This window comes from Janthinobacterium sp. PSPC1-1 (assembly GCF_049897625.1).
Lineage (GTDB): Bacteria > Pseudomonadota > Gammaproteobacteria > Burkholderiales > Burkholderiaceae_D > Janthinobacterium > Janthinobacterium tructae.
In genome coordinates this window covers 114,223-170,371 of sequence record NZ_JAFCWP010000010.1, presented here as the reverse complement: position 1 = coordinate 170,371, position 56,149 = coordinate 114,223, and the positions used below count along the sequence as shown (strand labels likewise).

The window sequence follows — 56,149 nt, the reverse complement described above, 5'->3', positions numbered from 1 at the left end:
TTGCGGCAGTGTCTCCTGCGCATACGTCTTGAAGACGGCCATGCCCTGCACCAGTTCCACCATCGCCGCCGCCAGTTCGCCGCCAGTGCGCTGCAACTGCGCCTGTCCCTCGCGGAAGGCTGCTGCGTCCATGCCCCGATAGCGCCACCAGGCCAGGGCTGGCGCGACCAGGGTGATAGCCGTCATGCGCCAGTCCGTCTGCAGCAGCCAGGCCAGGCATGCCACGGGCGCGACGACCACGGCAGCCAGGTCGGACGGCGCATGCGCCACCAGGCGGTGCAGCGCAGCCACATCACGCTGCACGATTTCGTTGACCTTGGCCGCATTGCTGCCCGCGTACCAGCCCAGCGGCACTCTGGACAACTGGCGCGCCAGCCGCAGGCGCAACTGGCACTGCAAGTCTGCATCGGCCAGGTGCGTCAGGTGCAGGCCCAGCGCCGTCGTCAGTTGACGCAGGCACAGCGCCGCCAGTGCCAGCCACAGCACATTCCAGGCACGGCCAGCATCGACCTCCGATGCCAATAGCAAGGCGCCCAATTGCGCCATGGCGATGTACGGCAGTACGCCGCACAGCGCGGCCAGCGCCTGCAGCGCGCCAGCGCCCAGCAAACGGCCACGCAGGGGGGCCAGCAAGGCCGATAAATCGCGCCAGTCGCTCACAATGTCCCCTCCACGCAGACGACGGCAGCCGTATCGAGCTGGCGTACCTTGGCGCGTACCCGGTAGACGCGCGCGATCAGGGCGGCGTCAATCACGGCATGCGGCGCGCCCGACGCCGCCAGCACGCCATCATGCAGCACCATCACCTGGTCGGCGCAGCCCAGCGCCAGGTTGATGTCGTGCAGGACGATGACGGTAATCAAAGCATGTTCGCGCGTGGCGCGCCGTATCGCCTCGATCACCTGGAACTGGTGATACAGGTCCAGCGCGCTGGTGGGCTCGTCCAGCAGCAGCACCCTGGGCTGGCGCACCAGCGCCTGGGCCAGGCCCACCAGTTGGCGCTGGCCGCCCGACAGCGCCTCGACCTGGCGACTGGCCAGGGGCAGCAAGTCGAGGCGCGCCAGCACGGCCTCCACCCTGGCCACGGCGGCCGCATCGACCCTGGCGCCCAGCCAGCCTTCGCTGCGCCCCGCCATCGCGGCGCTGAGCACAGCCTCGAACACGCCCAGCCGCGTGCGCGAGGGCAAGCTTTGCGGCAGGTACACCATGCTCTGCGCGCGCCGGGCTTGCGGCCCGCAGGCCAGGTCCACGCCATCGAGCAGCACGGCGCCCTGCATCGATTGCAAGCCGGCGATGCCACGCAACAGGGTCGACTTGCCGGCCCCGTTCGGGCCGATCAGGGCAGTCACGCTGCCCGGCAACAAGGGCGGCAGGCTGACGCCGCGCAGCACCTCGCGCCGTCCATACGCCACGCAGGCATTGCGCACCAGCAGGCCGCTCATGCCGCACCTCCCCGCTGGCGCATGACGATGAGCATGAAAAACGGGATGCCGACCAGCGCCGTGACGATGCCGACGGGGATCAGCACGCCGTCGATCAGCGTCTTGCTGCAAATCGAGGCCAGCGACAGGATCAGCGCACCGGCCAGCGCGGACGCGGGCAACAGCAGGCGGTGGTCCTCGCCCACCAGCAGGCGCGCGATATGCGGCGCCACCAGGCCGATGAAACCGATGGTGCCGACAAAGGACACGGCCAGAGCCGACAGCAGGCTGATACGCAGCAGAGACAGCATGCGCAAGCGGCGCACATCGACGCCGAAGCTGCGCGCGCGGTCCTCGCCCATGGTCAACGCCGTCATGGCCCAGCTGTCGCGCACGGCCCATGGCGCAATCACGGCCAGCGTCGCGGCCAGGATGGCGATCTTGTCCCAGGAAGAGCGCGACAGGCTGCCCATGGTCCAGAACACCAGTTGCTGCAAGCTGTCCTGGCTGGCGACAAACTGCAGCAGCGCCACCAGCGCATTAAAGGCAAACACCAGCGCAATACCGAACAGCACCAGGCTTTCCACGCCGAAGCCGCGCCAGCGCGTCAGCAGGTGCAGCAGGCCGACGGACGCAAACGCGAACAGGAAGGCATTCGCCGACACCACGTACTGGGGCGGCACCCCGGGCAAGCTCCAGTTCAGGACGATGGCCAGCGCAGCGCCGAACGAGGCGGCGGCCGACACGCCGAGGGTGAACGGGCTGGCCAGCGGATTAACGAGGATGGTCTGCATCTCGGCACCCGCCAGCGCCAGCGCGGCGCCCACCAGCACGGCCATCAGCGCATATGGCAGGCGCACATCCCACACGATGACCTGCTCCATGCGCGGCACGCCATCGGGCTGCAACAGCACCTGGAACAAACGGGACATGCCCATGCCGGACGGTCCCGTGGCGATATCGGCCGCCAGCGAGACGGCCAGCGCGCACAGCAGCGCGCCCACCAGCATGACGCGGCGCACATGGCGCTGGCGGTACGCCCTGCCCGCCGCCATGGCAGGCAGCGCTTGTGTCAGCGCGGCGCTCAAGGCTGCAGGTCCACGAACAGCACGCCCATGGCGGGAATCGGCATGAAACGGCGATACATTTCAAGGCGCGTGCGGGCCGGGTCCAGGTCCGCAAACAGCGCCGGATGCAGCCACTTGGCCAGCGCCTGCACGGCCACCAGATGTTCGGGCGAGTCGTAGAACACATGCCACAGACCGTGCGCTCGCCTGCCATTTTTTTCGCGCACGGCGCTCAATTGGGCCGTTTCCGTGCGCGAGGCCACGGCGCGCAGGCTGCTGCGCGCCTGCGCCAGGGTGGCCTGGTAACCGAGGGTCACGCCCCCCTGTCCGCTGGCGAACACGCCCGTCGCCACATACACGTCGGGATCGCGCGACAGGATGTATTCCGGGTTCAGGGTGCCGATGGGGCCGGGGATCTTGCCGGCGCCGATATTCTCGCCACCGGCCAGGGCAATCATCTCGCCGAAATTGCCCGTGCCGGGAGAACCGCAACAGCCTTGCAAGCCCGCCAGCATGTCGACAAAGATGCTGGGGCGGCGAAAGCCGGGCCGGGCCTGCGCCGCTTGCACGGCGCGCGCAACTTTACCCACCTGCTCTTCGTAAAAGGCGATGAAGGCGGCGGCCTGCGCCTGGCGGTCCAGCGCCTTGCCCATCAGGCGCATGCTGGGCACGGTATTTGCCAGCGGATGGTTGCTGAAGTCGACAAAGATCACGGGCACGCCGGCCGCTTCCAGCTGGCGCACGGCGTCACTGCCCGGCGCGGGGCCGTGGCCGCCCGACAGGGCCAGGATGGCCAGGTCGGGCCGCAAGGACAGGGCTTTTTCCACGCTGAAACTGTCGGCCGAGGTGGCGCCCACCAGGGGCACCTGCTCCGCTTGCGGAAAGACCTTGCGGTAGGCCGCGTAGCCCTGCACATCCAGGTGGCGGAAATCACCCTGCCAGCCCGCCAGGCGGGCAAAGGGATTTTTTCCTTCCAACATGGACAAGGTGTAGATCAGGCGGCCTTCACCCAGCACGATGCGCTGCACCTGGTCGGGTACGTTCACCGTGCGTCCCGCCAGGTCGGTGACGGTGACGGCCTCAACTGACAAACTGATGCAGGACAGCAGCGCGGCGGCCAGCATGGACAAGATTTTTCTCATGGCATCACCACGCATGCTTGACGGTCAGCAGCAAGCGGCGCGCATCGCCCGTGCTGCAATTGCTCGATGAACAACTGTCGTAGTAATGCTTGTTGCTCAGATTCGTCACGTTCAGCGCCAGCTGCGTACCCCGCAGGGACGACGACAGCCGCAGCAGATCGATGTCCAGCGCCAGGTCCGTCAGCAGGTAGGACGGCACGTCGATACGGTTGGCGGAGTCGGCCTTGGTGGCGCCCGTGTAGCGCAAGCCCAGGCCGATGCCTAGTCCCGCCAGCGGGCCTTGCACCAGTTTGTACTTGCCCCATACGCTGGCCATGGTCTCCGGCATGCCGACGGGACGCTTGCCCACTTCATTGACGTTATTGCTTTTACTCACTTCCAGGCGGTTCCACGTGACGTTGGCCGCCACGTTGAAATTGCGCGTGAGATTGGCCAGCGCATCGAGTTCCACGCCATGCGATTTGATTTCGCCCGTCTGCAAACGGTTCAGCGAATTGTTCGGATCCAGGGTCTGCACGTTTTCCTGGCGCAGGTCAAACACGGAGGCCGTGAAAAATCCGTCGAAACCGGGCGGCTGGTATTTCACGCCCACTTCCGCCTGCTTGCCCTTGGTGGGGTCGTAGGATTTGCCGTAGAAATCGTTGCCCAGCACGGGGTTGAACGAAGTCATCAGGCTGACGTAAGGTGCCAGGCCATTCTCGGCCAGATAGACGGCGCCCGCCTTCCACGTCAACGCATCATCCTTTTGCGACGGCGGCGTGACGCCGTCCAGGCGGTCGCGCGTGGACGTGTCCGACCAATCCTTGCGCACGCCCGCGCTGAGCACCCATTGCCGCGCCAGCTTGATCTGTTGCTGCGCGTACAGGCCGTACTGGTCCGAGCTTTGCACGGTGCTGGCATAGCGCTCCGGCGTGGGCAGCATATGGCCCAGGTAGACGGGCTGGTACATATCAATCTCGGCGCCGGCCGGACCGCCATTGAGCACATAATCTTCTTTCGTGTGACGGTAATCGAGGCCCACCAGGGTCTCGAATTCGGCGCCGCCGCTGCGCCAACTGGCCTTGGCATTGTTATCCAGCGACCAGCTCTCGCCATCGATATCGAAGAAATAGGGCGTGCGGCGCAAGGTGCGCTGGTCGGCCAGCAGGCGGCCCTGGATGGTTTCCGTGATCAGGTTGACCCGCCCGTAGCGGGCCTTGGAATGGATGCTCCACACGTCATCGATGCGATGCTCCAGCAGATAGGCGAGCGAATATTGCACGCGGTGATTGTCCAGGCCCTTTTCGTTGAGCATCTGGTTGTAGGGAAGACGGCCATGGCGGTTCGGCAACAGGGTGCCCTGGATGGGCGCCACCACGGCGGGCGGACCGAACTTGTCGCGCGTGTAGTCGGCCAGCAAGGTCAGGCTGGTGGCCGCGCTGGGGCGCCAGCTAAGGGCGGGCGCGATATACACCTTGTCGTCCGGCACGCCGGTGAATTGGGAATCGCTATCGCGCAGCAAGCCCGTCATGCGGTAAGCCCAGTCGCTGCCCTCGCCCATGGGGCCACTCACATCGCCCTGCACCTGCTTGCGGTGGAAGTTGCCCGTCTGCAGTTGCAGTTCGCGGTAGGGCTGGAACAGCGGCTGTTTGCTGATCTGGTTGACGATGCCGCCCGGCGAATTCTGGCCATACAGCACGGAACTGGGTCCCCGCAACACTTCCACCGCTTCCAGGCCATACGGCTCGACCCTGGGCCAGGCTTGCACCGTGGTGCCGCGCAAGCCGTCGCGCAGCATGCCGTTGCTGCCCACGTCGAAGCCGCGGATCTTGACGTTATCGAAACGATCATAGCGCTGCGAAGCGGCCATCGACGGACTGGCCAGCACGCCGGCCGAATACCGCAGCGCCTCGCCGACGGACTGGATGCCCTGCGCATCCATCTGGTCGCGCGTGATGACGGAAACGGAAGCGGGCGTTTCGATCAGCGCCGTATTGGTCTTGCTCGATGTCGTGCTTTGCGTGGCGATTTTCAGGCGCTGCGCTTCGATCGTCACGCCTTGCATGGCTTGCGGCGCATCAGGCGCTTCGGCGGCATAGGCGGCGCGGCAAGCCAGGACCAGCACAAGGGGAAGGGGAACGGCGCGCACAAGGCGCGGCAAACGGTGGGGCTGCGAGCGTGACATACGGTAAATCCTTCCAGGCTTTAAATGAGAATGAATATCATTCATCATAGAATCTGGAAGCGCCGGCTGCTTTCGTTATCGGGCCTTCGCCTTACGAAAGACGGAAAAGATGCAGCCGGCTAAGTAATCCTCGGGAAATTAGTGTGAATTTATGACGAACAGAACCGGATGCTATGCAAGGCGCTCGCTGCGACGCAGTGCGGGCACTGCTAGCAGTGAGCAACGCCGCAGAGCGCCGGTTATGGCAGTCAGAAATCACAATAATTTATTGGGGGTTACTTAGGCGCGTGCCAGCTGGCTGGGCGGCATGCCAAAACGCTGGCGAAACAGGGTGGAGAAATGCGGAATGGCATAGCCGACAAAGCACGCCACCTGCGTCACCGTATAGCCGCCCGCGCTAAGCATGCGATAGGCTTCCTGCAGACGATAATCCTGCACATACTCGAACACGCTGACGCCAAACAGCTGGCGAAAGCCGGCCGTCAGCTTCTTCACGTTCAAGCCGCTTAATCTGGCTATTTCAGGCAAACCCAGCGGTTGCTGGAAATGCTGCTCGGCCAGCTCGCGCGCCTGCTGCAGGCGCTCGATTTCGAAGGCGCTCAAGTCCGCGCCGCTGGCGCCGCCGCGCGACCGTCCCAGTACCCGGTCGCTGGCCACGGCCGCCATCTCCAGCGCCTTGCCCGCCATGTACATGTCGCGCACGGCGCCGTCGAAGGGACACATCAGGATCTGCGTGGCGATGGCCCGCAGGGCCGGCGTGATCGCTTGGCGCATCACCAGCACGCCATCACGGTGCAGCTGCTGGCCGCCCGTGACGGCCAGGCGCTCCAGGTCGAAGCCGCTGCGCTGCGCATGGCCCGCGTCGAGTCCCACTTTCACGTAGCGCTGCAAGGTATTCGCTGCAAAGCGGTCGCAGCCTTCGTGGCGACCCCGCGCCAGCACCAGGTAGACGCCTGCATCGGTGATGGCAAACGGCGCGCGGCCATCCACGCTGCCGCTCAGCTTGCCATTCAGCGAAACGATGACTTGCAAGCCCTCGAACACGGGCGTATTGATGGTGATGGGAGTGGGCGACAGCACGCAACCGGCCGACAAGGTCAGTTCGGAAGACAGTTGCCGCGTCCAGGCAGTCGATACCACGCCATGCTCCATATGAGAATAATTCTCATTTATATTATCATAATGCAGCCTGGATGGCGTGCTGGCCGTGAAAAACCTGCGCCAGAAAGTCCACAAACACTTGCACCTTGGCCGCGCGCAAGTGGCGCGGGTGGAACAGCGCCCACAGGTCCGGTCCCCGCGTGCGGAACGGCTGCAACACTGGCACGAGGCTGCCCTCGCGCAATGGCTGCAACACGGAAACGGACAGCGCCTGCACGATGCCGCAGCCGGCCTGGGCAGCGGCGATCATCGATTCGATATGGTCGAAGGACAAGGCGGCGGCCGGCGTATGCGCATACGGTTCACCCGTGCCCCCGTCCTGGAACAGCCAGGGCCGCACCTGCCGCGCTTTCGGGTACAGGAAATGCAGGCAGGCAAATTGATCCAGTTCCTGCGGCGACTGCGGCATGCCATGCCGGGCAATGAAGTCGGGCGCGGCGCAGCACAGGTAATCCATCTTCAGCAGGCTGCGCGCCACCAGCGCGGAGTCTTGCGGCTCGCCGATGCGCAGCATCACGTCGATACCCTCTTCCACCATGTCGACCAGGCGGTCGCTGACCGTCAGGCGCAGGGAAATGTCGGGATAGGCGGCGATGAAGCGTGGCAAGGCGGGCGCCACCAGGTTGCGGCTGATGCTGCTGGGCATATCCACGCGCAGACTGCCCGAGGGTTTCCCGGCCGCCTGCAACAGACTCGTTTCCAGCGCCGCCATGTCGGCCAGCACCTGACGCGCCTGCGCATGGCACTGCTGGCCTTCGGCCGTGAGCGACATGCTGCGCGTGGTGCGCTGCAAGAGCCGCACGCCGAAGTGCTTTTCCAGCGCCGCTACCTGGTTCGTCACGGAAGACGTGGAAATGCCCAGGCGCTGCGCCGCCTTGCTGAAACCGCCCGCCTCGACCACCGCGCAAAACACGTGCATTGCTTCCAGCCTGTCCATGTATTTCCCTCCTGTTTGACTATGATTATCCACGATACTGAAATAGTGCATCGCGCCGCGCCCCGTTTTTCTTTGTGCCGTCGCCGCCTAGACTGGGCCATCAACCCAATGGAGAACACCATGCAAGCCCTCGTCCTGACTACCTTTGCCGCCCCCATGACCATCGAACACCTGCCCGTGCCGCAGCCCGGCCCCGGGCAAATCCTCGTGCGCATCGCCGCCAGCGGCGTCAATCCACTCGACACGAAAATCGCCGCCGGCGCCGCGCCGCACGCCCGGCCCCGCCTGCCCGCCATCCTCGGCATCGACGTGGCCGGCACGGTGGCGGCCGTGGGCGATGGCGTGACGACTTTTCACATTGGCGCAACAGTGTATGGCATGGCGGGCGGCATAGCCGGCCTCCAGGGTTCGCTGGCCGAGTACGGCGTCTTCGACGCTGCGCTGCTGGCGCCCGTGCCGCCAGGACTGAGCCTGCGCGAGGCAGCCGCCCTGCCCCTCGTCTTCATCACGGCCTGGGAAGGGCTGGTCGACCGCGCCCACGTGCAGGCGGGCGATACCGTGCTGGTGCATGGCGGCGCGGGCGGCGTGGGGCACATGGCCGTGCAGCTCGCCGTCGCCCTTGGCGCCAGGGTGTATGCCACGGGCAGCGCCGCCAGCCGCACTGTCATCGAGGCGCTGGGCGCACGCTTCATCGATTACCGCACCAGCACGGTGGATGATTACGTGAGCGAACATACGGGCGGCGTCGGCTTCGACATCGTCTACGATACGGTGGGCGGCGCCACTTTGGACGCCAGTTTCCAGGCAGCAAAAATCTATGGCGGCCACGTCGTCAGTTGCCTGGGCTGGGGCACGTTCGCCCTGAGCCCGCTGACGGCGCGCGCGGCCAGCTACTCGGGCGTGTTCACCTTATTGCCCCTGTTGAGCGGCGAGGGCCATGCGCGCCATGGCGCGATTCTGCGCGAAGCCAACAAGTTAATAGACGCGGGCAAGCTGCACGTGCGGCTCGACCCACGCCGTTTTACCTTGCACACGGCGCACGATGCGCATATGGCACAGATGGACGGCAGCGCGCGCGGCAAGCTGGTGGTGGAGGTGGCTGATTGAATGCCTGCTTGTTACTTGCAGGCGGAAGCGTTATTATGCAAGAATATACTTGTATAATAGAATGAGGTCGGGCATGCGTGAAAAACTGGAAAAACTGCTGGCGCAGGGACGCGACAGCGCCCTGCTGCGCTTTGGCCTGGGAGATGCCTGCCTGAAAGACCATGACGCTGAGCAAGCCGCCCTGCACCTGGCGCAAGCCACCGTGCAGCAACCCGGCTACTCGGCCGCCTGGAAACTGCTGGGCAAGGCCTTGCACCAATTGACCCGGCTGGATGAAGCGCAGGCCGCCTGGACGACGGGCGTCACAGTAGCCCAGCAGCAAGGCGACCTGCAAGCCGTCAAGGAAATGACGGTGTTCCTGAAACGCCTGCAAAAACAGCAGCAGGCGGCAGAGTAAAACAGTTTAGTGCGCGTGCGCGGCGCCTTTGGCTTCGGCTGGTAACGCAACGCCCCGCTCTTTCGCCAGGCGCTTGGCCAGCAAGCCACCCGCTTCGGCCGCATAGGCGCGGCAGGCGTTGGCGTCGATCAGGGGATTGTCCGTGCCGCTACGCTTAGCGGCCTTGCCCAGCACGTCCGTCGTGCCCGGATGCACGGGGATGATGATGTCGCATGGCAAGGCAGCCACCTTGGCGATGCTCGCTTCGAACGAGGCCGAAACGTCAGGTGAGCCACCCTTGCCCGCGCCTTTGCCCGTATAGCGGAAATCACCACTGGCATACGGGTTCAGGCTGTCCGCATACACGACGTTCAGGCAGCGCGCGCCTTCGCACGAGGTCCAGGTCCACGTCGTGCCGCCGGGCGTGTGGCCCGGTGTCATGTGGGCGGTCAATACCAATGGGCCCACCTTGACGGTATCGCCCTCGCCCACCACCTTGACCTTGGCGACTTTCGCGACATGCACGACAGGATCGGCCTGGTACTGCGGATCATCCTTGCCATTCGTGCCACTTTGCAGCCCCAGGGCGCCCGAGGCGCTGGCCACCACTGTGGCGCCACTGGCCCGTTGCAGCGCGGCAATGCCGCCCGCATGGTCCCAATGGGCGTGCGAATTGAGAATATATTTCACATCCTCGATGCGAAAGCCCAGCGCCTTGATGCTGGCGATGATCAACGGCGCCGATTGCGGCAGCGCACCGTCGAGCAGGATATGGCCCTGCGGGCTCGTCACCAGCACGGCGGACAGGCCGACCGTGCCCACATACCAGCTATTGCCATGGATATTGAATGGCTTGACGGGCGCATTCCATTCCTTGCAACTGTCGCAATCAACAGGATTATTTTGCAGCGGTGCCGGCGTTTTTGCCTGCACTGTACCTGCCGCCATGGTCGCAACCGTAGCCAGCATCAACTTCGCCAATAGTGTCATCTTCATCTCCAGAGTGTAAAAAAGAAGGGCGCCCGCACTGGCGCGCCCTGGGGGGGTATCAATGCATGCGGCCAGTCCTGTCGGCCAGGGTGTCGCGGATGTGGCCGGCGTCGAGCGAGCGCCGCTGCGCGCCGTCGGCGTCCAGCAGCACCACGGTGACGTGCTTGCCGCCGCTGCGCATGCGCATGGTCAGGCAACTGCCCGCTTCGTGGCTGCTGCCCGTCTTGGACAGCAAAATGTCCCAGCCCTTGCCACCCACCAGCGGGTTGGTGTTGTGCAGGGTGCGCGTCTTGCCATTCACAGCCACGCTGGCCTGCGCGTGGCTGGTGATGCGGGCAATGTCCGGATAGCGCACGGCGGCGGCGACGATCTTCGCCACCTCGCTGGCCGTGGACGTATTCGCCGGTGAACTGCCGACCGGCTCCGTCAGGGTGGTGCGGCTCAAGCCCAGGTGGCGGATCTTCGCTTGCAGCGCTTGCGCAAAGGCTGCGTTGCCGCCAGGATAGGTGCGCGCCAGCGCGGCGGCGGCGCGGTTTTCGGACGGCAGCAGCGCCAGTTGCAACAGTGCGCCGCGCGACACGGCCACGCCATCGGCCAGCAGGCTGTGGCGCTGCAGCGAAGCATCCCCATCGGCGCGCACGATGCGCAGCTGTTCATCGGGATCGAGTCCCGCGTCCAGCACCACCATGGCCGTCATCAGCTTGGTAATCGACGCAATCGGCACGACGGCGTCAGCATCCTTCGCCATCAGCACCTGGCCCGTGCTGTCGTCAAAGACCAGCATGTGTTTCGCGCTGACGGGCAAGTCCAGCATCGCGGCGGCGGCCTCGGCCAGGGTCGCCCCGCTGACGGCGGGCTTGCCCTGCACCTGCAACAGCAAGGTGGCGCAGGCCAGCAGCAAAGCGGGCACGGCCAGTTTCCAGCCGGCCGTGTCGGGGCCGGGTGCCATCAGGCGCTCGATGCGCGTCAGCAGCGCCCCGCCCCGTGCCGACATCAGCAAACCGGAATGCTGCGGCACAGCCGTGTGCAGGGACAAGGCATGCAGCGCCGTGGCCAGCTGCTGCGGATCCTGCAGCGCTTGCGCAGCCAGGGCGTCGGCCACCTGTTCGCGTTCGGCCCGCATGCGCGCCGACAGCCACCAGACGACAGGATGAAAAAACAGCAGCGCTTCGGCCACGCTTTGCAACAGGTTGACCAGGTAATCCCAGCGCCGCACGTGCGCCAGTTCATGCGCCAGCAGCGCTTCCAGCAAGGCAACGGGCATGCCGCTCAGCAAGGCGGCCGGCAGCAGGATGACGGGACGCCAGAAGCCCACGGTGACGGGGCTGGTCAATCCCCCGTGCAGCTTCAGCGGCGGCCGCCGGTGCAAGCCCATGCGCAGCGCCAGCGCATCGAGGCGCGCCTGCCAGATGGCCGGGGCGGCCACTGCCTGGCGCCGCAGCCGGCCGACCCAGGCCAGGCCCAGGCACAGGCGCAAGCTCATCAGGCCAACGCCGGCACTCCAGGCCAGCACCAGGGCCGGCATCCACGCTTGCAGCGCGGCGCGCCAGGCGGGCGGCGCGTCCATCGGCAGCTGGGCCAGTGAAGTGCCGGACAGCAGAGACAGCAGGTGGACGGTGGGAATGCATAGGCACAGCAGCAGTGCCAGCGCGCAGACGGCATAGCGCCAGCGCGCGCTGGCATGGCGCAGCAGCCAGAGCAGTACAGCGGAGACGGCGCCGACGATCACGCCCTGCCAGACAAAATACAGCAAGACCCAGCCCAGCGCCGGGACAAAGTTGCCCAAGCTCATATCCAGGTTCATGGCGCGTTGCCATCCTTGCTACGCAGGATTTTTTCAATTTCCAGGCGCTCCGCGTCGCTCACGTGCTCGCGCAGCGCCGTCAACACCAGCGCCTTGCCGGAGCCGGAAAACACCTTGCCGATCAAGTCCTTGAGCAAGCTGGTCTGCAACTTTTCCTGCGCGTCGACGGCCGCATACAGCTGCGGCCGCTGGCTTTCATCGCGGCTCAAGAGTCCCTTGCCATGCATCAGCTGCAACTGGCGCAGCACGGTGGCATAGCTGGCGTCGGCACGCTCTTCAGCCAGGGCGTCATACACGGCGCGCGCGTCGGACGGACCGCGCCGCCACAGGATGCGCAGCAAGTCCAGTTCGGCGGCCGTGGGATGGGGAGTGGAGGTATTTTTTAACATGCCGCCAGAATACCTTCCCTAGAACTTCATGTCTAGAACTTTTTTTCTAGAGCGCTGACGATGGCCCTAGAACTCGCGCAAGCGGTCGAACAGTGCCAGCAAGGCCGCCTCGTCGACCAGCGCCGGCCCCAGTTGCTGCGCCAGTTGGGCCAGCAACTCGGCCAGCACCGTGTAGATTTCCTCGCGCTCGACCGTCTCGATGATGCTTGTCCGCCGCTCGATCTTGTTGAATGCCTCGACATAGGCGGTGACCATCGCCTCCAGCGCGGCGGCCACCGCCGTCGCGTCCATGGCGGCATCGATGCCGCGCGTTACGGCCAGCATGTTCTTGTAGGCCAGCGCCGCCTTTTTCGCATACGCGGGGGAAATATGCTCGCGACCGTCCCAGTCGCGGAACGGGTTGAGCAGATTTTCCGCCAGCCATTCCGGCTTGCGCGCCTTGGTCACCGATAAGTCCAGTCCCAGCGCCGCCGCTTTCTTGTAGCCGGCCTTGATGGCCTTGGCAGCGTCTAGCGGCAAGCTGGTCATCCACAGGGCCGACAGCATCGGCAATTGCGCGGCCGGTGGAAACTCCTCCGCCGTGTAAGCAAACAGATCACAGGCGGTGAACATCCGCAGCTGGGCCAATTGCGCAAGGCTGGCCATCTGCGACGCCAGTCCCGGCTTGCCCCAGATGCGCAAGGCCGTCAGATGGGGAAAGCGCTGCGCCACTTGCGCCAGATCAACGTCTTTCATGCTGACCAGCGACAGGCCGCCCAGCTGGTCGAGACCGTGGAATGACGGCAGCGTCTGCTTGCACTGCAGTGTCAGATGGCGGCCATCGGCGCCATCCTTGATGCGCAGCGCCGGCGATGGCGCGCTGCGCAGCGAGAGAAGACCCAAGCCTTTGTTCAAGACCAGGCTGCTGACGCCATCGGGCTGCAGGATCAGGCGTTCCAGGCCGCTGCCGCTGAAATCGAGCGCAGGCACCGTCGATGACTGCCAGTCCAGCTCATTGATGAAGGGATTGCCCTGGATAAACTCCATCAAGGCTGGCGTGCCGTGGCTGGTCTCGATGGACATCAGGCAAGGCAGCTGCTCCAGTTCGGACAGGTCGCCCAGCGCCTGCAAGACGCTGTCATTGATTTTCGTCGCGTCCTGGCGGAAGACGTGGCCGCCGAGCGTCACTTCACGCTCGCGCGACGCGGCCTTGAACTGCTGGCGCCGCAGCGGATCGATGCGCTCCCAGTTACGCTGGCGCAGCACGCTGTCACCCACGTTCCAGCCACTGCGGTAGCTGTTGACTTCCACATCCACCAGCGGCGCGATATTGCCAACCAGGGTATGACCAGGCGGCACGTTCGCCGTGGCATAGCAGTGATCGTGGCGCTTGTTCCAGAAGAAATAGTCGCACAGCAGCGGCCGCATGGCTTGCACGGCCGCCGCATCGGGCAAGGCGTCACCGGTCCAGTCCAGCTCCAGCACGGCAGCGACCGGCCTGGACGATGAAGCATCCTTGATGCGGGTCACCTGGCAAGCCACGTACTGCTGCAGCTCGGACGAAAATACACTGTAAACATCGCCAACATTCGGTAGCACGCAACTTCCTCTCAAAACACCTGACGGTCGAATGTTGAAACATAGCAAATTTTCAGCGCCCCTGCCGTCCCGCTCAGTCCGTGTGCAGCTTGTGATGCATGCGGCGCAGCCCCAGCCACACGCCGGCCGCCACGAACGGCACCAGGGCGCCGACGAGGATTTCCGGGTTCACGGGCAGGCCCAGCACCTTGGCCGCCTTGCCCGTGTAGCTGAACAGGCCGATCACGTAGTAGGAAATGGCGGCCACGGACAAGCCTTCCACCGCTTGCTGCAAGCGCAGCTGCTGCGCCGCGCGCGCGTTCATCGATTGCAGGATTTGCCGGTTTTGCAATTCCTGCACGATGCCCACGCGCGTGCGCAGCAAGTCATTCGTGTTGGCGATGCGCTGCGCCATCGCTTCCTGGCGGCTGGCCATCGCTTCGCACGTGTTCATGGCGGGCGTCAGTCGGCGGTCCATGAATTCCTCGACCGTGGGAATGCCCTCGATGCGCTCTTCGCGCAACTCCTCGATGCGCGCCTTGACCAGGCCCATGTAGGCTTTCGAGGCGGAAAAACGGTAGCTATTGTCGAGCGACAGCTTTTCAATGCGGGCCGCAAGGCGCGTGATGCGGTCAAGCAAGGCTTGCTCGGCAACGCCCTCGTCGGCCTTGGCCAGGCCGGGCGCGTCGTCCGTATCGACCATGGCGGCGGCCAGGGTCGCCAGTTCGTTTTCGATGGCGTTCAAGGATGGCGCCGCCTGCATGGCGTAAGGCAAACCCAGCAAGGCCATCATGCGGTAGGTTTCGATTTCCAGCACGCGCTGCACCAGGCGGCCCGACTGCTGCGAGTGCATGCCCGCATCGCGGATGACGAAACGGCTGAAGCCGTCGGACTGGATCGTAAAATCTGTCCACAATTCGCCGCCCTGCAACACCTTGCTGCCAGCCAGGGTATTACCCTCGAACACACGCGACAAGCCCTGCATGAAGATCTCGGCCGGTTCGGTCGCCTGCTGCAGCACCACGTGGGCAGCCACCATCAGCTTGCCCTTCAAACCCGCCAGCCACTGCTGCGGCAACTGTTCCAGGGGCATGCGCTCGAACGCCTGTTCCAGGGGCAAGGCGGCGCCCGGATGTTCGGCAAAGGTAAACGTGGCAAATTCCGTGTGGCATTCCCATTTCAGGCGGAAGCGGCCAAAGTCGTAATAAAAATACTTGGCTTCGGCGGCGGGCGGCGTGACGCCGAAATGCGTGCACAGGGCCGCCAGAGTGGCATGCTGGGCCGCCATATTCGACGCACCGGGCGCCGCGCTGTCATCCTTGTACACGGCCAGATGGGTGATCAGCTCGGGGGCATCGAGCTGCAAAAACGGCCGCGAGTGGATTTCCGCAGCCAGCGGCACGCGCAAGGCGTGGTTCAAACTGGAGTTAATCAAGTGCATGATAGCCAAAGGTAAAGTTGCAAAACTGCTTAGACCCGCGCGCGTGCTGTGGCGCCCGCAGCACGGGTCTGATTGTCACAGTGTAACAAAGCAGGAAGCATGCCACTCTTTTCCAAGGCCCGTCATGTTGTTTTGATAATTGCAGATGCGCCCTGCCCCGCCGCTTGGCGGCTGCCCAGCCACCAGAACACGGCAGCCAGCACCACGGCCGACGCCTGTCCCAGCGCCAATTTGAAAGCGCTGTCGAACAGCAACGGTGCGACAAAACCGGACACCAGCGCAAACACCAGCATTTGCACGAAGTTTTGCAAGGAAGCGGCCAAGCCCCGCATCTGCGGGAAAATGTCGAGCGTGGACATGGTCATGCCCGGCAAGGCCAGCGACATGCCGAACGCGTACAGCATCACAGGCACGACGGCGAACGGGATGCTGGCGGCGAACCAGTGGTTGTAAGCGATGTTGAGCGCGCCCGTGGCCGCCATGGCCAGCAAGCCCCAGCGCACCAGCACGGTGCTTTTCACCGCATGGGCCAGCTTGCCCGACAGCGCCGAGCCCAGCACCAAACCCGCCACCATGGGGATGAACATCCAGCCAAACGCCGTTTCCGGCAGGCGCAGCAATTCCAGAATGAAGTGCGGGGCCGACGCGATGTACAGGGCGAAACCGCCAAAGGCGAAGGCCACGGCCAGCGAACGCAGCAGGAACGCCCGGTGGCGCAAGGCCAGCCAGTAATTGCGCGCGATGTTGCCTGGGTGGAAAGGCTGGCGCTGCTCGGCAGATAAACTTTCCGGCAAGCCTTTCAGGCAGGCGAGCGCCAGCAACACGGTGACGGCAAAGGTGAAGACGAACGTCGATTGCCAGCCGTAGGCCACGTGCAGCCAGCCGCCGATGATGGGCGCGATGGCGGGCGCGATGCCGAACACCATCATGATATTGGCCAGCATCTTTTGCGCGGCCGCGCCCGACAGGGTGTCGCGCACGATGGCTTGCCCGATGACCCTGCCCGCTCCCGCCGAGGCGCCCTGCATGCCGCGGAAGAACAGCAGCCAGCCAAAGCTGGGCGCGAACGCGGCGCCAATGGAGCCGACGGCAAAGATCAGCAGGGATGCCAGGATCACGGGACGGCGGCCGAACGAGTCGGACAAGGTACCGTAGAACAAGGTCATGAAGGCGTAGGCGGCCAGGTAGACGCTCAGGGTCTGCTGCACCAGCACGCTGCTGACGTCGAAATGCGTGCCGATCGCGGGAAATGATGGCAAGAAGGTATCGGTGGCGAACGGGCCCAGCATGGCCAGGCCGGCCAGCACCAGGGTCAGGTTGCGCGCCTTCATGCGCCCACCTGCTCGGCATACTGGCGGCGCAAGCCATCGAGGGCCGCCAGCGAGAATTGCGACACATGACGCGCAATGCTGGCGATGCCCGCCTCGTCATACGTGAGTTCCGGCGCCACCAGTTCATGCACGATGCGCGAACGGGCATAGAACACGGCCTGGCCGATCACGCTGAACACGCATTTCTGCACCACGTCGTCCGGCATGGCCGGCCCCACCACGCCACGGATCAAGCCCGTGAACAAGGCGTGCTGCGGACGCACATTGCGCTCGGCCAGCTTGTGGATGGCGGCCGTCGGCTCGATCAGTTCGCGCGCCACCAGGCGGCTGAACAGCGATGCGTGCCCCGAGCGCAGCATATCGGACACGAGCGCCTCGATGGCCAGGCGCAACTGTTCCACGGGCGGCAGCTGCGCCCGCGCACTGGCGGCGGCCACGTCGGCGGCAGAGGCCCGCGCCAATTCGCGCGCATGGTCGAAGGCGGCCAGATGCAGCTCTTCCTTGCTATGAAAATAGTAATTGACCATCGCCACGTTGACGTGGGCCGCCTCGCATATGCGGCGCACGGAGGCGGCCTTGTAGCCCTCGTCGGCAAACAGGTCCGCCGCCGCCTGCAGGATGCGCGCGCGCGCCGGTTCGCTTTCCTTCTCGTTTTCCTTGTCTTCCGTCATGCCAATCCCATCATTTAAACGACCGTTTAATATTGCCCGACATTGTATCAAACAGCTGTTTAATTTTCAAATGAGCGCAAAAAAGCCCGGCGAGCCGGGCTTTGCAAGAACGTAGCGGGAAACTTAGTGCTTCATCGCCGGCATCGGCGCCGAGGAGGCGCCCAGCGGACGGGCCACGGCGGTCACTTCGATGGTTTCGCGGCGCTTGTCTTCGCCCTCGACGACCAGGGTCAGCGGGATCTTGTCACCCGCCTTCACCTGCCCTTTCAGGTCCAGCAGCATGACGTGGTAGCCGCCCGGCTTCAGTTCCACGGCCTTGCCTGCCGGCAAGGCGATTTCCTTGATCTGGCGCATGCGCATCATGTTGTCCGTCATGCTCATTTCATGGATTTCCGCCACGCCCGCCACGGACGAGCGCACTTCCAGCAGGCGCATGGCTTTCGGCGCCGTGATCTGCATGAAGGCGCCCGTGGCTTTTTGCTGCGGCACGGTGGCGCGTACCCACGGGTCGGTAATCTGCACGGAAGTCTGTGCAACGGCGGAGAAGGACAGTACGGTCAGGGCCGTGGCCAGCAGGGTTTTCAGATGGGTCATGATCATTTCCTCGGTATGGTTATAAGGTGTATTTCGATTTCATCAGGGTCTTGATATCTTGCACGCACTCGTCGGCCGTCAACTGGTGCTTCAAGCCCAGGCGCATGCGTCCCTCGGTATCGAGCACATAGCTGATGGCCGTGTGGTCCATCGTGTACGAGCTGCCGCTGGGCACGCGGCGGTAGAAGACCTTGTAATTGAAGGCCGTCTGCGCCGTCGCCTGCGGGTCCGTGCGCAAGCCCAGGAAACTGGGGTCGAAGGCGCGCATGTACTCGCCCAGCAACGCGGGCGTGTCGCGTTCGGGGTCGATACTGATGAAGATCACTTGCAGTTTATCCCCATCGGCGCCCAGTTTCTGGCGGATTTCCAGCGCGCGCGACAGGGCCGTCGGACACACGTCCGGGCATTGCGTAAAGCCAAAGAAGACCATCACATACTTGCCCTTGAAATCGGCCAGGGTGTAGACCTTGCCGTCGGGGCCGCTCAATTTGAAGTCGGGCTTGTAATCGCCTCCCGTCAAATCGAGGCTGTTGTAATGGGGTTTCGGTGCTTGTTCGCAAGCGGCAAGCGTAAGCAATCCCGCCGTGCCGGCGAGAAGGAAAAGACGACGTTTCATGGTAATTCCAGCCCGATGGGCATAGTTGAGACAAGTTAGGACGTAGAAGGCGTGACTGCTGCGTTCAGGCCGCCAAAGGCGGGCCGCGCGGGCTGGCGCCCAGCCACGCAAACTGGGGCTGCGGAGCCTGGTAAAACAATGGCGGATAGTGGTCGTGGCCCGTGATGACGGCCAGCGGCGAGGATGAGGATGGTGGCAAGGCCACGCTGCCCGCGTGATTCATGCAGAACGGGCAATGCTCAATGTGGTGCAGGACGGAATCGGTGGTGGATCTGGCGGCCGGCGCCAGGTCCGCTTGCGTATAGACGGCTCCGCTGGCCGAGCAGATCTCGACGGCAGCGCTGTTCGCGTTCGCGTGCAGCGAGGCAAACGCATACGACAGGGACGGCGACAGCGCATTGAGCAGTATCGCCAGGCAGGCGAACCACATATGCCACTGTTTGCGCTTCAATAAAGATCCCATGGCCCCGATTATAGCGGAGTATGGCTTTCGCGTAGCGCAGGCGCGCCCGCTTGCCCCCGCAGGAACAGGCTGGGGCGCACGCCCGCCACGTCCACGCAGGCGTCACAAAACGCGGGAATCGAGGCGAAACCTGAGCCGGCCGCCACTTGTGCCAGGTCGCGTTCGCCGTCTTCGCCATCGGCGCCCGCTTGCGCCGCCGTGTGCAGCGCATGCGCCAGGCGCTGCTCGCGCACCAGGCTGAGCAATGCCTCGCCCTCGGCAAACAGGCGCGCGCGCGCCTTGTGCGGCGTCACTTGCCACAGGGCCGCCAGGCGGGCCGCCGTCCATTTGCCTTGTGGCGTATCAAAGATGTGCTGCGCCAGCGCCTGGCTCCAGCGCTTGCCGCCGCCGTGGCCGCCATCCGGCGCATCGCCTTCCAGCGCCAGGGTGAACACGGCGGGCTTGCCCCGCCCCGGCATCACGTCGCAGGCAAAACGCAAAAAGGCGGGCACGACAAAACTGTCGCCGCTGCCCAGTTTCTTGGTGGTGATTTCATTATGCAAGGTGACAAAACCCTGGCGCACGGTGACGCGCAGCCGGAGCGGAAAACGCAAGCCCAGCAAGTACAAGGGATGATCGGAAACGAGGGCCATGCGTCAGGTCAAGGTGGTGAACGAGCCATCAGCATGCCACACATCGCGCAAGCAGTCTGTCATCACAGCGACGCCACGCCATAGCGGCGCAAGCCATCGAGGTCCACGACGCGAATCGATTGGTAGGCGATGCTGATCAGTTTCAGCTCGGCCAGGCGGCCCAGGGCCAGGTTCACCCGCTGGCGCGAAATGCCGGTCAGCAAGCCAATTTCTTCCTGCGACAGCTCAAGCACGCTGGAGGTGCGCGGATATAGCATGGGATGGAACAGCTGCGCGATCGCTTGCGCCACTTGCGCGTCGACGGCCAGCAGGCGCTGGTTCTGGATGGTGGCGATGAATTGCCCCATGCGTTCGTTCAGTTGGCGGATGACGAAGGCGTTAAAGGAAAGGCTCTCGGCCAGCAGCAGATGAAACAGGTCCACCGGCACCAGGATGATGTTCGCGGCGCGCACGGCCACCACGTCGTAGCGGCGCAGTTCGCGCTTGAGCACGCTGCCCTCGCCGCACCAGCCACCGGCCGGCACGCCGGAAAACGTGGCGCCGCGCCCATCGGCGTTGTAGACGGCCAGCTTGATCAAGCCCGTGTGCACGCCGATCCAGTGCGCCGACGGTTCGCCGCGCCGCGTGATGAAGGCGCCCGCCTCGTAATGCCGGAGCACGCTGCCGGCGCGCAACAAGGTTTGATGCCGCGCGTCGAGGGCCGTGAACCAGTCGTGGCTATCGAGTTCGGGCACGGCACGCTCTACACTATCATTGCTATTCATTCCATCCTTCAGTTGTCACTAAGATGACAGTGATTTTCCAGCACCGGTGCTATGCTAACCGGTATCAATCCCGAAACAGGGAGCTACAGAATTTTATTTACCAGGAGACAAGCATGACACCTGATTTTAATACCGGCCTCGACAAAAACAGCGCCAACTACGCCGCCCTCACCCCGCTCGACTATATCTCCAGGGCAGCGGCAGTATATGGCAATCGCCTGGCAATTGCACATGGCGCCGTGCGGCAGACCTGGCGCGAAACCTATGCGCGCACGCGCCGCCTGGCCTCCGGCCTCATCAAGCTGGGCGTGGGCACGGGCGACACGGTGGCCGTGATGCTGCCGAACACACCCGCCATGGTGGAAGCGAGTTTTGGCGTGCCCATGGCCGGCGCCGTCCTCAATGCCCTGAATATCCGCCTCGACCTGGCGGCGCTGACCTTCATGCTGCGCCATGGCCACGCGAAAGTATTGCTGGCCGATACGGAATTTGCCGAGCTGGCGCGCCAGATGGCGGCGCAGATTCCCGGTCTGCGCGTGATCCAGGTCAACGACGTGCTGGGACCGGAAGTGGAGGCCTTTTCCGACCTCGACTACGAAAGCTTGCTGGCCAGCGGCGACCCCGACTACGAGTGGCAGCCGCCTGCGGACGAATGGGATGCCATCGCCCTCAACTACACGTCCGGCACCACGGGCGATCCGAAAGGCGTGGTCTACCACCACCGGGGCGCGGCCCTGAATGCCCTGTCGAACATATTAGAGTGGGACATGCCCAAGCATGCCGTGTATTTATGGACATTGCCGATGTTCCACTGCAATGGCTGGTGCTTCCCGTGGACCATCGCCGCGCGCGCCGGCGTCAACGTGTGCCTGCGCAAGTTCGATCCGAAACTGGTGTTCGACCTGATGCGCGAATTGCGCATCACCCACTATTGCGCGGCACCCATCGTGCACGCAGCGCTGGCCAACGCGCCTGCCAGCTGGCGCGAGGGAATCGACTGGACCGTGCGCGGCATGGTAGCCGGTGCGCCGCCGCCGGCCGCCATGGTGGCGAAGATCGAAGCCATGGGCTTTGACTTGATCCACTCATATGGTTTGACGGAAGTGTACGGCCCGGCCGCCATCTGCGCCGAGCAGGACGAGTGGGCGGCCTTGAGCCAGGAAGAGCGCGCCGTATTAAAGTCGCGCCAGGGCGTGCGCTACCATTTGCAAAGCGCCGTCGCCGTGATCGACCCGGAAACCATGCAGCACGTGGCGGCCGATGGTGAACAGATCGGCGAGATCATGTTCCGCGGCAATATCTGCATGAAGGGTTACCTGAAGAATGAAAGGGCGACGCAGGAAGCCTTCGCCGGCGGCTGGTTCCACACGGGCGACCTCGGTGTCATGTATCCGGACGGCTATATCAAGCTGAAGGACCGCAGCAAGGACATCATCATTTCCGGTGGCGAGAATATTTCCAGCGTGGAAGTGGAAGATGCGCTATACCACCACCCGCAAGTGCTGGCCGCCGCCGTCATCGCCCAGCCGGACGAGAAATGGGGCGAGACGCCATGCGCCTTCGTCGAGCTGCGCGAAGGGGCCAGCGTGACGGAAGCGGAATTGATCGCCTTCTGCAAGAACAACCTGGCCGGATTCAAGGTGCCGAAAGCCATTTATTTCGGCCCCCTGCCCCGCACGTCGACGGGCAAGATCCAGAAGTTTGAATTGCGCAAGCGCATGCAGTCGGACAAGGCCATCGACGTCTGACCTCTACCCGTCAGTCGCGCTTGCCGGCCTGCCACGCCGGCTGCGCCACCACCAGGCGCGAAAAACTGGCGATGCTGGCCACGGCGGCAAACCCTGCCGCCAGGCACAGCGCATACGTCGTTCCTTTTGCGGCGGAAACCGTGAAGCAGTAGGCGACCAGCGCGGCGCCCGTCGCCTGGCCGATCAGGCGCGAGGTGGCGACCACGCCACTGGCGCCGCCGGCCCGCTCGGGCGGCGCGCTGCCCATGATGGCTTTCAGATTGGGCGCCTGGAAAAAGCCGAAACCGATGCCGCACAAGGCCATGCGCCAGCCGATGTCGAAGGCGCTCGGGTGCGCCGGTATCCAGATCAAGGTCAGCAAGCCGCCGGCCAGCGCCGCCAGGCCGATGCCTCCCAGCACGCCCGGCGAGTAACGATCGCTCAAACGCCCGGCTACGGGCGCCATCACGGCCACCAGCACGGCCCACGGCGTCATCAAAAACCCCGTTTCGACGGGTGAACGGCCCAGCGTGACTTCAAAATAGAATGGTAGCGAGACGAACGCCAGTCCCTGCGCGGCAAACGTGCAGATGGCCGTCAGCGACGACAGCAGGAATAATGGACGGCGAAACAGGTCGATCGGCAGCATCGGCGCCGCATGTCCCGCCTGGCGGCGCAGCAACAGGACAAAGAACACGGCCACGGCCACCAGTTCCGCCAGCAGGACGGCGCCGGACGCGTGATGGGCGGCGTCGCCGAACAGCAAGATGAGCAAGCCGAAGGCACCCACGTTGTACAGCGCCGTGCGCGCATCCAGGGTGTGGCCGGAGAGTCTGGTGGCCGGCAGCATGCGGCTGGCGAGGAAGAAGCCCGCCACGCCCAGCGGCACATTGATGGCGAACAGCCACGGCCACGACGCCGTCGCCAGGATCAGCGAGGCGGCCGTGGGGCCGATGGCGAACGCGACAGCCACCACCAGCGCATTGTTGCCGAATGCGCGTCCCAGCAAATGTTTCGGATACAGGGCACGCAGCAGCGCCGTATTGACGCTCATCATGGCGCTGGCGCCGACGCCCTGGAACAGCCTTGCCACCACCAGCGACGGCAGGGACCAGGCCAGTGCACAGGCGAGCGACGCCAGGGTAAATAACAGCATGCCGGAGATAAATACGCGCCGGTAGCCGGCGATTTCACCGAGGGCGGAAAACGGCAGCAGGGTCGCCACCATGGCCAACTGGTACACGTTGACGATCCAGACGGAAGCGGCCGGCGTCGTGTGCAGCTCGCTGGCGATGGCCGGCAAGGCCGTGTTGGCGATCGCCGTATCGAGCGAGGCCATGCCCACGCCGATGGCCAGCGCCAGCATGGCCCATAAACGGGCGCCGGGCGGCAAGCCGTCCTCGCCCACCATCACGGGTTGCGTGTGCCGCTGCATAGACCGCTGCATAGACTGCTGCATAAATACACTACCTGTTCATCTTGCTGATCCGGGCAACACACTAGCATGTATGAAAGAAAGCTGCAGAGCAGGCAAGCTTACTTCTGGCAGTCGATGACCTTGAAATCCTTCGAGTAGCAGATACGCAACTCGCCCGAGTGCTTTTCATAGCCGAGCCAGCGGCCCTTCAACTGCGGGTTGTGCTGCTTCATCCACTGGAACAGTTCGTTTTTTGGCATAGTGGAGTCCGGCAACTTCAAGGCCTGGAACAGTTCGCGTTCCTTCTCGAAATACTGCTTGGCCGTATCGAAATCGCAAGCGCCATGCTTTTCCCATTCCCCCTGCAGCAAGGCTTCACCGGGCTGCATGCACATGTAGGGCAAGATGTCGGACGGCGCCAGCTTGGGCAGATTGCCCTTGCAATAGCGCGGATGCATGTCCGTCTTGCGCGGCGGCGTCACGGAAATGTCTTCACACGTGGCGGGATTGGCCGACTGCGCCCACAAGCCATGCACGATCCAGCCGAACTGATTGCTCTCGGCGCACTGGAAGGCGGCCTTCTTCGACACTGCGCCGCGGCGGCGCTGGCTGTCGCAAAATCCTGGCGACCACGACAGCGCCAGCATGAAGTAATCGGTGGGCACGTTGGTGCTTTGCTTGTAGCAGGTGTTTTTCTCGTCCGACGGCTTGACGTCGTAATCGACATAACTGACGTTGCGCGGAATGGCGCAGGTGGCGTCGGCCGCGTGGACGGCGCCAGCGGACAAGCTGAGGAAAACGGCGGCCAGCGCGGGCAAGACAGAGCGAATTTTCATCGAGTTTCCTTCAAGATATAAAAACGCCGGCAATAAAGTGCCGGCGGGGTCAAAACGAACAACATCAGTCACGACACCTGACAAAACCGTAGCGAGCGGCAGTGATTTGTGGCCGAGAAGCGCAACCGTACTCTAGTACGGTGAGCATCGCCGGCCGCAAAGCGCGACGCGCAGTAGGTTTGGTCAGGTGACATCTACTAGCAAACGGTGTGCATCCAGCCGTGGGTATCCGGTGCCGTGCCATGTTGCAAGCCCAGCAGCGCTTCGCGCAGGGCCAGCGTGACGGCGCCGTTTTCATTGTTGTTGATGGTCATTTCAAAGCCGTTGGCCTTGGCCACACCGACCGGCGTGATGACGGCGGCCGTGCCGCAGGCGAACACTTCGGTCATGCGGCCCGAAGCGATGTCGTCGCGCCATTGCTGGACGGACAATTTACGCTCTTCCGTGGCATAGCCGAGGTCTTTTGCCATTTCCAGCAGGCTGCGGCGGGTGATGCCTGGCAGTAAAGTGCCCGTCAGTTCCGGCGTCACGACCGTGATTTTCTCGCCATCCTTGTAGACGAAGAAGAGGTTCATGCCACCCATTTCCTCGATGTACTCGCGGTGCACGGCATCGAGCCAGACGACCTGGTCGCAGCCCTTTTCCTGTGCTTGCGACTGAGCCATCAGGCTGGCCGCGTAGTTGCCCGCGCACTTGGCTTCACCGGTGCCACCAGGCGCGGCGCGCACGAAGTCTTCGCTGATCCACACGGTGACGGGTTTCACTCCTTTCGGGAAATAGGCGCCGGCCGGCGAGGCAAACAGCACGAACAGGTATTCTTCCGAAGGACGCACGCCCAGGTAAGGATCGGTGGCGATCATCAGCGGACGCATGTACAGGCTCTCGCCCGTGTTCTTCGGCACCCAGTTGCGGTCTTGCGCAATCAGCGCATCGCCCGCTTGCAAGAACAGCTCGACAGGAATGGCAGGCATGGCCAGGCGCGCGGCGCTGCGGTTGAAGCGCTCGGCATTCTGTTCTGGACGGAAAGTCTTGATGCTGCCATCAGGCTGGGCAAACGCTTTATAGCCTTCGAAGATGGCCTGGCCGTAGTGCAGGGAAGAAGCGGACGGGTCCAGCGTCAAAGGGCCATAGGCCTTCAGTTCGCCCTGCTGCCACTTGCCGTCACGGTAAGGAATCACCACCATGTGGTCGGTGAAGATGCGGCCGAAGGCGGGATTGACCATGCGCGCGGCGCGCTCGGCGTCGGACAAGGGGTGGGCGGACGGGGTGACGACGAGATTCGGTGTGGAAGTGGTCATGGCGGCAATGGGAACTAGTGAACAGTATCCCTATTGTAGCGCCTATGGCGCCCAATCAGGCAAACGAGGATAGCCCCCATCCCGCGAAAACTGGGCGCCATCATTTGCGAATGATTCTCGTTTGCGTTAAAATGTCAGCCTTCCTTCTTCCCCGCCATGCCTGACGCCTCGCTTGGCAGCGCTATCGAAAGCCGCTTCATGACGACCTCCTCCCTGCCACACCCCCTGCCGCGCGCCAGCGCCGACGATGCGCTGCAGACTCGCCAGCAGCGCCAGCTTGTCGCCCCACAACAACGGCGCTGGCACTGGAGCTGGAAGCAGGTCTGGTTTCAATTGCACTGGTTCATCGGCATCACGGCCGGCACGGTGCTGGTGATCATCGGCCTGAGCGGCGCCACCCTGGCCTTCAAGGATGAATTGCTCGATGTCATGAACCCCGGCGTGCGCCATGTGCCCGTGGAAACACGCGCGCCCCTGACGCCGGCCCAGCTGAGCAACATTGTCGCAGCCGAACACGGCCAGCGCGTGGCGTCCATCACCATGTATGCAGAAGCGGGCGCGGCGCCCCGTTTGTTCTTCGCGCCCAAGAACGGCCAGCGGCGCGGCGAGTCCATTTATGTCCATCCCTACACGGGCGCCACCCAGCCGGCGCTGGCGGGAGCGGAATTTTTCGAGTGGACGGAATCCTTGCATCGCTGGCTGCTGCTGCCGCGCGATCCGGGCCGCCAAGTGGCGGGCGCGCTGGCCCTGTGCCTGCTGGGCCTGGCGCTCTCCGGCCTGTATCTGCGCTGGCCCCGCCGTCCGCTGGACTGGCGCACCTGGCTGACCTTCGATCCTGCATTAAAAGGCCGCTCGTTTTTGTGGAATTTGCACGCCGTGGCCGGCACCTGGTGCCTGGTCGTCTACGTGGCGCTGACCCTGACGGGCATTTACTGGAGCTATGACGTGGTGCGCGACAATATCGATGCCTGGGCCGGCAAGCCCCCAAGGATGGCACAGGCGCCCATGAAAAAGGGGACGGGCAAGGAGAAGGAGGCGCCGGCCGTCGACATCGGCCTGGCCTGGAGCAGCTTCCAGCAACACGCCCCCGGCTGGACCCTGGCCAGCGTGCGCCTGCCCGTGCGCGCCGGTGAAGCCGTGCAATTCACTTGGCTGGCCAGCGACGCGCCGCACGAGCGGGCGCGCAGCCGCATGAGCATTGCCCCGGCCGACGGCAGGCTCACGGAAAATGAACCGTACAGCCAGCAGGCGCTGGGCGCACGCCTCGTCAACATCATTTATCCGCTGCACATGGGCACGTATTTCGGCTTGCCAGGCCGCATCATCGTCACCCTCGCCAGCCTGGGCCTGCCCCTGTTCGCCATCACGGGCTGGATGTTGTACCTGGGCCGCCGCAAGGCCAAGCGAGCTGTGCAGGCGCAGCGGGCTCTGCTGGCTGGCATTGTGGGCAAGACGGACACGGGCTTGCCCACCCTGGTGGCCTACGCCAGCCAGTCGGGCCAGGCCGAGCGCCTGGCCCTGGAAAGCGCGCGCGCCCTGCAGCAGGCGGGGGTAGCCGTCGACGTGCAGTCGCTGGAGCGCTTTGATCCCGCGCAATTGCGCCAGTACGCGCGGGCCCTGGTCGTCGCCAGCACCTTTGGCGAAGGCGAAGCGCCGGACGGCACGCGCCGCTTCGCGCGCCTGCTGCAGCAAACAGCGGGCACGCCGCTGGCCGGCCTGGAAGTGGGCATGCTGGCCCTGGGCGACCGCCATTACAGCGACTTCTGCGGCTTCGGCCATGCGCTGGAGCGCCAATTGCGCGCGCTGGGCGCCACGCCTTTGTTCCCCCTGATCGAAGTCGACAAGCACGACCCCGCCGCCCTGGCCGACTGGTCGCAAGCGCTGGCCCGTTGCAGCGGCAGCGCCATCGACGCCATCGGCGTGCAGGAACAGGCATCGTACGAAGACTGGCGTTTGCTGCGCCGCGTGCTGCTCAACCCTGGCAGCCTGGGCGGCGAACTGCATGAAATCACCTTGACGGGTCCGGCCGGCGCCACCTGGGAAGCGGGCGCGTTGGCGGAAATCATCGGATGCAACGCGGACGGCAGCGAGGGTGACGCGCAGGGTGGGCAACATGCGCCGCGCAGCTACTCGCTCGCTTCGCTGCCATCGGATGGCGAACTGCAATTGCTGGTGCGCCAGGAACGCCATGCGGGCAGCGCAAACGAGGGGTACGGCATCTGTTCCGGCTGGCTCACGCGCTTCGCCCCGCCGGGCGCCGCCATCCGCCTGCGCCTGCAAGCCAATCCCGCCTTCGCCCCTGCCCTGGTCGACGTGCCCTGCATTTATATCGGCAACGGCTCCGGCCTGGCGGGCCTGCGTGCGCACCTGCGCGCGCGCCAGCGGGCGGGACTGGCCCGCAACTGGCTGCTGTTCGGCGAGCGGCAGCAAGCTTTTGACAGTGTCTGCGGCGAAGAGTTGCAAGGCTGGCTCGACGCTGGCCACCTGGCGCGCCTGGACCGTGTCTTTTCGCGCGATGGTGAAACACGACAATACGTGCAGGACCGCCTGCGTGACCATGCCGACGAACTGCGCGACTGGCTGGCGCAAGGCGCCATCGTCTACGTGTGCGGCAGCCTGCAAGGCATGGCGGCAGGAATCGATGCTGTGCTGCAAGAAGTGCTGGGCCAGGAAGGCCTCGACGCCCTGCTGGCGGCGGGACGCTACCGCCGCGACGTGTATTGATCTGCCTCTGCACATTGCCAGCACCGCCCGGCTATGTGGGCGGGCGCACAGTCAGCGCCAGCCATCGGACTAGAGTGGGGACATCGCGGCATGGGGACAACCCCGCGCCGCACCACCCACTGTCTGCGAGGCACCCCATGAAAAACCCCTGGATGAGCATGTACCTGAGCACCGCCAACCGTATCGCCAACACGGCGCGCGGTCACGCCACGGCCGCCGTCAAGCGCGAAGCGGCGAAAAATACGCGGCAGTTGACGCAAGTGTGGTTCGATTCCTTTCTGCCGCCAACTGGCAAGCCACGGCGCAGCCGCAAGGCCAAATAACTGCCTGGCAATAGGCGAACTGGTGCGGTGCATCACAGCAATTAGTTGAAGTTTCAATCAGATGAACTAAACTGCAAGCATGGTAGTACATAGGAAGTGACCGGCAGGCGCCGCATCCCCGCGCCGCCACCGGGCCACCGGGAGACGACCATGTTGACGCTCAAAGTGCTGGCCTGCCTAGCCCTGTCGGCCTTGCTGCTCGTGCCCCTCGTACTGCGCGACGCGATGCAGACGTCGACCGTGCAGCAGATGCAGGTACCGAATGTCGATGCGCATGCCCTGTGGGCCCACTGGCCCAAGCACTAAAATACGCGAGGCTGAGAAAACGTCGCTGGCGGCGTTGCTTTGACTTGCCGTACTAGCGTACTGTCTGCGTCAAAGGCGCCTTGCCAGCGGCGTTTTTCAGCGGCGCTCGGCAACACGTCGCGTCGTTAAAATCCGCTTTGTTGCGGGTGGGGAATTGTTCCCTTCTCGCATTTGTTTTTGTCTCGTTTTCCTCATCCCCTCTTCACTATACTTTTGATCCAGATCATGGATTTCCCCCTTCGCTGCGGCCACACTGGAACAGTCCGCTTCACATCGCGACGGACTTAACCGGGAGCATCGGCATGGGTATATCGGCTTGGAAGGATGAGATGGCGCTGGGCGTTCCCGCCATCGACGAGGCGCATGAGGCGCTGTTTCAGGAGCTGGCGCGGCTGGGGCAGTTGAGCGACCAGCATTTCAGCGTGGCGTTTCGCGAGCTGATTGCGGCCGTCGAGCGCGATTTCCGCGAGGAAGAGGATTTGATGGAACAAATCGCCTTCCCCTCGCTGGCGAATCACCGGGAACAGCATGCGCGCGTGCTCAGCGGCTTGCACCATGCGTGGGCCGCCGTCGATGAAGGCGACCTGGAGCAGGGTCGCCATGCGCTGTCGCTCCTGCCGCAATGGCTGATCTTCCACCAGGCCACCATGGATCTGGCCCTGGCGGCGGCCCTGGAGCTGGTGCAGCGCCAGCCCAACTAGATCTACAGCAGCAGCACCGTGGCTTGCTCGGGCAGGACGACGCGGTAGTGTCCCGGGTATTTGTCTTCGCCGTCGAAAATCTTGCAAAACACGGGCTGATTGATGTCGTTGACGGCCGCTTCATTCATGGGCAAGGTGGCGATCATTTGCTCGCCATCCATCAGCTGCAAGGCGCTGCCCCGCTCGGTCGCGCAAAAGGCCAGCGATTGCACATCGCTGGCAAACGGCCGCTTGTACCACGGCGTGATGGCCCGCACGGCGCGCCGCGCATCGTGCAAGACTTGCCCCACGCGCGTGACATTCCACGCATCGCGCGCCACGGACGGCTGGAGCACGATATTGGCCGTCAGCTCACCCCTGCCCTTGTTCACCAGGAAAGTGCCGTCCTGCGCGGCAATGTCGTCGTTGAGCGGCACGACAAACACGCCGCCGGCGGACACCTTGATCGGCACGGCAGCGCCATTGCCTTGCAGGGCCACGCGCACATCGTCGATGGTGGCACTGAGCTTGGCGGGAATCAGGCGCAGGGCCATGACCACGCTGCCGCTCGACACTTGCCACACTTTCCTGGCCGTCAGATAACTCTCGCGGTAAGCCGTGAAACGGATGCGCGGCGCCTTGGCGTCGCTATTGGCCGTGATCGTCACCGTTTGCGATGGCAAGGCGTCCTCTGCGGGCGCGGGCGCCGCCGACGCAGCAGCTGTGGCGGATGCGGCATCCATGGCGGGCGGCACGCTGGCGCTGTGCAGCGGCGCGGGAACAGCCGGCGGCGGCGCGTGTTCCTGGGCCTGGCCCAGCGACACGACACACAACCATCCGGCACAAGCGATCCATGTACGCATGCATTTCTTTCAATGAGGAAAATATTTTGTCAGCCCCCGCATTATCGCAGAAGGCCAGCCTGTGCGCCGCCCTTGGCCTGTCTGCACTCTGTTGGTGCGCACGCTTGATTATTTGGCAAATACAGCCTATATTGATAATGATTCTTATTCACAAAAGTGAGGGGAATCGCGCACCCTTCTTTTCCACTGCCCGACCGCGCCGGGACTTGCGGTGGAACTGCTATCCAAGCCAGACCACGGGCCAGCCTCATGCCATCCCCCCAGCTACTGCGCACCTCGCCAGACGAGATAGGAACACACACGACTAAAAATACTCCAGGAAAATGATGCAATCGACCACCGCCTTCTCTTCTTCGCGCCAGCCCGCCTTGCGCCCCCTCCCCCGTTTATTACACATCAGCTTGCTCAGCCTTGCCGCTGGCGTGGCCCTGCCGGCACAGGCTGCCGATGCCGCGCCGGCCGACGTGACCATGCCGGCCGTCACCGTGACAGGCCAGTCGACAGCGACGACGGAAGGCACGCAGTCATACACGGCAGGCGAAACGCGCAGTGCCACGCGCATGGATCTGTCCTTGCGCGAGACGCCGCAATCGGTCAGCGTCATCACGCGCCAGCTGCTCGACGACCTGGGCGCTGTGCGCCTGGACCAGGCGCTGGCGCAGACGACAGGCATCCAGGTGGGCCAGAACGACACGGAGCGCACGACGTTTTATGCACGCGGCTTCGGCATCAACAATATCCAGATCGACGGCATGGCGCGCGGCGGCAATGCGCCGCTGCAAGACACCATCCTGTACGACCGCATCGAGGTGGTGCGCGGCGCCACTGGCTTGATGGGCGGCACGGGCGACCCCTCGGCCACCATCAACATGATACGCAAGCGGCCGACGAAAGAGTTCCAGGCCAGCGCCGGCCTCATCATGGGCCGCTGGGATGACCAGCGCTTCGAAGCCGACCTCTCCACGCCGCTGAACGCGGAGGGCAGCGTGCGCGCACGCACGGCCCTGGCCTGGCAAAGACGCGATTCCTATCTTGACATGTATCACGAACGCAAAACGGTCGGCATGGTCATCGTCGAGGCGGACGTGCGTCCCGGCACCCTGCTGACGGCCGGCGTCGACTTCCAGGACAACAAGCCCACGGGCGCCACTTGGGGCGCCGTGCCCTACTGGAACGCGGACGGTAGCCTGGCCAACTTGCCGCGCAACACCAGCTGGACGACGCCATGGAGCACCTGGGCCGAAAAGCAGCACACGGTATTCACGTCGCTGGACCAACGCCTGCCCGGCAACTGGAACATGCACCTGGGCTATGCGCGCACGGAAAGCACGAACCGCACCACTGCTCTCTATGCGGGCAAAGGTTATCCCGATCCCGCCACGGGCACAGGCATGGAACTGTGGACGGGCGCCTGGGGCGCAGGCAAGAACACGGGCGACAATTTCGACGTGTACGCCAGCGGTCCCTTCACCTTGCTGGGGCGCAAGCATACGGCCATCGTCGGCTGGAACGGCGGCAACCAGCGCTCGCGCTCACTGGGCGGCAAAGCGGAAATCAATTACTCGAAATTCCTCCCCGATTACCGCAGCTGGACAGGCAACATCCCCCGCCCCGTGTTCCACCCGGACGGCTCGCACACGGAAACCGTGACGCGCCTGGCAGGTGGCTATGTCGCCACGCGTTTGAGCCTGGCCGACCCGCTGCACCTGATCATCGGCGCGCGCAGCAGCACTTACCGCACGGATACGCGCAACTACAACACGCAAGGCGTGTACACGGGCAGCGGCGACTTCGTGGAAACGCGCAATGAAGTCACGCCGTATGTGGGCGCCGTGTACGACATCAACAAGCAATATTCGGCCTACGCCAGCTTCACGCAGCTGTTCAACCCGCAGACGAGCAAGGACCGCAACGACAAGTTTTTGCCGCCGGAAACGGGCGACAATGCGGAACTGGGCATCAAGGGCGAATTTTATGAAGGCAAGCTGAACGCGTCGGCCGCCCTGTTCCACACGAAGAAAAAGAATCTGGCGGAACTCGACCGCACGGTGCCGCCCGGCTTTTTGCTGCCCGACGGCGGCCAGGCCATGGTGGCCAATGGCACGGGTGTGACGGCCAAGGGCGTGGAATTTGACGTCTCCGGCCAGATCACGCCCGCCTGGGAAGCGAGCGGTGGCTATACCTACCTGCACGCGGCCGAAGCCGATGGCCGCCGCGCCGCCACCACGCAGCCGCGTCATTTGCTGCGCCTGGCCACCAGCTACCGTTTCGACGGCCGCCTGGCTGGCTTGAAAGCGGGCGCCAGCATGACGGCGCAAAGCGCCACCTACAGCGAATCGTGGTACGGCCGTCCGCCATCGGGGAAGATGACGAATATCCCGCAAGCCGGCTATGCACTGGTCAACGCCATGGCCAGCTATGCGCTCAGCAAGCATGCCAGCGTGCAGTTGAACGTGAATAACTTGCTCGATAAAAAGTACTACCGCAACGTGGGCTTCTTCGATGGCGTCTTCTGGGGCGAGCCGCGCAACATCAGCCTGGCCGTACGCACGACGTTTTAAGCGCGCCAGTGTGCGGGCGCGGGCAGGCAGAAGCCATGTAGCAAGGAACCGCCCACGGGCGCCAGCACGGCGGCGGCGACGTGCTCGAACGCGCGCTGGCCGGCCGGCAAGTCGGCCGCGACCAGGCGCAAGGCCCCGTCCAGCTGCCCGGCGATGGCCGCGTCAAATGCCTGCAGGCAGCGAAACAGGTGCTTGCCGCCGCCGCTCCACTGCCCCGCCGCACGCAAGTGCAGGTCCGCCAGCGCTGGATACAGCTGGCAAGCGACGGCCAGCGCCTCGCCCGGGTGCGTGCTGTCGACCAAGTCTTCCAGCGCGGTGGTGATGGCGTAGCGGCGGCGCTGCAAGTTCTCCGCGTCGAGCACGGGCGGCCCGGCGGCATCGATGGCTTGCGCCAGCGCCAGCAATTGCGCGAAATGTTCGCCGGAGGCGCCGATGTTTTCCCCTTCCAGCACCATGTGCGCCAGCGGTACCGTGCCGCCCGGTGAGTCCATTTCCTTGCAAAAATACGTGAACGTGGCCAGGTCGTGCGCGAACAGTTCCACCGTGCGCCCTTCGGCCACGATGGTCGAGCGCCAGGCGCAATCGACGTGCTCGAACAGCAGCAGCAAATCGATATCGGAACTGGGCGTCTGCCGGCCCGTAGCATACGAGCCGCCGATGATGGCCGCCACGGCCGTGGGATAGTGTTCCTGCACCAGCCGCACGGCAATCGCGCGGATGGCGTCATAAGTGGGGATCGTCGTCAAAGCCAGTGCTCCATGCCGAAAAACGCTATCCTACCTGCAATATGCATGCGGCCGCCAGCCTGCTACACTGGCGCTCTCCGATCAAGGAACAAACATGGAATACGACTGCATCGTGGTGCCCTCGCCCGTGGGCGAGCTGACCCTGGTGGCGCGCGGCGCGGCGCTGGCCGCGATTTTGTGGGAAAACGACAAGCCGAACCGCGTGCGCCTGGGCGACATGCGCGTCGATGAAGGTTGCGCCGTACTGCTGGAAACGGCGCGCCAGCTGGGCGAGTATTTTGCCGGCACGCGCCAGCATTTTGAGGTGCCGCTCGATTTTGCCGGCACGCCATTCCAGCAGGAAGTGTGGCGCGCGCTGCTGACGATACCGTACGGCCAGACGCGCAGCTATGGCGAGATCGCGCGCCAGATCGGCCGTCCCGCCGCCGTGCGCGCCGTGGGCGCCGCCAACGGCAAGAATCCCATTTCCATCATCGCCCCCTGCCACCGCGTCATCGGCGCCACGGGCGAGTTGACGGGCTTTGCGGGCGGCCTGCATGCCAAGGAAACGTTATTGGCCCTGGAAGGCATCGCCCTGTCCAGCGACCGCGAAGCGCTGAAGACGGGCCACGCCCGCCGCCGCGCCGTGCATGTTGATACGACGCAAGGCTGTTTATTTTAGCCAGCAGCATCGTTCCCCGTGTGGGATACTCACGCCCCCGCTCAAGCCACCACATCCTATGCCCTACCTTGCCATCCTGTTCTTTGTCGTTCTGTATTTGCTGGCCACGTTCTTTTTCCACATCCCCGCCCTGGTCGCCCTCGTGTATGGCGTGCTGAGCCTGAGCTGTTTCGTCGCCTATGCGATCGACAAGTCGGCCGCCAAACAGGGCCGCTGGCGCACCTCGGAGCGCACCTTGCTGCTGCTGGGACTGCTGTGCGGCTGGCCGGGCGCCTTGCTGGCCCAGCAATGGCTGCGCCACAAGTCCAGCAAGCGTTCATTCCGCGTGCTGTTCTGGATCACCGTCGCCCTCAATATCGGCGCTTTCGTGTATTTCAGCATGCATTACGCGGCGCCCGATATCGGCACCGAGGTCGCGCCCATCGAACTGTAAGCTCACTCGCCCAGCAGGCGCAGCGACTCCAGCCAGTCCGCCTTCCATTCGCGCAGCAACGGTTGCGTGGCGAACGCCTTCTTCAGGTGCGCCATCGGCACGCGGTGCACATCGTGCAAGCCGAACGCCAGGGTGACGGGATGCCACAGGTGGCTGTTCTTGCCACCGCGCGAATTCTTGCGCACGCGCGCGCCATCGTCGCCAAAGATGCCCACGCCACTGGCCATGCCTTTGTCCAGGTCGACCTTGCCCACGCCGGCAAAGGCAATCAAAATCTGCTCGCGCCCCAGGCCCTTCAGGGCGCTGGGCAAGACAAACGGCGCTGCATTGTCAGCTCCCGCTTCCGGCTCTGCCGGCTGCGGGTGCTGCAACTCCTTGAGCAAACGCAACAGATCGCGCTCCTGGAAGTGCAAGCCGTCCATGGGTACACGCAGTCCCGGCGCCTTCAGTTCGATGGCGATGTTGCCCGAGTCGCGCGTAAAACGCAGCCACACATCGTCCGCACCCGAAGCCAGGTGCTGCTTGTCCTCGATAAACACGACGGGCGCCGCATAGCGCGTCACGCCGTCATGGAACAGCTCGGCCCAGGCGTCGCTGTAATCGAGCCAGACATACGGCAAGCCGCCCTGCTCCAGCAGGCGCGCCAGGGTCCACGGCGTGCCCGTCTGTTGCGCCAGCCAGGCACAGGCTTGGGTGGCGGTGGCGCGGTACGGCAAAGGAAGGGAAGTCATGGCAGTTCCGTCGATAAAAGTGGAGCGCAGTGTAGCAGACGCCGCCCTCATCGCCTTGGGCAGGCGCAGCGGGCGCGCTATTTTTACGCGATGTGCTAGGCTGGAAACATCAGCACGCGCCACGGCCATTCCGGCCGCGTGGCACACCACCGCAAGGGGATGACCATGCATTCGAGCACCAACGCCGCCACCACGCCCGCCCCGCCACCGGAACGCGATTCACCCACGCCGGCCAGCGAAAGCCATACCGAGCAAGCGCTGGATGAAGCGCTGAAGGAAAGCTTTCCGGCCAGCGATCCGATTGCCATTGCCATCCCCAAGCCGGTCAGCAAGACGCCAGCAATTTAAACACGCGCACGTCCTGCATCATACTGTTCGCCTGCTCCTGCATGCTGGCCGCTGCCGCTGTGGCCTGTTCGACCAAGGCGGCATTCTGCTGGGTCACTGCATCCATCTGACTGATGGCCTGATTCACCTGTTTGATGCCGTCGCTTTGTTCGTGGCTGGCGACGACGATTTCCCCCATGATGCCCGCCACCAGTTGGACAGATGAGACGATTTTTTGCATCGTGCCGCCCGCCTCATCGGCCAGATTGCTACCAAGCTCGACTTTTTCGACCGACTCGGCAATCAGCTGCTTGATCTCTTTGGCGGCAGTGGCGGAGCGTTGCGCCAGGGTGCGCACCTCCGACGCGACGACAGCAAAACCGCGCCCCAGTTCACCGGCGCGCGCGGCTTCGACAGCCGCGTTCAGGGCCAGAATATTGGTCTGAAACGCTATGCCGTCAATCACGGAAATGATCTCGACGATACGCTTCGAGCTGTCCTTGATGGACACCATGGTCGCGACGACACGCTCGACCACTTGCCCGCCCTGCAGCGCTACCGCTGAAGCCGACAAGACCAGTTGATTGGCTTGCTGGGCGTTTTCGGCAGTCTGCTGCACAGTACTGGTTAACTGCTGCATCGCCGACGACGTTTGTTCCAGTGCACCGGCCTGTGCCTCCGTTCTCGCCGAGAGATCCATATTTCCAGCAGCGATTTCCTGCGAGGCAGTCGAAATGGTTTCAGTACCGCTGCGCACGCGGCCCACCGTGTGACGCAGGCTCTCATTCATGCTTTTCAGAGCACTCATCAATTCGCCCGGCTCGTCGCGATAATCGGTCGCGATATGGCTACGCAAATCACCGGAAGCCACAATGCGGGCAACATTCACGGCGTCCTGCAGCGGTCTGGTAATACTCTTGGTAATGAGCACAGCCACCGCAATCCCCGTGCCCAGCGAGAGCACCAGCGTCACCAACAGCAAGCTGCTGGCTACCGTGATGCGCGCTCCCGACTCCGCTTCTATCGCCGACGCGCGTTGGGTGGTCATATCTACCAGTTGCTGAATTGCCTGCAGATGCTGGGCGTAACTCATCGTCATTTTTTTCATCGCAACAGTAGCGCCAACCTTATCCTGTGCCTCAATTGCGGGAATGAACTGTTGCAGTGCAACCGTATAGAAGGCCAGCGCCGGCGCATGTGCCTTGTTCAGCAACAGCTCGGCGATATCGGCATCCAGTTTCGCGTCGTTCCAGAATTTATGGCGCTCATCGTAATCATGTTTGAGCGTTTTAAATCGTGCGATGAACTGCGCCTGTTCGGCACGATCCTCGGTCGCTATCAGCTGAAAACTGACCAGATAGGATTCCAGTATGTATTCTGGCGGTGGCAACACGTCCGCAATCAGATCCTTGCTTTGCACGATTTTCTGATATACCGGGCCGTTCACTTTCCATTCTTGCAGAGTCTTGAACGACCATAGACCATAGAGGATGAAGCCGGCTGAAAAGATCACAATCAGCACAGCTAAACGGTGCGATAGTTTAAGTACTCGTAACATATTCATGATGTTTTCCTTATATTAGCTGTGCTTGCCTCTGGCTCACCTACTGAGGTGACACTACTCTCACATATATTTAACTGCAGTGATGCGAGATGTGCATCTCAGTGCGGTTCTACCGGCACGGCGACGAGTTCTGTGTTGTCGCACAACAAATTATCCTTTCTTCACCGCTTTCTTATTGCTGTGGTTGCTTCCCGGCAATCCGTGAAAAACCATAAAAAAACCCCGCCGGGCAGCGATGGTGAAACCATCGCGCCGGGCGGGGCCAGTCAAGCCGACACGCGCCTACTTCGGCGTGTCACGGTATTGCTCGGGCGTCGTGTCGCCATCGGCGATTTCATACCACATCGCATTGAGCACGGCGAACGTCGCCGCCAGCGGAAGACCCAGTATCCAGGCGAAATACCACATAATTATTTCCTTTCCTTAATTCTTAGTAAGCGTGACCGGTTTCGTCTTCGATGGCTTTGCCGTCAACCTTGCCCCACAGTACTTTATATACCCAGGTCGTGTACGCCACGATGAGGGGAATGAAGACGGCCGTGACGACCAGCATGATGAACAGGGTCATGTGGCTGGACGAGGAATCCCACACCGTCAGGCTGGCGCGCGGGTCGATCGACGATGGCAGGATGAACGGGAACATGGCCGCGCCCACGCTGAGGATAATGCCGGCGATGCTGGCCGCGCTGGCCAGCAAGGCAGGCACTTCGCGGCGCGCGCGCAGGAAGACAAACGCCAGCAGGGGGCCCAGCAAGCCGAAGGCCGGGGCGATCCAGGTCCACGGATGGGCGGCAAAGTTGAGGAACCAGGCGCCCACGTGCACTTGCGCCGTTTTCAGCATCGGGTTCGACGGCCCGTCGACCACCACCGCGCTGCTGATGCGGTAGCCATCGACCCACAGCCACAGGGCCACGCCGGCCAGCGCATACAGCACGACTGTCGCAATCGCCGCCACGCTGCCGTAGCGGCGCGAACGGTCAGCCACGGCGCCGTCCGTTTTCAGCTGCAGCCAGGTGGCGCCGTGCATCACCAGCATGGCCACCGAGACCAGGCCGCACAGCAGCGCAAACGGGTTGAGCAACGCAAAGAACGTGCCGTCATAGAAGATGTGCATGTCTGGCGAGAAACGGAACGGCACGCCCTGCAGCACGTTGCCGATCGCCACGCCGCAGATCAGGGCCGGCACGAAGCCGCCCACGAACAGGGCCGCGTCCCAGCGGGCGCGCCAGCGCGGGTCTTCGCGCTTGCTGCGGAATTTGAACGCCACGGGACGCACGATCAGCGCCACCAGGATGACGAACATGGCCAGGTAAAAGCCCGAGAACGAGACGGCGTACAGCTGCGGCCAGGCGGCAAAGATGGCGCCGCCGCCGAGGATCAGCCACACCTGATTGCCTTCCCACACGGGACCGATACTGTTGATGATGACCCGGCGTTCCAGGTCCGTCTTGCCGGCGAACGGCAGCAATATGCCCGTGCCCAGGTCGAAGCCGTCCGTGATGGCAAAGCCCACCAGCAAGATGCCGATCAGCAGCCACCAGATCAGGCGCAGTGTTTCGTAAGAAATCATTTCATGCAAAATCATGGTCTTGCCCTCCTTAGGCGCGTTGAGTATGAATGGCTGCGGCCGCTGGCACGGGGGCCGGCGCCGTCTCTTCCGGCCCCTTGCGGATGGCCTTGAGCATGAGCTTCATTTCGATAATCAACAGCACGGTGTAGATGGCGGCAAAGCCGGCAATGGTGATGAGCAAGGTGGTCGCGCCCAGGTTCGAGACCGCCACGGCCGTTGGCAGCACGCCTTCGATGACCCACGGCTGGCGGCCTACTTCGGCCACGATCCAGCCCGCTTCAATCGCCACCCACGGCAGCGGGATGGCGAACACGGCCAGCTTCAGCAGCCAACGGTGCTTGTCCAGGGTGCGGCGCGTCGACAGGATGAAGAAAGTGCCGGTGAGCAAGATAAAGAACATGCCCAGGCCCACCATCACGCGGAAGGACCAGAACAAGGGTCCCACGGGCGGCACGGTGTCGAGCGCTGCCTTGCGGATCTGCTCGGGCGTGGCCTGGCGCGGGTCATCGACGTAGCGTTTCAGCAACAAGGCATAGCCCAGGGACTGGCCTTTCGACTCGAACATGTCCTTCGCGTCCTGCGGCACGGGTGCGCCCGGCGCCACGCTGCGGATGGTTTGCAGCGCGTCATACGCCTTGATGCCATCCTTGATCAGCAGTTCGCCGCGGTCGACCAGTTGCTCGATGCCGGGGATTTCCGTCGTCAGCGAACGCGTGCCGATCAGGCCCATCACCATCGGGATGTGCACTGCGTAATGCGTCTCGCGCGCTTTCGCGTCAGGGAAGCCGAAGGCCGTGAAGGCGGCAGGTGCCGGCTCCGTGGTCCACATGGCCTCAATCGCGGCCAGTTTCATCTTTTGATGTTCGGACGACAGGTAGCCGCTTTCATCACCGAGTACCACCACCGACAAGGTGGCGGCCAGGCCGAACGAGGCGGCCACCGTCATCGAGCGCTTGGCCAGCTGCACGTGGCGACCCTTCAGCAGATACCAGGCGGAAATACCTAGCACGAAAATCGACGCGGCCGTATAGCCGGCCGACACCGTATGCACGAATTTCGCCTGCGCCACGGGATTCGTCAGCACGGCGCCGAAATCCGTGATTTCCATGCGCATGGTCTGCGGATTGAAGGCCGCGCCGACGGGATTTTGCATCCAGCCGTTGGCGATCAGGATCCACAGGGCCGAGAAGTTCGAGCCGATGGCCACCAGCCAGGTGGTGATCAGGTGGCCCCGCTTCGACAGCTTGTCCCAGCCGAAGAAGAACAGCCCGACGAAGGTCGCTTCCAGGAAGAAGGCCATCAGTCCCTCGATGGCCAGCGGCGCGCCGAAAATGTCGCCCACATAATGGCTGTAATAGCTCCAGTTCATGCCGAACTGGAATTCCATGACGATGCCCGTCGCTACGCCCATGGCGAAGTTAATGCCGAACAAGACACCCCAGAACTTGGTCATGTCGCGCCAGATGGGGCGGTTCGTCATCACGTAAACCGTCTCCATGATGGCGAGGATCACTGACAGGCCGAGCGTCAGCGGAACGAATATAAAGTGGTACAGAGCTGTCAGCGCGAACTGCAGTCTGGATAAAGCGACAATATCGAAGTCCATATGATTTCCTTGGTGTTTCCCTACTGTAAGTGTAAACCTGGTATCTACATGCGGCTGTTCGATAGCTTCTGCTGCTGTAAGCTATCGGGCTGTGCCGCCCGCCCATCAATCTCCGCGCAAGCCGGCCAACGCCGCCTCGAAGGCGGCTGTGCCCCGGCGCGCGTCACCGACGATGCGGCCATCGCGCAGGCTGACCAGCCGGTCCGCCAGCGCCGCTTCGCGCCGCAAGTGGGTTGCGATCAGCAAGCTGCGTCCGTCGCTGCGCGCGCGCAGGCGCTGCAGGACGTCGATGGCCACCTCCGCATTCAGCGCTTCCGTCGCTTCGTCCAGCAGCCACAAGGTCGATTCGTGCAGGAACAGCCGCGCCAGCGCCAGGCGCCGCGCCTGGCCGCCCGACAAGCCCAGGCCGCCCTCGCCCAGCTGGGTGTCGAGGCCGCCCGCCAAGGCCCGCACTTCCTCATCCAGGCCGGCCGATTGCAGCGCCGCCCACAGCTGCGCATCGCTGGCGGACGGGTCGGCCAGGCGCAGGTTGTCACGCAGGCTGTCCTGGAACAATTCCGTCTTCTGGGTGAACAAACAGGCGCGCGGCGCGGCCACCGTTCCCGACAACGGCGCCAGCTCGCGCGCGGCGATGGCCAGCAAGGTGGACTTGCCCGCACCGCTGGGGCCGATCAAGGCCACGCGCTCGCCATCGGCGATGTGCAGGGAAATATCATGCAAAATGGCATTATTGCTGCCCGCATGCGCGGCGCTGACGTGTTCCAGGCGCAAGCCCGGTGCGGCGTCAAAGGGCGGCAGCGCCACCTCATTGCCGTCAAGGCGCGGCGCCAGGCGGCGCATGGCCAGCAGCATGCGGCCCGCTTCCAGCGCGCCACGGCGCAAGCCCGCAAACGGTTCCACGGCCGTCAGGGCGATCAGCAGGGCCAGCGCCGCCAGCGGCACGTTCAGCGTTTGCTGCTGCACCAGCGCGGCCACGGCCAGCAGCACCCCTGCCAGGGTCGCGCTGCCAGCCACGCCATACGCGGCGCCGGCCGCCGTCTCCAGGCGCAGCAGGGCGAAATCGGCTTGCGCCAGCGAGCGGTCGATCTGTCCCAGCGCGGCGCACTGGGCATTGATGCGGCCCGCCATCACCAAATCCGTCTGGCCGGCCACCAGGTCGATGGTGCCGGAACGCAATTTTTCGATGGCGCGCGAGCGCACGATGGCGGGACGGCGGGCACGCTGTGCCACGACCCAGCTGATGCCGCCGCCGGCGAGCAGCAGCCACGCGGCCAGACCCAGGCCCAGCTGCCACTGCATCACACCCAGCGCCACGCCGGCCAGCAAGGCCACGCACAGGGCCGTAAAGGCCGGCACCAGCAGGCGCAAATACAGCGATTCGAGCGCGTCGATATCGGCCGTCAGGCGGAACAGCAGCTTGGCTGGCTGGCGCAGCAAGCGGCTGGCCGCTTCCGGGCGCGTCCAGCCACGGAACAGTTGCACGCGGATGCTGGCCAGCGCGGCGAACGTGGCGTCGTGCGTGACGAGCCGCTCCGCATAGCGCGAGCCCGTGCGGCCGATGGCCAGCAAGCGGATGCCGGCCGACGGGCCGAACACGTCGAACAGCACGGCCGTGGAGGCATGCAGGCCGGCAATCGAGGTGGCGGTAATAAACCAGCCGGACAAGCCCAACAAGGCCATGCCGGCCACCGCCGTCAGGGCCGCCAGCATGGCGCCCCCGATCAGCTTGCCGGGCTGGGCCAGCAGCAATTGCCGCAGGACGGGGTTCGATATGCGGGAGTTTTTCATGCTGGCTGTTCCTGTTCGTGCTCCTGTGCCTGCGCCCGGACATCGACCTGCACCGCGCGCTGCAGCCGGCCGGCCAGCACGGGGTCGTGCGTGGCGACGAGCATCGTCTTGCCCTTGGCCAATTCCAGCAAGGCGTCCGTGACGCGCGCCGCCGTTTCGCTGTCCAGGTGGGCCGTCGGCTCATCGACCAGCAGCAGGTCCGCATGCGGATGCAGGGCCACGCGGGCCAGGGCCAGGCGCACGGCTTCGCCGCCGGACAAGCCCTGGCCGCCATCGCTGAGCATGATGGCCGGCTGCGCCTGCGCCACGGCAGCCAGGTCGGCCAGGTGCAGCGCCTGCGTCACCTGCGCAGCGTTCGCACCGAGGCGGCCCAGGGTCACATTCTGGCTGACGGACGCGGCAAACACGTGCGGGCGCTGGCCCATCCAGGCCATGCGCTGGCGCAAGGTATTGACGGTGCTGTCTGTCAGGCGCACGCCGCCGATGCGGATCTCGCCATCGCTGACGGGCAGCAAGCCGGCCAGCAGGGATAGCAAGGTGCTCTTGCCGGCGCCGCTGGCGCCCAGCAGGGCCACGTGTTCACCGGCGCGCACCGTCAAGTCGAAGCCCTCGAATACGGGCGCTTCGCCGGGGTGGGCAAAGCGCAGTTGATGGATGTCGACGGCCGGTGGCGGTGCCACCGCCATGGCGGCGGCGGAAACAGCAGCCACTGCCACACCAAAGCCTGGCAGGGGCACGCCCTCGCCCGCCAGGTCGTGCAGGCCGGCCAGGCCCGCTTCGCCGGCCGCCTTGTCGTGCCAGACGGCGGCCAGTTCGCGCAGGGGCTCGAAGAATGCGGGCGCCAGCAGCAGGATGAACAAGCCCTGTCCCAGGCTCAGTTCGCGGCCCCAGGTGCCGAAATTGATGCTACCCAGCAAGGAGAAACCGATAAACGCCGCCACCATGGCGACACCCAGCGCGGAAAACAGTTCCAGCACGGCGGACGACAAAAAGGCGATGCGCAGCACCACCATCGTGCGCCGGCGCACGGATTGTGACGAGGCGTCCAGGCGTTCGGCCGTGGCGTCGACGGCGTCGAGCGCGCGCAGGGTGGCCAGGCCGCGCAGACGGTCCAACAGGAAGGCATTCATGCTGCCCATTTCCACCATCTGCGCGCGGCTGGCCGCTTGCGCGCCCATGCCCACCAGGGCCATGAAGACGGGAATCAGGGGCGCGGCGATGAGCAGGATCAAGGCCGCGATCCACGACAACGGCGTCACGACGGCGAGGATCACGAGCGGCACGGTGAGCACTTTCCAACGCGCCGGCTTGTAGCGCACCAGATACGGCACGATGGCTTCGGCCTGCTCGGCGATGACGCTGGCCGCCTGGCCCGACTGCGCGCGCTGGCGGTCCAGCGGCGAACGCTGCGCCAGCGCTAGCGCCACCTGCGCACGCAAGGTGGTCAGATGGGCGCGCGCCGCCGCGTACATGCGCCGCGCGCCCCACGCTTCGCCGCCGGCGCGCAGCACACCCAGCAGCAGCACGCCAGCGGCCGGCAACAGGGCCGCGCGCCACGGTGCACCATCCAGCATGGCTTGCACGGCCCAGGCCAGCAAGGCCGCTTGTGGCAGCCACAACAAGGCGGCGCCACCTTGCGCCAGGCTGGCGGCGCGGGGAAGGATAAAGCGGGGCAAGGACAGTGGCGTGGTCGGCATCTCTATACTTTTTGAGTTTTCAGAATTTTCTGTAAATTCGATTTTTTGTATAATACTGCGAAACATGACATATATCAATTGACCCTGCGGGTGTGGCGTGAAAAAATTCAGATAATTATGAAAACTCAAAATATCCACATGACGCCGCTGATCCTGACCTTTGTCAGCCATTTCGGCGAGATGGGCAGCCGCTGGGGCTTTAACCGTACGGTGGGACAAGTGTACGCCTTGTTGTTTGTCGCGGAGCATCCTTTGCACGCGGACGAAATCGCGGAACACCTGAGTTTTTCACGCTCGAACGTCAGCATCGGCTTGAAGGAATTGCAGGGCTGGGGCTTGATCCGCCAGTCGCGCATCCCCGGCGACCGGCGCGAGTATTTTTCGTCTCTGGGCGATGTGTGGCAAATCTTCCGCGTGGTAGCCGCCGAACGCCGCCGCCGCGAAGTGGCGCCCACCCTGACGGTGCTGCGCGAATCGCTGCTGGCGCCAGCCACGGAACCCGTGGACCAGTATGCGCAGGAGCGCATGCGCGAAATGTATGAATTGGTCGACCTGGCCAACACCTGGTTCGACGACTTGCAGCGCCTGTCGCCCGAATCGATGGCGCAACTGATGAAAATGGGCGCCAAGGTGCAAAAATTGCTCAACGCCAAGGACCGTCTGTTTGGCGTCAGCAACAACAACGACTGAAGCCCCCTCCCCCAAAGCCGAGACGCCGCCAGGTAATGCCTTAGCACCAACTGGCGCGCTTTGTCACGCCATTTCCCAACGTCATGCTGGCTATCGCTGGCACAGTCAAACATAGCCATATACGATGTTATCAAGTGAACCAATAGAATTATTAAAATTGTATTAATTTATATCAAGAGTAAGCTTTCATTTGCGTATTCGCTACGCGCAGGAAATACTTAAAAGCAGCTAAAAACGGGCAACGGGATGACTTCCCCGGCATGCAGGGACGCGCCCCGACACTATGAAGCGACTGTCTCAAGCACAAGGGGGTTTTCATGAAAAGCGTAAAGAACATTGCCATCAAGGCATCCATACTGGCCGCCCTTACGGCCTTTGGGGGCTTGGCACATGCTGCCACATGGATCGACGTGGGTCCGGCCAGCGGTTTCGTCATCGCCACCAGCACCGTCACGTATTCACCATCGCCGGCACTGCAGGTGAAATATTATGACGATAATCTGGTGCCGCAGAGTCCTGCGGCCATCCAGGGTTACATCAATGGCGTGTTCGGCAGCAGCCTGGGCGCCGCCGTCTCGTTTTGCGACAACGCCACCTCGGGCTGCACTGCCGGCACCACGGCAGGCTGGAGCGCTGGCGTCAATTCCTATACGAGCGCGGCCGCCTATGACTATCTGGCCATCCACTTCGGCCAGGGCGAACTGGTATTCCACTGGGCCGCACCCGTGGCCGCCGGCACCACTTTCACGATAGCGGGCCTGCCCAAAGATCTGAGCAACTACAGGGCCTTCATTTCCGCCGTGCCGGAACCTGAAACCTATGCCATGCTGCTCGCAGGTCTGGGCATGCTGGGCTTCCTGGCACGCCGCCGCCAGGGAAAGTAAGCCGCATAACGGCAGCGGCGTACCAGCGCCCGCTGCCGCCCTCAATGCCAGCCGCATCTTTACGCCGCGCTTGCGACGCCAGGCCCACTGTTTACACCATTTTTAGACCCCCCTCGCTATGCTCGACAGCATCAACTGCTGATCGACAAGGGAGATCTCATGCACGAACAACCGTTTCAGCCACGCGCGCGCAGCGTGATCCGCCAGCACTTGCCCGTGCGGGAACGGCTGCGTCTGGCCCGACTGGCCAACAAAAAAATCGTTTCGGTATGCTCGGCGCTGCTGTGCGCGGTGCCGCTGCTGTATTTGCTGATCGTGGTGCTGTTTGCGCAACCTTAGGGCCGCGTGCTGACAGACAGGAAGAGAGAAGATTGCGGCCGCATGGCGCAAGCCGTGGCCAGTATGAAACTGGTCCGCCCAGAGGGAATCGAACCCCCATTCACGGTTTAGAAGACCGTTGTCCTATCCGTTGAACGATGGGCGGAAAGGTGCAGTATTTTAATCCATGCGCGCCAGCAATGAAATGCCAGCGCGGAATAGAAAACGGGCTGTCATTTCTGACAGCCCGCTTATGACTTTGGTCGGAGTACAAGGATTCGAACCTTGGACCCCCTGGTCCCAAACCAGGTGCGCTACCGGGCTGCGCCACACTCCGAAGACAAGATAATAACGCCCCCAGCCAATTTCGTCAATTGCCATAGACGAATTAGATGGAAAAAACTATCGGCGCTTGCCTTACACACCGACCTTATCCGCGATGCGACGCGCCATCGATTCGGCCTGGCCCTTGTCCTTCGCTTCCACCATCACGCGGATCAACGGTTCGGTGCCCGATGCGCGGATCAGCACGCGGCCCGTGTCGCCCAGTTCGGCCTCGACCAATTCTTTTTCGGCCACCATGGCGGCATTTTTTTGCCAGTCGAAACCGGGCGCCACGCGCAGGTTGATCAGGGTTTGCGGGAACAGCACCAGTTCGGCCAGGCATTGCTGCAGGCTCTGGCCGCTGCGCTTGAGCGCGGACAAGACCTGCAGCGCGGAAACGATGCCGTCGCCCGTCGTGTGGCGGTCCAGGCACAGCAGATGGCCGGAGCCCTCGCCGCCCAGTATCCAGCCCTTTTCCTTCATGACTTCCAGCACGTAGCGGTCGCCCACCTTGGCGCGCGCAAAGCCGATGCCCTGCTGCTTGAACAGCACTTCCAGCGCCATGTTGGTCATCAAGGTGCCGACGGCGCCCGCCACGGGGCCCGTTGCCAGGCGGTCCTTGACCATGACGTACAACAGCTCGTCGCCGTTATACAGGCGACCCGTGGCATCGCACATGATCAGGCGGTCGGCGTCGCCATCGAGGGCGATGCCCAGGTCGGCGCCGTGCTCGACGACGGCTTCAGCCATGGCCTTGGGCGCGGTGGCGCCGAAGCCCGCATTGATATTGAAGCCATCGGGCTTGTTGCCGATGGCGATGACTTCCGCCCCCAGCTCATGGAACACGTGCGGCGCGATATGGTAGGCGGCGCCATGCGCGCAGTCGACGACGATCTTCAGGCCGCGCAAGTCCAGCTCGTTCGGGAAGGTGCTCTTGCAAAATTCGATGTAACGGCCCTGGGCGTCGTCCAGGCGCTTGGCGCGGCCCAGCTTGTCCGACGGTACACAGGCCATGGGCTCGTCGAGCGCCGCTTCGATTTCCAGTTCCACGCTGTCGGGCAGCTTGGTGCCCTGGCTGGAAAAGAACTTGATGCCATTGTCATGATAGGGATTGTGCGAGGCGGAAATGACAACACCGGCCGACAGGCGCAGCGCCCGCGTCAGGTAGGCGATCGCCGGCGTCGGCATGGGGCCGGCCAGCATCACATCCACGCCGGCGGCCGACAGGCCCGCTTCCAGCGCCGCTTCCAGCATGTAGCCGGAAATGCGCGTGTCCTTGCCGATCAGCACCGTCGGGCGTGCCTTGCCGCCTTGCGACTTGGCCAGTACCTTGCCGGCCGCGTAGCCGAGGCGCATGACGAAATCGGGGGTGATCGGGACCGTGCCCACAAGACCGCGGATGCCATCGGTGCCAAAATATTTACGCGTCATCGTATTTCTCTTCTTGTTGTTTATGATAAATCTTACAGGCTCAGTGTGCCATGCGCCAGACCTTCAGTGCATCGACGGTTTCAGCTACATCATGCACACGGATAATTTCTGCACCTTGCGCTACCGCAGCAAGCGCACCGGCAACACTGCCAGCCAGGCGCTGCTCGACGGGACGTCCCGTGACGGCGCCGATCATCGACTTGCGCGACAGGCCCGCCAGCACGGGCAAGCCCAGCTCGCTGCGCAACTGGCGCGTGGCGCGCAGCAAGGCATAGTTTTGTTCCACCGTCTTGCCGAAACCAAAGCCGGGATCGACGCACAGGCGCTCTCGGTCGATGCCGGCCGCCGTCAGGGTGTCGATGCGTTCACGCAGGAAGTCGGTGACTTCGCGCACCACATCCTCGTACTGCGGCTGGGCTTGCATGGTTTCTGGCACGTTTTGCATGTGCATGATGCACAGCGCACAATCACTGTCCTGCACGGCCTCGATGGCGCCCGGCGCGCGAAAAGCGTTGATGTCGTTGATCATGTCGGCGCCCGCCAGGATGGCTTCGCGCATCACTTCGGGTTTATAGGTATCGACGGAGAGGGGCTTGCCGCAGTCGCGCATGGCGTACAGCACCGGCATGACGCGCGCAAGCTCGTCCGGCAACGGCAAGGGCGGCGCGCCGGGGCGGCTCGATTCGCCGCCGATATCGATGATGTCGACGCCGTCGACTATCATCTGCTCGGCGCGCGAGAGGGCAAATTCAAGGTGTTGATACTGGCCCGCATCGGAAAAGGAATCGGGCGTGATGTTCAGGATGCCCATCACCAGCGCCTGCGTGCCGGACAGGTTGAAGCCGAAACGGCCGAATTGTAAATAGTATCGCATGTGAATCTTTTAGTCGTCAGGAAAAAACTGCTGCGGCAACGAAAAAGGGCAAGGATCGCTCCTTACCCTCGCTCTTACGATACCACTGCACGCCACCTGGCAAGCAGTGGTCGCTATCAGGCTGGCGCCGTCACGTTTGGCGAGATGCCGCCCGTGCCGCTGTCACCGCCCGCATTGCGGCGTGGCGGAATGACTTTCGGTGGACGCGGCTCCAGGCCGGCCATGATGTCATTGATTTGCTCTGCATCAATGGTTTCCCATTCCAGCAAGGCTTTGGTCATCATTTCGACCTTGTCGCGGTTGCTTTCCAGCAAAGTGCGCGCCAAAGCATATTGCTTGTCGAGAATGTTGCGGATTTCAGCATCGACCTTTTGCTGGGTCGCTTCCGAGATCGTCTTGGTGGCGCCACCGAAGAAACCTTCGTTTTCGCTGTCTTCGTAGACCATCACGCCCATGCTGTCGGACATGCCGAAGCGGGTCACCATGGAGCGGGCCAGCTTGGTGGCACGCGAGAAGTCGTTCGACGCACCGGTGGACATTTGTCCCACGAAAATCTCTTCGGCGATGCGGCCACCGAACAGGATGGAAATTTCTTCCAGCATCTTGTCCTTGTAGGCGGACAAGTTATCGTGTTCCGGCAACTGCCAGGTCAGGCCCAGGGCCCAGCCGCGCGGCATGATCGTCACCTTGTGCACTGGATCGGCTTTTGGCAGCAACTTGGCGACGACTGCGTGACCGGACTCATGGTAAGCCGTATTGCGACGTTCTTCCTCGCGGATGATCATCGATTTACGCTCAGGACCCATGTAGATCTTGTCTTTCGCATCTTCGAAGTCGGCCATTTCCACCAGGCGCTTGCTGCGGCGGGCGGCAAACAGGGCTGCCTCGTTGACCAGGTTGGCCAGGTCGGCGCCCGAGAAACCGGGAGTGCCACGGGCCAGGATATCGGCTTTCACGTCGGTACTGATAGGTACTTTACGCATGTGCACGTTCAAGATCTGTTCGCGGCCGCGGATATCGGGCAAGCCGACGGACACCTGGCGGTCGAAACGGCCCGGACGCAACAGCGCTTTATCGAGTACGTCGGCACGGTTGGTGGCGGCCACGACGATGACGCCGGAGTTCGCTTCAAAACCGTCCATCTCGACCAGCAACTGGTTCAAGGTCTGTTCGCGCTCGTCATTGCCGCCGCCCATGCCGGCACCGCGGTGACGACCGACAGCGTCGATCTCATCGATGAAGATGATGCACGGTGAATGCTTTTTCGCGTTTTCGAACATGTCGCGCACGCGGCTTGCACCGACGCCGACGAACATTTCCACGAAGTCGGAACCGGAAATCGAGAAGAACGGCACCTTGGCTTCGCCGGCGATGGCGCGCGCGAGCAGGGTTTTACCCGTGCCCGGAGGACCGACCATCAGTACGCCGCGGGGAATGCGGCCGCCCAGTTTCTGGAATTTGCTCGGGTCTTTAAGGAAGTCGACCACTTCGTTGACTTCTTCTTTCGCTTCGTCGCAACCGGCGACATCGGCGAAGGTGACGGTATTGCTGGCTTCATCCATCATGCGCGCCTTCGACTTGCCGAACGAGAATGCCCCGCCCTTGCCGCCGCCTTGCATCTGACGCATGAAGAAGACCCAGACGCCGATCAACAGCAGCATGGGGAACCAGGATACAAAAATAGTTTGCAGGAACGACGCTTCCTCAGGCGGGCGCACATCGAAGTGCACGCCATTGTCGCGCAGATCGCCGATCAGGCCCTTGTCGAGGCTGGTGGCGGTGGTACGCACCTTGGTGTCGTCCATCAGCTTGGCGGTGATCGACGAACCTTCGATCACGACATCCTTGACACGCTTGGCTTTGACTTCATCCAGCAAATCGGAATAAGCGATGGCCTTGCTGCCGCCTGTGGCGCCATGACTGTCGAATTGCTTGAACAGCATGAACAACAGCAGCAATACGACTACCCAGATGGCAGATTTGGAAAACATGTTATTCACGAAGACTCCTTGGATGCAGTGCGCATCTCTTTACCAATAGCTAGAAACACGATTTTACTCGCAATAAGCGGGCCGTGCCAAAGCCCGCCGATCCGTGCGCGCGAAAAAACCGCGCTCACGCAAAAAAAATGCAGTATAAACAATTTAGGCTTTTATGCCATCAGACGCTACTGCACTTCTCGTTCCCATGTGCGGATTACCGCTTAAATATCAAGGGCGGAATCATCTTCTTGCACGGCATTTTTCAGCGGATTCTTGAGGCCACGCCCCATCAGGAAGATTTCTGACGATTTATCGCGGCTGGCCTTGGGCTTTTTCTGCACCACGACCTTGAATTCAGCGCGGAATTTCTCCACGATTTGGCTGAAACCCATGTCTTTGAAGCATTTCACCAACAAGACGCCCGATGGTTTCAAATGCAATTGCGAAAATTCGATGGCCAGGTCAATCAGATGTTCCATGCGCGCAGCGTCCGCCGTGGCGATGCCCGACAGATTCGGCGCCATGTCCGACAGGACCACGTCAACCTTGCGTCCTTGCAACACCACTTCCAGCTGGCGCAGCACGCGCGCTTCGCGGAAGTCGCCCTGGATGAAGTGGAAATCGGCGATCGGCTCCATTTCCAGCATGTCCAGGCCAATCAGGGTACCATTGACCCCGCCGCCGTCCTTGCCGGCCAGCTTGCGCCGCAGATACTGGGCCCAGCTGCCAGGAGTGCAACCAAGGTCGACAATTACCTGTCCGTGCTTGATCAGTTTTTCGTCTTCATCGATTTCTTTGAGCTTGTATGCTGCCCGGGCGCGGTAGCCCTCTTTTTGCGCCAACTTCACATAAGGATCATTTATGTGGTCGTGCAACCAGTTTTTGTTTAATTTCTTCTTTGCCATTCGCGTAGAATACTGCTTTTAAGGGAATTACTAAATATTATTATGCTAAAACTTACACCCGTAGAGCGCAGCGCACTGCGCGCCGAAGCACACGCGCTGAAGCCTATCGTCATCATTGGCGAAGCGGGCTTGACACCTGCTGTACTCAAAGAGATCGACCTTGGCCTGGATTCGCACGGTCTGATTAAAGTCCGCGTGTTCGGCGACGACCGCGAAGCCCGCGTCGGAATGTACGATACGATTTGCGGCAATCTCGGCGCCGCCCCGGTACAACATATTGGCAAACTGCTGGTAATCTACCGTCCGAAAAAAGAAGTGGTTAAGGAGAAGGTCAGCGCCGGCAAAGGCATGCGCGAAGTGACCATCGTCAAGGCCAGCGCCAGCGGCACCAAGCGCCCCAGCGTGACGAAAGTCATGATCAAGGGCAATGAGCGCGTTACCGAAGGCGGTTCCATCAAGCGTGCCAAGCCACGTCAGAAAAGCGCCAAGAAAAGCGCACTGGGCAGCAAGTAAGCCTGTTCACCCGGCAACCGCAAGGCTGCCGGGCTTGAAGCAAGAAGCGGAGCACGGGATATCCCCTGCTCCGCTTTTTTTGTTGCTGCTGCGGCGTCGGATTACGCGTGGCCTCGGGCCTCGCTAATCCGACCTACGTGTTGCCATGTAGGTCGGACTAGCGCGCAGCGCGTAATCCGACAAGCACGGCAGCGATTACTGCTGTTTCCAGATCAATATGCCCGCCAGCAAGCTCTGCACGGCAAAGATCAGGGTCGACACGCCATGCAGCATGCCGAAGCGGCTGCGCATGGCCTCGTCCATGATGCCCGACGGGGCTTGCGCCTTGAGCTCGGCCATCAGCGGCGAAATGCCGAAATGACTGAGCAACGCGCACACCAGCATCGACAGCACCAGCGCCCCCAAGAGACGGCGGCGCTTGAGCTCCAGGGCGCCAGCACCCCATTGCAGCAAGGCCAGCAACACCAAAGCACAGGCGATCGACAGCCACGCCTCGGCGCGGAACATGCTGCCGGCGATATTGCCCGCCAGCACACGGTCGCTCAGGGTAGCAAACAAGGTGGGCGCCACGATGAAGCCGATGGTCCACAGGCTGCCGGCCCACAGGGTGGCAACGAGGAAGCGCAGGCGGGCGAGCATCAGATGTACTGTACTTCCAGGATTTCGTATTCGCGCGGGCCGGACGGCGCCTGCACTTCCACCACGTCGCCGGCGTACTTGCCGATCAGCGCGCGCGCGATCGGGGACGTCACGGAGACTTTGTTCTTTTTCAGGTCGGCTTCATCGAGGCCGACGATCTGGTACGTGACTTTCTGGCCCGATTCCAGGTCTTCCAGGTTCACGGTCGAGGCAAACACCACGCGGCCTTCCGCGTCGAGCGCGGTCGGGTCGATGATTTGCGCTGCGCCCAGCTTGCCTTCGAGCTCGGCGATGCGGCCTTCGACGAAGGCCTGGCGTTCCTTGGCGGCATCGTATTCGGCGTTTTCCGACAAATCTCCGTGCGAGCGCGCTTCGGCGATCGCATCGATGACGATGCGGCGTTCCTTGGTCTTCAAATGATGCAGTTCTTCCTTCAGAAGTTCTGCGCCGTATTTGGTCAATGGGACTGAGGTCATGTTATCTCTACTATCTGCTGGTTATCGGTGCCGTTGTCAGTGTTTTACCACGGTTAACGGACTTACCAAGTGAAAACCACAGAGGCCGCGCGCTGCTCTGCACGGAACTCTGTGGTTGATAAGCATGCAGTGTACCGCCTAACGGCGGCCACTGCAAACGCACTTAGTTCAAGGTCTTGTGCAGACCTTGCAAATCGTACACACGCAACTCATCCAGATGGCGGATGCCTTCGACGGCCGCTTCCGCGCCCGCGATGGTGGTGTAGGTCGTCACGCGCGACGCCAGGGCCGAGGTGCGGATGGCCCGCGAATCGACGATGGCGCTGCGTTTTTCTTCCACGGTGTTAATCACCAACACGATTTCATGGTTCTTGATCATGTCGACGATGTGCGGACGGCCTTCGATCACCTTGTTCACTGGCGTGACGGCGATGCCGGCAGCAGCGATCACGGCGGCGGTGCCCTTGGTGGCGACCACGGTGAAGCCCGACTCGACCAGGTCGCGCGCCACTTGCACGGCGCGTGGCTTGTCCGACGCTTTCACGCTGATGAAGACCTTGCCCGATTTTGGCAGGTTCACGCCAGCGCCCAGTTGCGATTTCACAAACGCTTCGCCGAACGTCAGGCCCACGCCCATGACTTCGCCCGTCGATTTCATTTCAGGGCCCAGGATGGTGTCCACGCCCGGGAACTTGACGAACGGGAACACGGCTTCCTTGACGCTGAAGTAAGGCGGCACGACTTCCTGCGTGATGCCTTGCGAGGCCAGCGACTGGCCGACCATGCAGCGCGCGGCGATCTTCGCCAGTTGCAGACCGGTGGCTTTCGACACGAAAGGCACGGTGCGCGAAGCGCGCGGATTGACTTCCAGCACGAAGACGACGTCTTTCATTTCGCCGTCGATTTCCTGTTTCTGGATGGCGAACTGCACGTTCATCAGGCCGACCACGTTCAAACCCTTGGCCATCAGCGCCGTCTGGCGTTTCAGTTCATCGATGGTTTCTTGCGACAGCGAGTATGGTGGCAAGGAGCAAGCCGAGTCGCCCGAGTGGACGCCAGCCTGTTCGATGTGTTCCATCACGCCGCCGATAAACGTCGTTTCGCCGTCGGAGATGCAATCGACGTCGCACTCGATGGCGTCGTTCAGGAAGCGGTCCAGCAGCACTGGCGAATCGTGCGAGACCTTGACAGCTTCGCGCATGTAGCGCTCGAGGTCGCGTTGCTCATGGACGATTTCCATGGCGCGGCCGCCCAGCACGTACGATGGACGCACGACCAGCGGGTAGCCGATTTCCTGCGCCAGCGCCAAAGCGTCGGCTTCCGTGCGCGCGGTGCGGTTAGGCGGCTGGCGCAGTTCCAGCTTGTGCAGCAGTTGCTGGAAACGCTCGCGGTCTTCGGCCGCATCGATCATGTCGGGCGAGGTGCCGATGATCGGCACGCCATTCGCTTCCAGGTCCAGCGCCAGTTTTAATGGTGTCTGGCCGCCGTACTGCACGATCACGCCCACCGGTTTTTCGATGGCGACGATTTCCAGCACGTCTTCCAGGGTCAGGGACTCGAAGTACAAACGGTCCGAGGTATCGTAGTCAGTCGATACTGTTTCTGGGTTGCAATTGACCATGATGGTTTCGTAGCCGTCTTCGCGCATGGCGAGGGCCGCGTGGACGCAGCAATAGTCAAATTCGATACCCTGGCCGATACGGTTCGGGCCACCGCCCAGCACCATGATCTTTTTCTTGTCGGTCGGATTCGATTCGCACTCTTCGTCGTACGTGGAATACATGTACGCCGTGTCGGTCGAAAATTCCGCCGCGCACGTGTCGACGCGCTTGTAGACGGGACGGATGTTCAGCGCATGACGCTGCAGGCGCACGGCCGTGTCGGTCGTCTGCAGCAAAAAGCCCAGGCGGCGGTCCGAGAAACCCTTCTGTTTCAACTTGTACAGGGTGTTCTTGTCCAGGTTGTCCAGCTTCTGCGTATCCAGCCACAGTTCCAGGTCGACGATTTCCTTGATCTGGATCAGGAACCATGGGTCGATCTTGGTGAGATTGTGCACTTCTTCCAAAGTAAAACCTTGGGCAAACGCATCGCCCACGTACCAGATGCGCTCAGGACCAGGCTCGCCCAGTTCTTCTTCGATCTTTTCGCGGTCCTTGGTCTTTTCGTTCATGCCGTCCACGCCCACTTCCAGGCCGCGCAAGGCTTTCTGGAACGATTCCTGGAACGTACGGCCGATCGCCATCACTTCGCCGACGGATTTCATCTGCGTCGTCAGGTGGTGGTCGGCGGTCGGGAACTTCTCGAACGTGAAACGGGGAATCTTCGTGACGACGTAATCGATCGACGGTTCGAACGAGGCCGGCGTGGCGCCGCCCGTGATTTCATTGCGCAGCTCGTCCAGGGTGTAACCGACGGCCAGCTTGGCGGCGATCTTTGCAATCGGGAAACCCGTGGCTTTCGATGCCAGGGCCGACGAACGCGATACGCGCGGGTTCATCTCGATGACGATCATGCGGCCATCGACAGGGTTGATCGAGAATTGCACGTTCGAGCCACCGGTGTCGACGCCGATCTCGCGCAGCACTGCCAGACTGGCATTGCGCATGATCTGGTATTCCTTGTCCGTCA

53 protein-coding genes and 2 tRNA genes (2 of these 55 running past the window's edge) are annotated in these 56,149 nt (G+C 63.1%); 15 read left to right on the top strand and 40 right to left on the bottom strand.

Annotated features, from left to right (window positions below; all coding sequences use genetic code 11):
• The 7 genes from ACP7EG_RS25055 to ACP7EG_RS25025 form a co-directional block, all read right to left on the bottom strand.
• Positions 1-660 carry the beginning of an ABC transporter ATP-binding protein gene (locus ACP7EG_RS25055; RefSeq protein WP_426089760.1) on the bottom strand. It extends 1,077 nt beyond the left edge of the window, so the window shows 660 of its 1,737 coding nt (coding positions 1-660); its start codon is at positions 658-660; its stop codon lies off the left edge, out of view.
• Positions 657-1,442 carry an ABC transporter ATP-binding protein gene (locus ACP7EG_RS25050; protein WP_426089758.1) on the bottom strand — a complete coding sequence of 262 codons (786 nt, stop codon included), beginning with the start codon at positions 1,440-1,442 and terminating at the stop codon, positions 657-659. Before ACP7EG_RS25050 ends, ACP7EG_RS25055 begins: the two co-directional genes overlap by 4 nt.
• Entirely contained in the window at positions 1,439-2,476 is a 1,038-nt protein-coding gene (locus ACP7EG_RS25045) for a FecCD family ABC transporter permease (protein ID WP_426089813.1), read from the bottom strand. The genes ACP7EG_RS25050 and ACP7EG_RS25045 overlap by 4 nt, the downstream gene beginning before the upstream one ends.
• A gap of 29 nt (positions 2,477-2,505) precedes the next feature.
• Positions 2,506-3,630 carry an ABC transporter substrate-binding protein gene (locus tag ACP7EG_RS25040; protein WP_426089757.1) on the bottom strand — a complete coding sequence of 375 codons (1,125 nt, stop codon included), beginning with the start codon at positions 3,628-3,630 and terminating at the stop codon, positions 2,506-2,508.
• Positions 3,631-3,634: 4 nt separating this feature from the next.
• Positions 3,635-5,794: a TonB-dependent siderophore receptor gene (locus ACP7EG_RS25035; RefSeq protein WP_426089756.1), complete on the bottom strand. Its 2,160-nt coding sequence runs from the start codon at positions 5,792-5,794 to the stop codon at positions 3,635-3,637.
• Between the two features lie 279 nt (positions 5,795-6,073).
• A complete protein-coding gene (locus tag ACP7EG_RS25030; RefSeq protein WP_426089755.1) occupies positions 6,074-6,934 on the bottom strand; it encodes a helix-turn-helix domain-containing protein in 861 nt (286 codons plus the stop codon).
• A gap of 37 nt (positions 6,935-6,971) precedes the next feature.
• Entirely contained in the window at positions 6,972-7,892 is a 921-nt protein-coding gene (locus ACP7EG_RS25025) for a LysR substrate-binding domain-containing protein (RefSeq protein ID WP_426089754.1), read from the bottom strand.
• Between the two features lie 120 nt (positions 7,893-8,012).
• Between ACP7EG_RS25025 and ACP7EG_RS25020 the strand changes: the two genes are divergently transcribed.
• Positions 8,013-8,999 carry a zinc-dependent alcohol dehydrogenase family protein gene (locus ACP7EG_RS25020; protein WP_426089753.1) on the top strand — a complete coding sequence of 329 codons (987 nt, stop codon included), beginning with the start codon at positions 8,013-8,015 and terminating at the stop codon, positions 8,997-8,999.
• 73 nt (positions 9,000-9,072) lie between these two features.
• Complete coding sequence (locus tag ACP7EG_RS25015; protein ID WP_426089752.1) at positions 9,073-9,396, top strand: hypothetical protein; 324 nt, start codon at positions 9,073-9,075, stop codon at positions 9,394-9,396.
• A gap of 6 nt (positions 9,397-9,402) precedes the next feature.
• Here ACP7EG_RS25015 and bla read toward each other — a convergent pair whose 3' ends face one another.
• The 12 genes from bla to ACP7EG_RS24955 all read right to left on the bottom strand — a co-directional run bounded on the left by bla (position 9,403) and on the right by ACP7EG_RS24955 (position 20,627).
• Positions 9,403-10,365 (bottom strand): subclass B3 metallo-beta-lactamase, encoded by a 963-nt coding sequence (bla, locus tag ACP7EG_RS25010; protein ID WP_426089751.1) that lies wholly within the window; start codon positions 10,363-10,365, stop codon positions 9,403-9,405.
• Positions 10,366-10,423: 58 nt separating this feature from the next.
• Positions 10,424-12,169: a M56 family metallopeptidase gene (locus ACP7EG_RS25005; RefSeq protein WP_426089749.1), complete on the bottom strand. Its 1,746-nt coding sequence runs from the start codon at positions 12,167-12,169 to the stop codon at positions 10,424-10,426.
• Complete coding sequence (locus ACP7EG_RS25000; protein WP_426089748.1) at positions 12,166-12,558, bottom strand: BlaI/MecI/CopY family transcriptional regulator; 393 nt, start codon at positions 12,556-12,558, stop codon at positions 12,166-12,168. The genes ACP7EG_RS25005 and ACP7EG_RS25000 overlap by 4 nt, the downstream gene beginning before the upstream one ends.
• Before the next feature lie 66 nt (positions 12,559-12,624).
• On the bottom strand, positions 12,625-14,136 hold the full coding sequence (locus ACP7EG_RS24995; protein WP_426089747.1) for a hypothetical protein: 1,512 nt from the start codon (positions 14,134-14,136) through the stop codon (positions 12,625-12,627).
• A gap of 73 nt (positions 14,137-14,209) precedes the next feature.
• A complete protein-coding gene (locus ACP7EG_RS24990) occupies positions 14,210-15,556 on the bottom strand; it encodes a DUF3422 family protein (protein WP_426089746.1) in 1,347 nt (448 codons plus the stop codon).
• A gap of 122 nt (positions 15,557-15,678) precedes the next feature.
• Positions 15,679-16,887, bottom strand: coding sequence for a multidrug effflux MFS transporter (locus tag ACP7EG_RS24985; protein ID WP_426089745.1), 1,209 nt, complete (start codon positions 16,885-16,887; stop codon positions 15,679-15,681).
• On the bottom strand, positions 16,884-17,558 hold the full coding sequence (locus ACP7EG_RS24980; RefSeq protein ID WP_426089744.1) for a CerR family C-terminal domain-containing protein: 675 nt from the start codon (positions 17,556-17,558) through the stop codon (positions 16,884-16,886). Before ACP7EG_RS24980 ends, ACP7EG_RS24985 begins: the two co-directional genes overlap by 4 nt.
• Positions 17,559-17,681: 123 nt before the next feature.
• Complete coding sequence (locus ACP7EG_RS24975) at positions 17,682-18,152, bottom strand: copper chaperone PCu(A)C (protein ID WP_426089742.1); 471 nt, start codon at positions 18,150-18,152, stop codon at positions 17,682-17,684.
• 19 nt (positions 18,153-18,171) lie between these two features.
• Entirely contained in the window at positions 18,172-18,768 is a 597-nt protein-coding gene (locus ACP7EG_RS24970) for an SCO family protein (protein ID WP_071077916.1), read from the bottom strand.
• 64 nt (positions 18,769-18,832) lie between these two features.
• Positions 18,833-19,219 carry a DUF2946 domain-containing protein gene (locus ACP7EG_RS24965; RefSeq protein WP_426089741.1) on the bottom strand — a complete coding sequence of 129 codons (387 nt, stop codon included), beginning with the start codon at positions 19,217-19,219 and terminating at the stop codon, positions 18,833-18,835.
• Between the two features lie 20 nt (positions 19,220-19,239).
• Positions 19,240-19,863: a hypothetical protein gene (locus tag ACP7EG_RS24960; RefSeq protein ID WP_426089740.1), complete on the bottom strand. Its 624-nt coding sequence runs from the start codon at positions 19,861-19,863 to the stop codon at positions 19,240-19,242.
• A 62-nt stretch (positions 19,864-19,925) separates the two neighbouring features.
• Entirely contained in the window at positions 19,926-20,627 is a 702-nt protein-coding gene (locus ACP7EG_RS24955) for a Crp/Fnr family transcriptional regulator (protein ID WP_426089739.1), read from the bottom strand.
• Positions 20,628-20,740: 113 nt separating this feature from the next.
• Here ACP7EG_RS24955 and ACP7EG_RS24950 point away from each other — a divergent pair, with 113 nt between their 5' ends.
• Complete coding sequence (locus ACP7EG_RS24950) at positions 20,741-22,375, top strand: acyl-CoA synthetase (protein ID WP_426089738.1); 1,635 nt, start codon at positions 20,741-20,743, stop codon at positions 22,373-22,375.
• A gap of 10 nt (positions 22,376-22,385) precedes the next feature.
• Here ACP7EG_RS24950 and ACP7EG_RS24945 read toward each other — a convergent pair whose 3' ends face one another.
• The 3 genes from ACP7EG_RS24945 to ACP7EG_RS24935 all read right to left on the bottom strand — a co-directional run bounded on the left by ACP7EG_RS24945 (position 22,386) and on the right by ACP7EG_RS24935 (position 25,905).
• Positions 22,386-23,789 (bottom strand): MFS transporter, encoded by a 1,404-nt coding sequence (locus tag ACP7EG_RS24945; RefSeq protein WP_426089737.1) that lies wholly within the window; start codon positions 23,787-23,789, stop codon positions 22,386-22,388.
• A gap of 101 nt (positions 23,790-23,890) precedes the next feature.
• Positions 23,891-24,607: a ribonuclease T2 family protein gene (locus tag ACP7EG_RS24940; protein ID WP_426089735.1), complete on the bottom strand. Its 717-nt coding sequence runs from the start codon at positions 24,605-24,607 to the stop codon at positions 23,891-23,893.
• A 197-nt stretch (positions 24,608-24,804) separates the two neighbouring features.
• Positions 24,805-25,905 carry a branched-chain amino acid aminotransferase gene (locus ACP7EG_RS24935; RefSeq protein WP_426089734.1) on the bottom strand — a complete coding sequence of 367 codons (1,101 nt, stop codon included), beginning with the start codon at positions 25,903-25,905 and terminating at the stop codon, positions 24,805-24,807.
• A gap of 198 nt (positions 25,906-26,103) precedes the next feature.
• Here ACP7EG_RS24935 and ACP7EG_RS24930 point away from each other — a divergent pair, with 198 nt between their 5' ends.
• The 4 genes from ACP7EG_RS24930 (at position 26,104) to ACP7EG_RS24915 (ending at position 29,959) form a co-directional block, all read left to right on the top strand.
• The gene (locus tag ACP7EG_RS24930) at positions 26,104-28,629 is read left to right on the top strand and encodes a PepSY domain-containing protein (RefSeq protein WP_426089733.1); all 2,526 of its coding nucleotides are present in this window, start codon (positions 26,104-26,106) and stop codon (positions 28,627-28,629) included.
• 137 nt (positions 28,630-28,766) lie between these two features.
• Complete coding sequence (locus ACP7EG_RS24925) at positions 28,767-28,952, top strand: hypothetical protein (RefSeq protein WP_426089732.1); 186 nt, start codon at positions 28,767-28,769, stop codon at positions 28,950-28,952.
• Positions 28,953-29,102: 150 nt separating this feature from the next.
• Positions 29,103-29,258, top strand: a complete 156-nt coding sequence (locus ACP7EG_RS24920; protein WP_426089731.1) for a hypothetical protein — start codon at positions 29,103-29,105, stop codon at positions 29,256-29,258.
• A gap of 302 nt (positions 29,259-29,560) precedes the next feature.
• Positions 29,561-29,959, top strand: coding sequence for a bacteriohemerythrin (locus tag ACP7EG_RS24915; protein WP_071077924.1), 399 nt, complete (start codon positions 29,561-29,563; stop codon positions 29,957-29,959).
• Positions 29,960-29,961: 2 nt separating this feature from the next.
• On the opposite strand, the gene ACP7EG_RS24910 is transcribed toward ACP7EG_RS24915, so the two are convergent.
• On the bottom strand, positions 29,962-30,801 hold the full coding sequence (locus ACP7EG_RS24910; RefSeq protein ID WP_426089730.1) for a hypothetical protein: 840 nt from the start codon (positions 30,799-30,801) through the stop codon (positions 29,962-29,964).
• A gap of 326 nt (positions 30,802-31,127) precedes the next feature.
• On the opposite strand from ACP7EG_RS24910, the gene ACP7EG_RS24905 reads away from it, so the two are divergent.
• Positions 31,128-33,362 (top strand): TonB-dependent siderophore receptor, encoded by a 2,235-nt coding sequence (locus ACP7EG_RS24905; protein WP_426089729.1) that lies wholly within the window; start codon positions 31,128-31,130, stop codon positions 33,360-33,362.
• Here the strand turns inward: ACP7EG_RS24905 and ACP7EG_RS24900 are convergent.
• Positions 33,359-34,108 (bottom strand): nucleotidyltransferase domain-containing protein, encoded by a 750-nt coding sequence (locus ACP7EG_RS24900; RefSeq protein WP_426089728.1) that lies wholly within the window; start codon positions 34,106-34,108, stop codon positions 33,359-33,361. The genes ACP7EG_RS24905 and ACP7EG_RS24900 overlap by 4 nt on opposite strands.
• A gap of 94 nt (positions 34,109-34,202) precedes the next feature.
• On the opposite strand from ACP7EG_RS24900, the gene ACP7EG_RS24895 reads away from it, so the two are divergent.
• On the top strand, positions 34,203-34,769 hold the full coding sequence (locus ACP7EG_RS24895) for a methylated-DNA--[protein]-cysteine S-methyltransferase (RefSeq protein ID WP_426089727.1): 567 nt from the start codon (positions 34,203-34,205) through the stop codon (positions 34,767-34,769).
• A gap of 58 nt (positions 34,770-34,827) precedes the next feature.
• Positions 34,828-35,202, top strand: a complete 375-nt coding sequence (locus ACP7EG_RS24890) for a DUF1294 domain-containing protein (RefSeq protein WP_426089726.1) — start codon at positions 34,828-34,830, stop codon at positions 35,200-35,202.
• Between the two features lie 2 nt (positions 35,203-35,204).
• Here the strand turns inward: ACP7EG_RS24890 and ACP7EG_RS24885 are convergent, their stop codons facing one another.
• Complete coding sequence (locus ACP7EG_RS24885; protein ID WP_426089725.1) at positions 35,205-35,933, bottom strand: hypothetical protein; 729 nt, start codon at positions 35,931-35,933, stop codon at positions 35,205-35,207.
• A 165-nt stretch (positions 35,934-36,098) separates the two neighbouring features.
• On the opposite strand from ACP7EG_RS24885, the gene ACP7EG_RS24880 reads away from it, so the two are divergent.
• Positions 36,099-36,281 (top strand): hypothetical protein, encoded by a 183-nt coding sequence (locus ACP7EG_RS24880; protein WP_426089724.1) that lies wholly within the window; start codon positions 36,099-36,101, stop codon positions 36,279-36,281.
• Here ACP7EG_RS24880 and ACP7EG_RS24875 read toward each other — a convergent pair.
• From ACP7EG_RS24875 to cydD, 6 genes are all read right to left on the bottom strand, one after another.
• Complete coding sequence (locus tag ACP7EG_RS24875) at positions 36,259-37,824, bottom strand: methyl-accepting chemotaxis protein (protein ID WP_426089723.1); 1,566 nt, start codon at positions 37,822-37,824, stop codon at positions 36,259-36,261. The genes ACP7EG_RS24880 and ACP7EG_RS24875 overlap by 23 nt on opposite strands.
• Before the next feature lie 282 nt (positions 37,825-38,106).
• Entirely contained in the window at positions 38,107-38,232 is a 126-nt protein-coding gene (gene cydX, locus ACP7EG_RS24870; RefSeq protein WP_070258990.1) for a cytochrome bd-I oxidase subunit CydX, read from the bottom strand.
• Between the two features lie 22 nt (positions 38,233-38,254).
• Complete coding sequence (cydB, locus tag ACP7EG_RS24865; RefSeq protein WP_426089722.1) at positions 38,255-39,409, bottom strand: cytochrome d ubiquinol oxidase subunit II; 1,155 nt, start codon at positions 39,407-39,409, stop codon at positions 38,255-38,257.
• 13 nt (positions 39,410-39,422) lie between these two features.
• A complete protein-coding gene (locus ACP7EG_RS24860; RefSeq protein WP_426089721.1) occupies positions 39,423-41,000 on the bottom strand; it encodes a cytochrome ubiquinol oxidase subunit I in 1,578 nt (525 codons plus the stop codon).
• 105 nt (positions 41,001-41,105) lie between these two features.
• The gene (locus ACP7EG_RS24855) at positions 41,106-42,788 is read right to left on the bottom strand and encodes an amino acid ABC transporter ATP-binding/permease protein (protein WP_426089720.1); all 1,683 of its coding nucleotides are present in this window, start codon (positions 42,786-42,788) and stop codon (positions 41,106-41,108) included.
• Positions 42,785-44,485, bottom strand: a complete 1,701-nt coding sequence (cydD, locus tag ACP7EG_RS24850) for a thiol reductant ABC exporter subunit CydD (RefSeq protein WP_426089719.1) — start codon at positions 44,483-44,485, stop codon at positions 42,785-42,787. The genes ACP7EG_RS24855 and cydD overlap by 4 nt, the downstream gene beginning before the upstream one ends.
• Before the next feature lie 117 nt (positions 44,486-44,602).
• On the opposite strand from cydD, the gene ACP7EG_RS24845 reads away from it, so the two are divergent.
• The 3 genes from ACP7EG_RS24845 (at position 44,603) to ACP7EG_RS24835 (ending at position 46,398) form a co-directional block, all read left to right on the top strand.
• Positions 44,603-45,175: a GbsR/MarR family transcriptional regulator gene (locus ACP7EG_RS24845; protein ID WP_242428456.1), complete on the top strand. Its 573-nt coding sequence runs from the start codon at positions 44,603-44,605 to the stop codon at positions 45,173-45,175.
• A 317-nt stretch (positions 45,176-45,492) separates the two neighbouring features.
• Positions 45,493-46,059: a PEP-CTERM sorting domain-containing protein gene (locus tag ACP7EG_RS24840; RefSeq protein WP_426089718.1), complete on the top strand. Its 567-nt coding sequence runs from the start codon at positions 45,493-45,495 to the stop codon at positions 46,057-46,059.
• Between the two features lie 159 nt (positions 46,060-46,218).
• The gene (locus tag ACP7EG_RS24835) at positions 46,219-46,398 is read left to right on the top strand and encodes a hypothetical protein (RefSeq protein ID WP_426089717.1); all 180 of its coding nucleotides are present in this window, start codon (positions 46,219-46,221) and stop codon (positions 46,396-46,398) included.
• Between the two features lie 70 nt (positions 46,399-46,468).
• Here ACP7EG_RS24835 and ACP7EG_RS24830 read toward each other — a convergent pair.
• The 6 genes from ACP7EG_RS24830 to ACP7EG_RS24805 all read right to left on the bottom strand — a co-directional run bounded on the left by ACP7EG_RS24830 (position 46,469) and on the right by ACP7EG_RS24805 (position 51,893).
• Positions 46,469-46,543, bottom strand: a tRNA-Arg gene (locus ACP7EG_RS24830).
• 94 nt (positions 46,544-46,637) lie between these two features.
• A tRNA-Pro gene (locus tag ACP7EG_RS24825) sits at positions 46,638-46,714 on the bottom strand.
• Between the two features lie 80 nt (positions 46,715-46,794).
• Positions 46,795-48,132, bottom strand: coding sequence for a phosphoglucosamine mutase (glmM, locus tag ACP7EG_RS24820; RefSeq protein WP_426089716.1), 1,338 nt, complete (start codon positions 48,130-48,132; stop codon positions 46,795-46,797).
• A gap of 40 nt (positions 48,133-48,172) precedes the next feature.
• The gene (gene folP, locus ACP7EG_RS24815; RefSeq protein WP_426089715.1) at positions 48,173-49,006 is read right to left on the bottom strand and encodes a dihydropteroate synthase; all 834 of its coding nucleotides are present in this window, start codon (positions 49,004-49,006) and stop codon (positions 48,173-48,175) included.
• Between the two features lie 116 nt (positions 49,007-49,122).
• Positions 49,123-51,006 carry an ATP-dependent zinc metalloprotease FtsH gene (ftsH, locus tag ACP7EG_RS24810; protein WP_071077941.1) on the bottom strand — a complete coding sequence of 628 codons (1,884 nt, stop codon included), beginning with the start codon at positions 51,004-51,006 and terminating at the stop codon, positions 49,123-49,125.
• Positions 51,007-51,209: 203 nt separating this feature from the next.
• A complete protein-coding gene (locus ACP7EG_RS24805; protein WP_096234939.1) occupies positions 51,210-51,893 on the bottom strand; it encodes an RlmE family RNA methyltransferase in 684 nt (227 codons plus the stop codon).
• 42 nt (positions 51,894-51,935) lie between these two features.
• Here ACP7EG_RS24805 and ACP7EG_RS24800 point away from each other — a divergent pair, with 42 nt between their 5' ends.
• Positions 51,936-52,406: a YhbY family RNA-binding protein gene (locus tag ACP7EG_RS24800; RefSeq protein ID WP_010397237.1), complete on the top strand. Its 471-nt coding sequence runs from the start codon at positions 51,936-51,938 to the stop codon at positions 52,404-52,406.
• Positions 52,407-52,601: 195 nt separating this feature from the next.
• Here ACP7EG_RS24800 and ACP7EG_RS24795 read toward each other — a convergent pair whose 3' ends face one another.
• From ACP7EG_RS24795 to carB, 3 genes are all read right to left on the bottom strand, one after another.
• A complete protein-coding gene (locus ACP7EG_RS24795; RefSeq protein WP_426089714.1) occupies positions 52,602-53,045 on the bottom strand; it encodes a DUF4149 domain-containing protein in 444 nt (147 codons plus the stop codon).
• Positions 53,045-53,521 (bottom strand): transcription elongation factor GreA, encoded by a 477-nt coding sequence (gene greA / locus ACP7EG_RS24790; RefSeq protein WP_071077944.1) that lies wholly within the window; start codon positions 53,519-53,521, stop codon positions 53,045-53,047. The genes ACP7EG_RS24795 and greA overlap by 1 nt, the downstream gene beginning before the upstream one ends.
• Positions 53,522-53,684: 163 nt before the next feature.
• Positions 53,685-56,149, bottom strand: the 3' portion of a protein-coding gene (gene carB, locus ACP7EG_RS24785) for a carbamoyl-phosphate synthase large subunit (protein ID WP_116744059.1). Its footprint extends 766 nt past the window's final position; only the last 2,465 of its 3,231 coding nucleotides appear in the window; its start codon lies off the right edge, out of view; the stop codon is at positions 53,685-53,687.

What these genes read in the sequence shown, in the direction of transcription:
- ACP7EG_RS25050 (WP_426089758.1), bottom strand. Translation starts at nt 1,442, where the DNA reads ATGAGCGGCCTGCTGGTGCGCAATGCCTGCGTGGCGTATGGACGGCGC.
- ACP7EG_RS25045 (WP_426089813.1), bottom strand. Translation starts at nt 2,476, where the DNA reads ATGGCGGCGGGCAGGGCGTACCGCCAGCGCCATGTGCGCCGCGTCATG.
- ACP7EG_RS25040 (WP_426089757.1), bottom strand. Translation starts at nt 3,630, where the DNA reads ATGAGAAAAATCTTGTCCATGCTGGCCGCCGCGCTGCTGTCCTGCATC.
- ACP7EG_RS25035 (WP_426089756.1), bottom strand. Translation starts at nt 5,794, where the DNA reads ATGTCACGCTCGCAGCCCCACCGTTTGCCGCGCCTTGTGCGCGCCGTT.
- ACP7EG_RS25025 (WP_426089754.1), bottom strand. Translation starts at nt 7,892, where the DNA reads ATGGACAGGCTGGAAGCAATGCACGTGTTTTGCGCGGTGGTCGAGGCG.
- ACP7EG_RS25020 (WP_426089753.1), top strand. Translation starts at nt 8,013, where the DNA reads ATGCAAGCCCTCGTCCTGACTACCTTTGCCGCCCCCATGACCATCGAA.
- ACP7EG_RS25015 (WP_426089752.1), top strand. Translation starts at nt 9,073, where the DNA reads ATGCGTGAAAAACTGGAAAAACTGCTGGCGCAGGGACGCGACAGCGCC.
- bla (WP_426089751.1), bottom strand. Translation starts at nt 10,365, where the DNA reads ATGACACTATTGGCGAAGTTGATGCTGGCTACGGTTGCGACCATGGCG.
- ACP7EG_RS25005 (WP_426089749.1), bottom strand. Translation starts at nt 12,169, where the DNA reads ATGAACCTGGATATGAGCTTGGGCAACTTTGTCCCGGCGCTGGGCTGG.
- ACP7EG_RS25000 (WP_426089748.1), bottom strand. Translation starts at nt 12,558, where the DNA reads ATGTTAAAAAATACCTCCACTCCCCATCCCACGGCCGCCGAACTGGAC.
- ACP7EG_RS24990 (WP_426089746.1), bottom strand. Translation starts at nt 15,556, where the DNA reads ATGCACTTGATTAACTCCAGTTTGAACCACGCCTTGCGCGTGCCGCTG.
- ACP7EG_RS24985 (WP_426089745.1), bottom strand. Translation starts at nt 16,887, where the DNA reads ATGAAGGCGCGCAACCTGACCCTGGTGCTGGCCGGCCTGGCCATGCTG.
- ACP7EG_RS24980 (WP_426089744.1), bottom strand. Translation starts at nt 17,558, where the DNA reads ATGACGGAAGACAAGGAAAACGAGAAGGAAAGCGAACCGGCGCGCGCG.
- ACP7EG_RS24975 (WP_426089742.1), bottom strand. Translation starts at nt 18,152, where the DNA reads ATGACCCATCTGAAAACCCTGCTGGCCACGGCCCTGACCGTACTGTCC.
- ACP7EG_RS24970 (WP_071077916.1), bottom strand. Translation starts at nt 18,768, where the DNA reads ATGAAACGTCGTCTTTTCCTTCTCGCCGGCACGGCGGGATTGCTTACG.
- ACP7EG_RS24960 (WP_426089740.1), bottom strand. Translation starts at nt 19,863, where the DNA reads ATGGCCCTCGTTTCCGATCATCCCTTGTACTTGCTGGGCTTGCGTTTT.
- ACP7EG_RS24955 (WP_426089739.1), bottom strand. Translation starts at nt 20,627, where the DNA reads ATGAATAGCAATGATAGTGTAGAGCGTGCCGTGCCCGAACTCGATAGC.
- ACP7EG_RS24950 (WP_426089738.1), top strand. Translation starts at nt 20,741, where the DNA reads ATGACACCTGATTTTAATACCGGCCTCGACAAAAACAGCGCCAACTAC.
- ACP7EG_RS24945 (WP_426089737.1), bottom strand. Translation starts at nt 23,789, where the DNA reads ATGCAGCGGCACACGCAACCCGTGATGGTGGGCGAGGACGGCTTGCCG.
- ACP7EG_RS24940 (WP_426089735.1), bottom strand. Translation starts at nt 24,607, where the DNA reads ATGAAAATTCGCTCTGTCTTGCCCGCGCTGGCCGCCGTTTTCCTCAGC.
- ACP7EG_RS24935 (WP_426089734.1), bottom strand. Translation starts at nt 25,905, where the DNA reads ATGACCACTTCCACACCGAATCTCGTCGTCACCCCGTCCGCCCACCCC.
- ACP7EG_RS24930 (WP_426089733.1), top strand. Translation starts at nt 26,104, where the DNA reads ATGACGACCTCCTCCCTGCCACACCCCCTGCCGCGCGCCAGCGCCGAC.
- ACP7EG_RS24925 (WP_426089732.1), top strand. Translation starts at nt 28,767, where the DNA reads ATGAAAAACCCCTGGATGAGCATGTACCTGAGCACCGCCAACCGTATC.
- ACP7EG_RS24920 (WP_426089731.1), top strand. Translation starts at nt 29,103, where the DNA reads ATGTTGACGCTCAAAGTGCTGGCCTGCCTAGCCCTGTCGGCCTTGCTG.
- ACP7EG_RS24915 (WP_071077924.1), top strand. Translation starts at nt 29,561, where the DNA reads ATGGGTATATCGGCTTGGAAGGATGAGATGGCGCTGGGCGTTCCCGCC.
- ACP7EG_RS24910 (WP_426089730.1), bottom strand. Translation starts at nt 30,801, where the DNA reads ATGCGTACATGGATCGCTTGTGCCGGATGGTTGTGTGTCGTGTCGCTG.
- ACP7EG_RS24905 (WP_426089729.1), top strand. Translation starts at nt 31,128, where the DNA reads ATGCAATCGACCACCGCCTTCTCTTCTTCGCGCCAGCCCGCCTTGCGC.
- ACP7EG_RS24895 (WP_426089727.1), top strand. Translation starts at nt 34,203, where the DNA reads ATGGAATACGACTGCATCGTGGTGCCCTCGCCCGTGGGCGAGCTGACC.
- ACP7EG_RS24890 (WP_426089726.1), top strand. Translation starts at nt 34,828, where the DNA reads ATGCCCTACCTTGCCATCCTGTTCTTTGTCGTTCTGTATTTGCTGGCC.
- ACP7EG_RS24885 (WP_426089725.1), bottom strand. Translation starts at nt 35,933, where the DNA reads ATGACTTCCCTTCCTTTGCCGTACCGCGCCACCGCCACCCAAGCCTGT.
- ACP7EG_RS24880 (WP_426089724.1), top strand. Translation starts at nt 36,099, where the DNA reads ATGCATTCGAGCACCAACGCCGCCACCACGCCCGCCCCGCCACCGGAA.
- ACP7EG_RS24875 (WP_426089723.1), bottom strand. Translation starts at nt 37,824, where the DNA reads ATGAATATGTTACGAGTACTTAAACTATCGCACCGTTTAGCTGTGCTG.
- cydX (WP_070258990.1), bottom strand. Translation starts at nt 38,232, where the DNA reads ATGTGGTATTTCGCCTGGATACTGGGTCTTCCGCTGGCGGCGACGTTC.
- cydB (WP_426089722.1), bottom strand. Translation starts at nt 39,409, where the DNA reads ATGATTTTGCATGAAATGATTTCTTACGAAACACTGCGCCTGATCTGG.
- ACP7EG_RS24860 (WP_426089721.1), bottom strand. Translation starts at nt 41,000, where the DNA reads ATGGACTTCGATATTGTCGCTTTATCCAGACTGCAGTTCGCGCTGACA.
- ACP7EG_RS24855 (WP_426089720.1), bottom strand. Translation starts at nt 42,788, where the DNA reads ATGAAAAACTCCCGCATATCGAACCCCGTCCTGCGGCAATTGCTGCTG.
- cydD (WP_426089719.1), bottom strand. Translation starts at nt 44,485, where the DNA reads ATGCCGACCACGCCACTGTCCTTGCCCCGCTTTATCCTTCCCCGCGCC.
- ACP7EG_RS24845 (WP_242428456.1), top strand. Translation starts at nt 44,603, where the DNA reads ATGAAAACTCAAAATATCCACATGACGCCGCTGATCCTGACCTTTGTC.
- ACP7EG_RS24840 (WP_426089718.1), top strand. Translation starts at nt 45,493, where the DNA reads ATGAAAAGCGTAAAGAACATTGCCATCAAGGCATCCATACTGGCCGCC.
- ACP7EG_RS24835 (WP_426089717.1), top strand. Translation starts at nt 46,219, where the DNA reads ATGCACGAACAACCGTTTCAGCCACGCGCGCGCAGCGTGATCCGCCAG.
- glmM (WP_426089716.1), bottom strand. Translation starts at nt 48,132, where the DNA reads ATGACGCGTAAATATTTTGGCACCGATGGCATCCGCGGTCTTGTGGGC.
- folP (WP_426089715.1), bottom strand. Translation starts at nt 49,006, where the DNA reads ATGCGATACTATTTACAATTCGGCCGTTTCGGCTTCAACCTGTCCGGC.
- ACP7EG_RS24805 (WP_096234939.1), bottom strand. Translation starts at nt 51,893, where the DNA reads ATGGCAAAGAAGAAATTAAACAAAAACTGGTTGCACGACCACATAAAT.
- ACP7EG_RS24800 (WP_010397237.1), top strand. Translation starts at nt 51,936, where the DNA reads ATGCTAAAACTTACACCCGTAGAGCGCAGCGCACTGCGCGCCGAAGCA.
- ACP7EG_RS24795 (WP_426089714.1), bottom strand. Translation starts at nt 53,045, where the DNA reads ATGCTCGCCCGCCTGCGCTTCCTCGTTGCCACCCTGTGGGCCGGCAGC.
- greA (WP_071077944.1), bottom strand. Translation starts at nt 53,521, where the DNA reads ATGACCTCAGTCCCATTGACCAAATACGGCGCAGAACTTCTGAAGGAA.